The following is a 57,671-nucleotide window of genomic DNA, read 5'->3' on the forward strand; positions in this document are numbered from 1 at the left end:
TCAACATCGTCAATTGAATCAACATCATCAAGATTGCTCTCAGAGGAATCTAATGAATCTGATTCATCTATATCATTTTCAGATTTCATAAATTCATCATTGTCACTTTCATCATAAGACTCATCAGATTTCTTTTGCGAGCGCGAAGATGCAAGTTTTTTTGAAGACGAACGAGCACTACTTTTACGAGTACCATTAGTTCTACGAGCTTTTGTTGACTTACTTTCTTCACTAGCAAGTTCATCAATTTCTAATTCTTCACTCGTCAACTATTCCTCCTGATAGAACCCTTACTGCACTAATAATTGCATATAGGCATAGATATAGCAAGGTCAAATTTTTGCGTCTTGTAAGTTAATCACATTGCAAAGACAAACTAAAACACAAATAAAATGCAAAATAATTAGCTAATAACAACACGCTCCCAATTTTCAATCAGACTTTATATACGACTAGTCAAACACAAACCTTTATCTTTATCGTATTCTTTTAACCACGGCGCCTCTACGCCATTTCTATATGCAGATTGAACAATTCTTGCCATAGAACAATCTGAACATACGCTTAAAGCAAGATTAGTGTAATACTCTACATTACCGAATCTAAACCACCAACTTAAATAAGCAATCAATGCATAAATATGAGTTGTAAACTCTCGCGCATCTCGCATAATATAAGCCATTGCAGTTAAAGTATCAATAACATTTGAAACCATAAGCATATCGGGCTTGTGAGTATATCTAATAAATTTATCTTCCAAACACTTATGAAGATATTCAGAAACACTTTTTGTATGAGGTTCAAAAGCTACAGCGCATAAACTATCATAGTCATACCATTCGTGATAACAATCTAAAATAGCGATTAGCATTGCATCACGAACATTTATATTACTATTCATAGCCAAAGCTAAATTTATAAAATCAACTCCTAATAATCCATTATTCAAACTCGTTTTTTCGCCATCACATTTGTTAATTGATTCAATGGATTCAATAGATTCATAATATTTAGTTTCATAGTTACTTTTGTAAGAAAAAGTATTGTACCATCTGTGCAAAGCTTGATTCGCATATACTTTATTTGCAATACTTTTATTGAATCTATTAGCAAAACTATTGTATTTTTCTATACAACTACCTACTTTTGATCGTATAGATTCAATCCAATTAGAATCTTCATCATGATTTTTAGATATATAAGACAAATCAAATAATCGAGATAAAGAATCATCAATAATATTCTCTTTTATAGGATGATCACTTAATAAGTCAATTTTCCCAATTGTATCAATATCGTCTACAGCCAAAATCCCCATAACTCCCCCAATATTTAATAATCAACTAAATCAACTCAATAATTCATTTATTATTAAGTTTTGTAAAAGAAGTTTCTCAAGAAATTTTCAATGTAGCAATAAAAAATTGCGATTGTGGTCAGAAGTTCATTCAGAAGTTCATAAAACTTGTGCGCATAGAGTTTCGCGCATACAATCTCGTGAATACAATCTCGTGAATACAATCTTGTTTACACACATACAGTTTCACTTGAACGCATGCTATTTACAACTAACAAGATCTACGCTAAATCAACCAATAAAACAGACACACAGAAATACATTCTCGACTGGAATAATGTCGAAACAATGTGTATAACTTCATACTATGGATATTGATGCGGAACTTAAACAAATAGAACAACGTATTTGCACACTCACATCAGAACAATTTGAAATGCCTGCATGCCAAAATCTACATTCCTCATGCAAAGACACTATGGAAACAGTAGTAAATCAAGCTTTAACTTCTAGCAAAGGCGGCAAACGCTTAAGAGCATTATTGTCGCTATTATCATATGATGCAGCAAATTCAACGATTTCCTCTAATAAAAGTTCTAGCGAAAATTCAAAAGAAAATTTCAATCGCGCATCAATGATTGACTTAGCTTGTGCTATTGAAGTTTTTCAAACAGCAGCTTTAATACACGATGATATTATTGACGAATCTTCTTTAAGACGAGGTATACCAAGTGCATATTGCGCATTTTCTAAAGTCTATAACAATTTACGTATAGGCACTGGCTTAGGAATTATGTTAGGCGATTTGTTAGCAGCAGAAAGCTTTAACATAGCTGGCAATTGCGCAAAAAATCTTAAAAATACTCAAGAACTTCTTCTAACATTTTCAGATACTCAACGAAGCGTGTGCGTAGGGCAAGTACTAGATATATCTATTGAAATGATGGACTTAGATAATACTGAACTTCTTGCACAATCTTCTCTTAACGTATTTAAATGGAAGACTGCTAGTTACACAACGATATCTCCTATAAAATTAGGTTTCCTTTCTGCAGGATTAGACCCTAAACTCGCAAACGATCTAGCTTATTCAATTGGAGAACCTTTAGGAATCGCATTCCAATTAGCAGATGATTTATTAGACGTAGTTTCAGATCCTAAACATACTGGTAAACCAGTTGGAGGAGATATACGAGAAGGAAAACGTGCAACTCTTCTTGCAGACGCACTTCAAAATAGCAATGAAAAAGATAAAGCTTATTTGAAGAAAGCATACACTAAAAAGCATAGAAGCAGCGGAGATGTGAAGAGAATTATAGATATTTTCTATAAAAGCGGAGCAATCGAAAAATCAAAGAAACGCATTAAGGATCTTTGGGAACAATCTCAACAAGCTCTTCAAAATAGCGAATTAAGCGAAGAAGCTAAAAATATTATGCAATCAATTATTGAACGTTTTATTCCAGAACAGTGGAGAATATAATACTAAAACTTTAATTCTCTACCTACATGCCTGTACACTCGTAAATAGTGAAGTATGATTCGCATATAAGGATTTGCAACAATGAGTGACGCGAAACAAGTACAAAAAGGTATGCGTATTGAAAACAGATATCGCATAGTGCGAAAAATAGCTGAAGGCGGCATGGCCACAGTGTATCAAGCGCAAGACGAACGACTTAGCAGACCTGTTGCGATTAAAATAATGCATACACAATTAGCTCAAGGCGTGCACAGAGAGCAATTTATAGCCAGATTCCGCAGAGAAGCTACGTCCGCAGCACAGATTGCTAACCCTCATATTGTACAAGTCTATGACACAGGCGAATTTGAAGGACTTGACTATTTAGTTATGGAATATGTTCATGGCGTTAATTTGCGCTATGAAATGAATATGCACGGAACTTTTAGCGTAAAAGATACTCTTCGTTTACTTGCGCAAACTCTCGATGGATTAGCTTCAGCTCATATTGCCGGTGTTGTACACAGAGATATTAAACCAGAAAACATACTTATAAACGATCGCGGAAATGTTCAAATCACAGATTTTGGATTAGCTAGGGCTATTTCTCAAGCAACATTATCTTCTACTGGATTGCTTTTAGGAACAGCTGCTTACTTGGCACCAGAGATGATTGAAAAAAATCTTGCAACACCACAAGGCGATTTATATTCAGCAGGAACTATGGCATGGGAAATGTTAGCAGGAAAAGTGCCTTTTACAGCAGATAACCCTGTTACGCTAGTTTTTAAGCATGTCCACGAAGATACTCCTTCTATTACAACAGTTTGTACTGGAATAAATATTAAAGTTGCAAAATTCTTAGAAAAACTTACATCTCGAGATATGAATTTAAGACCTGATAATGCTTCTGAAGCGTTAGCTGAATTACGAACTATAAGTAAAGAGCTTACATCAAAAGATTGGTCATACCGTTTTAAAGAATCTGAAATTAAAAGCGAAGATATATTAGATGATTCAACTATGCTTATAAATAGCCGCAAATTAGATAATCTAAAGATTTCTAATGAAAACGAAGTTGAAAATGCAAATGAAGAAGATACTAGTTATACGCATCAAAATACTATAGAAAATCCGTCTAATAGCGAAGAAACTAGCGAATTAAACGAAAAAACCGCTAAAGACAGCGCAAACGAAACTAGCGAATCTGAAAATATTATTAACTTACCAGATTTTCTTGATAATGATATTAGAAGCGTAAACGATGACGATATTCCATTACCACCATCTAAAAAATCTAATGAACTTAATGAACATAATGAACTTAATCAAGATAAAAGCTACGATATTGCAGAATCCGAAAATAATTTAATTAGCAAAGATAATACACAAGCGAAAAATAGTTCAACCAATAATATCACTCAAGCAATGCCTTGGCGTAGCGCAAAAACTAGTGATGTAGATTACAACTACAATAATGATCCATTAGAAGATTTTAATGATAGTAATCTTCCAACTATTGCATTAGAAAAATCTAAAATATACAGCAACTCTTCTAAAACGAAAGAAACACAAGGCAAAACATCTCGTAAAAAAGTAATATTTATTGCTATTACAATTTTAGCTTCAATATTTATAGTAGCATGCGCAATAATTTGGTATTTCTATGGACCAAATAGTTATTGGACTTTGCCAAAACCAGATGACTTATCTTGTTCCAGAACAAAAACGTGCAAAATAGCTGATATCAAGTGGGAAAATTATGAGCGTACTCTTAAAGTCGCTGGAATACCTTACAAAGTTGAATTAGAATACAGCGATGACATTGATTCAGGAAACGTAATATCAACAACACCTGATCTCGTAGGAAGTCATATAAATAAACACAATCACGAATACGCGAAAATCATTGTTTCTCGCGGCATTAAACAAGCAACTATTCCTATTGACATACTTTCTTCTAAATCTAATAAACCTATAGAAATATTACGTAAAGCTGGATTCACAAATATTATTCATAGGGATATTCTCGATATGTATTCTTTGGATGTTCCAAAAGGTGAGATTATTGACGTTTCACCACAAGCTGGAACAACAACAGATCATAATAAACCTGTAACAGTAATACTTTCTAAAGGCCCTATGCCAGTTGAAATGCCAGATATAGTAAACAAAAGTAAAGATAATGCTCAACAGTCATTAAATGACTTAAAACTGAATGCAACATATAGCGAAGAATATAGCGATACTGTTAGCAAAGGAAACGTTATAAGTGCGTCCAAGCCTAAAGGAGAAAAACTCCATTGGGGCGATTCTGTTTCAATTGTTATTTCAAAAGGACCTCAAACTGTAATCATGCCTGACGTACGAGGGAAAAATAAAGATGAAGCTCGTAAGATTTTGGAAGATTTAGGATTACAAGTGAAGATTTCAGCTCCTCTTGGAGATTTTACGCATGTTGTTCGTCTTCAATCTACTAGCCCTGGCAAAGAAGTACGTCTAAAAGATAATAGCGGCAATGCAACTGTTATTACACTTACAGTAGTATGAGCATACGCTATTATTTTTACTGCTTTTCGCTGTTGTTTCAGTGTTTTGTAATATGTTGGAGTTACATCTTATACAAATCACATAGGTTTGTTATTAACAATAACAAGTAAACTAATAGAATGCGCTGATTAGTTGCACTTCTTTTCTTCATTCATACGCTGTTTAACAGTTTGAGCATATTCGTCAACATATTCTTGACCGCTCATAGATGCAATAGAACGAGTAATAGCGTCAGTAATTTCACGCAAGCGTTCACGCGTAATTTCTTCATCACTTGTCACACGCTCAACATGAATTGGCTCACCATAAATTGCTTGAGTCTTACCAGATAAAGGTATAACAGTACCTTTAGGTTGCAATTGCCTAGTTCCAATAATAGCGACAGGAATGATAGGACATCCTGTTTCTAACGCAAGACGAGCAGCTCCAGTATGACCTTTATATAAACGTCCATCAGGGCTTCTAGTGCCTTCCACGTGAATACCAAAAAGCTGACCTTTTTCGAGTATAGCGCGCGCATGTTTTAATGCACTTTCAGAACGAGCTCCACCTGAACGATCAACAGGAAACACTCCAACAGAAGTAAACCACCACTTCTTAAAACGACCTTTCAAGCCTTTGCCTTCAAAGTATTCTGCTTTGCCCATAAAATGTATCATTCTAGGACAAGTTAAAGGTAATAAGGCATCATCGATAACAGCAAGATGGTTAGCTGCAATAATAGCGCCACCTTTCTTTGGAATATTTTCAACGCCTTTTACACTCGGATGAATCCTCATACGAGCTATAAATCCCAACCCTTTTACAAAAAACCAATAAAGCATGCGAAATCCTTTCTTAGCATAACGCATAATATTTAATCTCTTATACGTACGCTATCAAGCAGACTTGATACAGTATAACTCATGACATCATCTAAGAATACCAACTCCCCTCACCTTGAAAATAACAAAAACAGCAATAATAATTCAAATGATTTTCAAGATGACTGGTCTAGTTTTATATCGGAACATTCACAAGATTTTAACGACATAGAGAAATCTAAAAGCGCAAAAGAATTTGAAAAGCACGCAAAGCGAGAAGATAAACGCAATATTAAAAGGAAGGAGGAAGAGGCGAGAAAAAATGCGATAAGAAATTTAAGAATTGAAAGAGAAATATTTTTATCTCACGGACCTAGAGATAATATACGTTCAAGCTGGCTTGACGTTGACGATACAATGGAAGAATATTCAGATGACTTCGTTGCGCCAAATCCGCATTTCAAAAATATTCGTAAAAGCGTAGTCATATTATGGCTCGTATTACTCGTAGGAATTGCTGGAATTATAACAAGTGCTTTTATTCCAATCATCGCTTCTATTGCAGCAACAATAAGCATAGTTTTTATAATCATTGCAGGAGTTGGATTATTGATGATTCGTAAAGATAGACACGATAACAATGATTATAGCGATTATGGAAATGGAGCACGAGTCTAATAGATAAAACGAACTCAAAATTATTTATTGGTAGATAAACAGATACAGATATAGATAGATATAAATAAATAAATAAACAAACAGATAGATAAACAAACAGATAAATAGATAAACAAACAAACAGATAGATAAACAAACAAAAATGTGGAGAAAAGCAATAAAGCTAATCTCCACATTTCATTTTATTTTATTAAATTTTGAATTATCAAACGAAGTATAACAAATTTAATATTATTCTTCTACTTCATTCTGACCATGGCATAACTTGTACTTTCGTCCAGAACCACATGGGCATTCATCATTCTTGTTAGTTCCAGGGAAGGTACGTCCATCAGACCATGGAGTCTTCCACTCTTCAGCTTTTGGACGCATGCTGGATGGAACTTCGCCTTCAGCATGGCTCAAAGGTGCAGGTCCAACAACTCCAACAGCTTGATCTTCTGCTTCAACTTCAGAAGAAACATCAGCAATATCGTCATCAATTTCAGAATCGTCATCGTAATCACTAGATGCAATCTGATCAATGTCAATATGGAATAGCAATTGGATAGATTCTTCCTTAATGGCTTCAATCATGGAATTGTACATCTGATACCCTTCACGCTGATATTCAACCAGTGGATCTCTCTGACCCATACCGCGAAGACCGATGCCATCTTTAAGATAATCCATCTCATAAAGATGTTCACGCCACTTCTGATCAAGCACAGATAACACTACTCTACGCTCAAGCTGACGAAGACCTTCTTCACCTAGACGATCTTCTAACTTGCCATAAGCTTCCTCAGCGCAATCAACGATAATATCACGCAAAGCTATAACAGCCTTCTCGCCTTTAAGCTTAGAGATACTACCGCAAACATCATCCCAATCAAGCTCCACAGGCATAACCATTTCAAGAGCTGATTGCAAACCATCATAGTCCCAATTTTCTGGCTTATCAGATCCATTATTAGCACCACGAACATAGCTTTCAACAGTATCTGAAATGAACTTCAAGATATCACTATGAATATCTTCACCCTTGAGAACCATTTGACGCTCAGAATAAATAACAGTACGCTGCTTATTCATAACATCGTCATACTTCAAAACGTTCTTGCGCATTTCAAAGTTACGAGCTTCAACAGACTTTTGTGCTGTACGAACGCCGTTAGACACATACTTAGACTCGATTGGCTCACCTTCTGGCAATCCTTTTGCCATAACACGAGCAACAAGCTGAGTGTTAAACAAACGCATCAAGTCATCTTCCAAGCTCAAGTAGAAACGTGACTCTCCTGGATCGCCCTGACGACCAGAACGGCCTCTAAGCTGATTATCAATACGGCGAGATTCATGGCGTTCAGTGCCAAGAACATACAAGCCACCAAGTTTCTTAACTTCTTCGTGCTCATCCTTAACTTGTTCTTTAACTTCTGCCAAAACACCAGGCCAACGCTTCTCATACTCATCAGGAGTATCGTCTGGGGAATATCCTTCAGCTTTCAACTTTGCATCAGCAAGGAACTCAACATTACCGCCGAGCATAATATCAGTACCACGGCCTGCCATATTAGTAGCAACTGTTACAGCACCTTTACGACCTGCAACAGCAACAACAGCAGCTTCTTTAGCGTTTTGCTTAGCGTTCAAAACCTGATGAGGAATACGAGCAACATCAAGCAAAGAAGAAACTATTTCAGATGATTCTACTGATGCTGTACCAAGAAGAACAGGCTGACCTTTAGAGTGACGAATTGCAACGTCACGAACAATAGCAGCAAGCTTTTCTTTCTTAGTGCGGAAGATCAAATCATCTTTATCCATACGAATTACAGGACGATTAGAAGGAATTGGCAACACGCCTAACTTGTATGTACCCATAAATTCTGCAGCTTCAGTTTCTGCAGTACCAGTCATACCTGCAAGTTTATCGTACATACGGAAGTAATTTTGCAAAGTAATTGTTGCAAAAGTCTGATTTTCTGCCTTAACTTCCACATCTTCTTTAGCTTCAATAGCTTGATGCAAGCCTTCGCTATATCTACGTCCTGGAAGAACACGACCAGTATGTTCATCAACAATTAAAACTTCACCATTCGTTACAACATAATCACGATCGCGAAGGAACAATTCTTTAGCTTTCAAAGCATTATTCAAGTAACCAACAAGTGCTGTATTACTTGGCTCATAAAGATTATCAATTCCTAGATAATCTTCAATCTTTTCAATGCCTGAATCGAGAATACCAGCAGTCTTCTTCTTTTCATCAATCTCGTAATCTTTGTCACGATCCAACTTCAAAACAAGTTTTGCAAACTCGCGATACCAACGAGTTACATCTCCTTCAGCAGGACCTGAAATAATCAAAGGAGTACGAGCTTCATCTATGAGAATAGAATCAACCTCATCAACGATTGCATAATGATGACCACGCTGAACAAGCTCACTCTTTTCCCAAGCCATGTTGTCACGCAAATAATCGAAACCAAACTCATTATTAGTTCCATAAGTAATGTCAGCATTATATTGCTTACGGCGCTCAGGAGGCTGCTGATCTGTAATAATACATCCAACACTCATACCAAGGAATCTGTAAATACGTCCCATTAACTCACTTTGATAACTAGCAAGATAATCGTTGACTGTAACAACGTGTACGCCTTTACCTTCTAAAGCGTTCAAATAGCTTGGTAAAGTAGCGACCAAAGTCTTACCTTCACCAGTTTTCATTTCTGCAATATTTCCCCAATGCAATGCAGCTCCACCCATAAGCTGCACGTCAAAATGGCGTTGACCAAGGGTACGTTTAGAAACTTCTCGCACTGTAGCGAAAGCTTCAGGCATAAGTTCATCCAGCGATTCACCATTGTCTACACGCTGCTTAAACTTGGCAGTTTGCCCCTTCAATTCTTCATCTGAAAGCGCAGAAATATTTTCTTCCAACGCATTCACAGCCTTCGCCACATTCTCAAGGCGCTTCAACTGACGGCCTTCACCCATGCGCAAGGCTTTGTCGACGATATCTACCACGTTTCACTCCCTTAGGTCGTGTCTATGCAGACGCCTTAGCCAGCATAGACGAAACTGAGCCTATATTACGCGACAGCTGGGATTTTTAAAAACTCAAGCGCGTTATTTAAAGACTCATTCGCACGAATAAACGACGATTCCCACTTAATAATATGTAATGCCCACTAAGTTTACACCTAGTGGGCATATTGTTCATATCCATTTGCCGCAATTCTTTTAAATCGCGATTTTTATTTTAAAATCTCGTCTTTTATCACTTATTAACATTCTCAGGAGTATCAATCTCAAATACTCCATAACTCCAACCATGTCTACGGTATACAACCGATGGACGCATGGTTTCCTTATTAACAAACAGGAAGAAATCGTGACCTATAAGCTCCATTTCATACAAAGCTTCATCGATACTCATAGGTTCAGCAATATGAAGCTTACGGCGAATCACAATAGGAGTATTTCCTACACTCACTTCAACAGATTCACCAGGACCAAGATCAGATGCAACAGCAGCATCAGCGCTATTGTTATCGTTCTCTTCGATTTCTGATTCTTCATCTAATTCATCTTCAACAGATGGAGTAACTACACCTAAATCAACTGGAGCCATTTGAGTGTATCCACGACGATGATCCTTACGGCGATCACGAGTACGGCGTAAACGTAACGTCAACTTATCAAGCGCCATATCCAAAGCACTGTATTGATCAGTACTCGCTGCCTCAGCACGAATAACTGTACTTCCAGCAACAACTGTAATCTCTACTCGTTTTGCTGTATCTGCTTGCCGTGGATTACCCTCATGCGAAACAACGATTTGTACTCGCTGCGCATCCGGAGCAATGGCGGTCACACGACTCATCTTGCTTTCCACAACGTCACGGAACTTTGGCTTAATCTGTGTATGACGTCCGGTTATGACGATTTCCATGCGAACCTCCTAAACTAACACGAGCTTTAAACTCGACTTGTATGCAAATCGACAGCCTCGATGCTATCGATGTAACCCATTATACAGTTTTTATTCGCAAGAGCCTAGCGAGTGTTAAAAATTGCACAAAAAATATGTTAAAAATGCGTCATTTACAAGGAAATCTGGCTATAAAATTAACTTTTTTTACTATACGAATTAACTCTGCTATACTTAGGAAGGTTGAGGTTTCACGATGACCGCGGTCGCAATGTTCATTCGGAGCGACTGAGGAACTTCCGGGCTCCAAAGAGCACAATGGCGGATAACGTCCGCCCAGGGCGACCTGAGAGATAGCGCAGCAGAAAGTAAACCGCCTAGCGTTCTATTGTTTCGTTAGGTAAGGGTGAAACGGCGGTGTAAGAGACCACCGGGCTTCTGGTAACAGTTAGCCGCATGGCAAGCCTCATTGGGAGCAAGGTCAAGCAGAAGACGTTAAGAGCTGCTCGCTCAAGTCTTCGGGTAGACTGCTAGAGTTTGGCGGTAACGTCAAATCGAGATGGATGGTCATCCGCGTGTAATTTTCACGCGACAAAACCCGGGGTATGTGAAACCTCACCTCAACATTGATTATTCTTTAAGATTTTTTGGCGCAAGCGAAAAATCAGAAAAACCTGTACAGCAGCCATCAAATGCATTATTCTTTAAGCTTTTTGCTGGCACGCAATCAAAAATTTTGCAAATTTTCATACCTGCTTTCTTCGCAGAGCTTAATGCTACATCAGAATCTTCAAAAACAGTACAATTATTAGGTAAAACACCAATTTTATTCGCTAAATCTATATAGGTTTGCGCTCTATTTTTCCCAGTTTTTTCTAAATCTTCTCCAAAAATAATAAAATCGAAATATTCACGCAATCCAGTATGTTTCAATGAAAGCTCACACAACGTTTTAGAAAGAGAAGTTAAAAGAACTAATTTTGCACGACTTTTACGTAAATAAATAACATAATCTTTCGCGCCTTTTCTCAACTCTAAACGATTTGCATACGCATCAGCAGCCATATCTTGCCACTCTTTCATTAAATCTTCAGGAGAATCCGTAAAGCCAAAATGCTCTATAACGTAATCAGCAACCTGCCTTGGAGTGAATGTAGCTGTAGAATTCGCAAAATCTTCTGGAACAGCTACTCCACGTTTTGCAAAACTCTCATTATCTATATCGTCCCACACATTTAATGAATCAAGTAAAGTACCATCAAAATCAAAAATTGCAGCGCAATTAGAATTATCAAATAAAATATTTTCGCTCATATAAAAATCCCTACATAAAAATCCCACAATACGAAACACGAACAACGAAATTATTAAATTTTACTATTTTCCAGCAATTCTCTAGCGTGTTGCAAAGAAGCTTTAGAATCACTTCCTGAAAGCATTCGAGCAATTTCTAGAACACGATCTTCATACCCCAATTTAGTTATAGTAGTATCTGCTAAAAGCGTAGAAGAATCAGAAGCAGCAGCAGAATCAGCAGCAGAATCATTTTGATTCAAACTATTCTCTTTGTGCTCTATAGTCTTTTGTACAACATATTGAGTATCAGCAAAAGAAGCAACTTGAGCTAAATGAGTTACTACAATAACTTGACAACTCTTAGCAAGCTGAGCCAATCGTTTTCCAAGCTCAAGAGCAGCAACACCTCCAACACCTGCATCGACTTCATCAAAAATAAAAGTCATCTCGTGATTATCATTACGCCTACAACGAGCAGCAACGAGCTCCATAGCTAACATCAATCTGCTTAATTCTCCACCTGAAGCACTACTAGCAATAGGTAAATCTGAAGATGCTGGAAATGGCTTAAATAAAAACTCAATACTATCTGCACCATGACTATCTAAACGAATATCACCAGAGCCATCTTTTTCATTTTCAACAACTTTCACAATGAGGAGCGCATCTTGCATAGCTAAAGATTTGAGTTCTTCAGTAACATCATCACTAAGTTTTCTTGCAGCATCAACACGCTTTTCAGTTAATATTTTAGCTAAACGCAAAGCATTACAATATTTCTCATTGCATAATTCTTTAGCACGTTTTATAGCCTCTGGAGAATCATCTAAATCTTCTAATTCATATCTAGCTTTTTTAGACCACTCAAGAACATCCTCTATTTTAGGACCCCATCTTCTAGTAAGCTCATTTAAATCATGAATACGAGCATTGATAGAATCTAAATCTTCTTGACTCTCATCAATATCTAATTGCTGCGTTAATTGCATAACGATATCTGAAAGTTGTGCAGAAATATCATCTAGCTGATTTAAAATATCATCGTATAAGCCTTCAATGCGAATAGATCTAAGTGCTTTAATAGCATTATCTATAAGATGCAATATATCAATAGAATCAGAAGAATAATCAATTTGACTAGCATCTATAGATGAAACTGCATCACTTACTCCCCTAATAATTTGAGCAGCATTTTCTATGCGATTCCTTTTTTCAATAAGATCTATATCTTCATTAGGTTTAGGATCAATATGATCTATTTTTTCTAATGATTCTCTCAAATAATCAGCGCGCTGACGAACTGAAGATTCTTGATTTATAATGCGATTATATGATTCTTTAGCGCTTTTCCAATCCTGAAAAGCATTATAATATTCTTTTAATTCTGCACTATCGTTTGCAATAATATCAAGAAAATCACGCTGATTTGCTTTAGATGCAATTCGCAATTGGTCACTTTGACCATGAATTGTAATTGCATAAGAAGAAATTTGACTTAATAAAGTTTTAGGAACACCTTTACCAGAAACCGTTGCTCTAGATCTTCCATTTTTAGGAATGCTACGAGATACGTAAACATCTAATTTTGAATTATTTGTATCTGATTCTTCTAAATAAATTCCAGACGATTGTAATAAATTCGCTAAAGAACTATCTTTATATGTACAAAATACGCCCTGTACCCATGATTCATCAGCATTTGCTGCTATTCTCGACAATTGCGCTTTCCCACCAGAAATCAATGAAATAGCACTTAATAACATTGATTTACCAGCTCCAGTTTCTCCAGTAATAGCAGTCATAGAATGAGAAGGAGTGAACAATGCGTGAGAAATTGGTCCTAAATTACGAATCTCTAATTCTTCGAGCATGCGATACCTCTATTTTCACGCCAACCAACAACTGGCAAATCGAACTTAGTAACTAATCTTTGAGTAAAAGACACGCCTGAAAGACGAGCTAAAAATAGTTCATCTTTAGATTGACGAATCTGAATCCTAGAACCTTTCGGAAGAGCTCTTTGACGTCTACCATCACAGCAAATCCAACCACCTGAAGATGAATTGTCAAGAATGTCAATTGTAAAAGTAGAGCCTGAACCAATAACAAGAGGCCTAGCGAAAAGCGCGTGAGCAGCTAAAGGAACTAATTGTAAAGCTTCAACATTTGGCCACATAATTGGACCTCCTGCAGAAAAAGCATATGCCGTAGAACCTGTAGGAGTTGAAACTATTACTCCGTCACAACCAAAAGAAGACATTTCTACATCGTCAACACGAATTGAAAGCTCAACCATACGACCCCTGTCAGATCTATCAAGCGTAATATCGTTAAGCGCCCAATCACATAATGGTTCACTTTCTCCAGGAAGCCATACATCTACATGCGCTTCCATTCTATGTTCCAAAAAATAATCTTTTTTAGCAATTCTATGAATAGCTTCATCAATTTGAAAACTTTCAAATTCAGCTAAAAATCCAACATGCCCTAGATTTATACCGATAATTGGAACTGGAGTACAATGCACTAACTCAGCAGCTTGGAGCATAGTGCCATCTCCACCAAGAACAACAACAATTTCAGTATTTTCATCAACTATGCAGCAAGGCTTTTGAGCAAAATCTGAAAGCGAAGCACTATTAAATACATCAACATTGAATCCTGCATCAACAAGTCTTCTAGTAACTTGCATAACAACAGCGCTGTGTTTATCTAATCTCGCATGAGTAACAACTAGCGCACGGCGAGAACCCGAAGCAACATCTCCTATGAATTGTTCCGGCATTGCACAGCCCCCCATCACACTGTTCATAACATAACAACAACTATTGTAATTGTTACATAACACATTGTGCAAAACTAATTAAAAACTTTATTCAATAATTAACACGCGCATAAAGAAGATACTCAATATTGCCATGCGTACCTTCTATAGGAGATTCATGAGTAGATACAACTTGAAAACCATTATTTTTAGCACAATCTATAACTGTTTCTAACGCTTTAATTCGAAGATTTTCATCTGTTACAATCCCACCTTTGCCAAGATTACCTTTACCTACTTCGAATTGCGGCTTAACTAACAGAACAACGTTTGTTTTCAAATCAGCAATACGAGCAATTACTGGAATAACTAAAGTAAGAGAAATAAAAGAAACATCCGAAACAATCAAATTAGGCTTATATGGCAGATCTTCTTCATAAACATCTCGAATATTTACTCCACTCATTTCAATCACTTTTGGATTAGATGCGATTTTTTGATGCAACTGTCCATGCCCAACATCTAAAGCTATAACAGATTCAACTCCTCTTTGTAATAAAACATCACAAAAACCACCAGTTGAAGCACCAATATCTAAAGCTTTAGTTGATGAATTGATTTCAAGACCAAGATTTTCAAATAACGAAAATGCTCCTTCTAATTTAAGAGCTCCTCTAGAAACATATTTAAGACAAGAATCTACATTTTTAGACTCATTAAAACTTATTTTTTCGTCAGTTTTTACTAAAAATGATGGTTTTTTAATATTTCGATTATTTACATTAACAATTCCAGAACGTATTAAACGCTGAGCAATTGTCCTGCTTTCAGCTAAACCTCGATTTACTAGCGCACAATCTAAACGCTCAAAAAAATCAGAACTACTCGCGCGAGAACCAGACGTTTGAAAGATAGCACGAGAACACGAATCAGATTCAGAAGACTCAAAGCCAGAACCACTTTCGCGAAAATTAGATTCAACTTTAGTAAAATTTATAAAATCTTTACTCGCGCTCATAAACAAAACTCCGGAAGAATATAATCATCTAGATTTTCTCCACTATCTTTCAAACTCCACGTCAAAGCGCAAGCAGCACGCAAAGCATTGCAATCACTAGAATCACTTACTTCAATTAAACGATTATCAACAAGTTTCGCTCTAGCATTAGCACAAACAAAAGTATTTTCGTCAATACGTTTTGGCGCTTCATGAGATTCGTTTAAACCTCTTAAATCAGCAGACACAAAGCTAGGGCGCAAATAATCTGGAGCAAGCATTAACATTTTAGGATTCGTAACACCTGTAAGAACAAGCAACGACTTATACCCACCTCTCGTACCAGCTTCAATATCTGTATCTAGACGATCTCCAACAGCAAGAGAATCATCTATGCTTATAACAGGATTAGCGCACTCATCTTTTTCTGTATAATCGCAAGAATCCTTAATAGATGCTAAATCATTACTATTTGCATTTGCAGCAACAAGCAATCTTGCTTCATCATACATTGCAGACTCTGGTTTACCTGCAGATGCAATTGGTTCAACTCCAGTAGCGTTAATTACAGCTTGAATCATAGAACCGCATCCTGGAGCAATTCCAAGCTCACGAGGAATTGTTAAATCACGATTTGTAACAAAATATTTCGCACCATGCTCAATAGCGAATGAAACTTCAGCCATTTCAAGCCACGTCATTTGAGGATACCAGCCTTGAATTACAGCTTGAGGAGAATCTTCGCATGAAAGTACTGGTTCAAGTCCTACTTTTTTCACCTCTTGGAGCAAATGTTCTGCACCCAAGACAAGGACCTTCGCACCACGATCTACGTGACGCGCAACCATTCGAGCAGCAACAACTGAGGATGTAATAATCTGCCATGGCTCTACTTTTAGTCCAAAACTTTCCAATTGCTTTGCAACAACAGTAGGAAAACGAGAAGAATTATTAGTTGTATATTCAATAAACATACCGCGATTTTGCGCACCAGCAATAGCCTCACAAGCATTTGCAACAGCATTTCCACCTCTATAAACAACACCATCTAAATCAAGTAATGCTAAATTAAAGGATTCACTTAAAAATCGTTCACTTGACAATAAATTTGTTCGTTTATTAAATTGCATAAGACTTCCTCGCATAATTTAATCGCAAATTAACAATTGCCCGACTCACTATTGTCAACACAAAGTAGCCGGGCACAAAAATTAGTTTTGAATGTTATTCTTTAGAATCAACAGTTCCATTTGAAGTAGTTTCAACATTATCTGAACTACTTAATTTATTATTATCTTTTTCAGAATTTTCAGATTCTGCTAGAGAATCAGATTTAGATTCCTCAAAACTAGAATCATCTAAGCTTTCAGAATCATCTGAATCTTCAGAGTCTTCAGAATCATAAGAGTCATAAGAATCTTCAGAATCTTCAGGAGCAAATTTTGCATCATCTTTACTAACTCCAATATCTTCTAACAAAGACTCATTGAAATGTTCCAAATCATAGTCAATCACAATATCTTCCGGATTAACTTCATCATCTTCAATATCCGCATATTGCTCTTCTAAGCGATCTAACAATCCTTCTAATTCAAGAGCTTCATCACTTCTTCCAGCTTCTTCTAAGAAGTATTGTTCAGCTTGAATAGCACGCATGCGATACTCTCCAGGCAAACCCTTTGAACGTCCCATAACATGAACAAGCTCAATAGCTTTATCAATATGATTAGTATCAGCTAAAACTCCAGCATAAACTAAGAATAATTCAGCTTTTACTTCTCCAACAACAGATTTAGCTTCATCAGACATGCATATTTCTAATGCTTTATCAAGATTACCAATTCCGCGTTCGCAATCAGCAATAAAAGGCAAATAATCAAGATAACCATTCATACGCATTGCTGTACGAAATTCTCTCGCAGCTAACTTATAATCACCCTGACGATAAGCAATAAAAGCTAACGTTTCTCGAGAAAAATCAATACGAGAAGCTTGCTTAGCAGCCCATTTAGCATGCTCTAAAGCCAACTTCGGCTCTTCCTCTTCCAACGCATAAGCAGCAAGAATATGCAAACCAATATTTTCTGCATGCTCTTTAGAAAGTCCTCGCAAACGTTCACGAGATTCCTTAGAAAGCATTGCCCACTCCATACCCTTAGGCATTTTAGGCTCGCCTGGACGGCGCGCAGTATATGGATTTTGCGAAGGATACGAAATAGTTCCATCAGAATTACGGCGCGGACCATTCTCATAATTAAAATTACGATCTTCAACGCGCTTATCATAGCGATTATAACGATTTTCGCTATGAGAAGCACGATTTGAATCACGATTCTCTAAACGGCGCTCACCATGATTCTTAAAACCATCTTTATGGAAACCATCTTTATGGAAACCATTACGCTTTACTCCATCTTTACGAAAATCGCCATTATTAAAACCATCACGACTTGACTTGCGATTATCATAACGTTCATCATTGCCATTAAAACGATTATTATCAGACTTCTTATAACGTGGGTTACCGCTTTTCACTGAACCGCTATTTTGCGAACGATAAGCATCAGAACGTTCAAATCTAGATTCATCATTGCTGTCAAAACGATGATTGAAACGGCGATCATTGCGCTCGCCATCGCGCTTAAAGGAACCCTTATGGAAACCATCGCGCTTAAAACCATCGCGCTTAAAACCGCTCTTATTGAAAGACTTTCTAGCACCATCTCGTCTAGTATCATTGCTATCAAAATCACGGCGCTCATTGCGATCATTGCGCTCGCCATCGCGCTTAAAGGAACCCTTGTGGAAACCATCGCGTCTTAAGCCATCTTTGTGAAAACCGCCATGTCTCTCAGCACCTCCACTTTTGGCACCTCTACGATGACCACCAAATTTTCCTCGTCCACTAAACGACTTGCCACCGCTTCTAGAATACCCACGTTCTTCGCCCATTATTGGCATACCTCTCACTAACGCTTAATTGCAACTTAATAATTGCAAAAGCATAATTCAACTATTTATTAAACTCAATAAATGCTAGACACAGAAATATTCGCACATCTAGCAATAAATACTTATACAATTTGCTTATAATTCTAATAATTCAAGATTACATTAAAAACAAATCATATTCTCTCAACAGCACCAATAGCTTTCTTACCTCTACGAAGTAAAGCAAATCGATTATGCAAGAACGAATCTTCACCTAAAACGTCATCAACACTATTTACGCGCTCGTTATTCAAATACAAGCCGCCAGAAGTAATAGCACGGCGAGCTTCAGAAATAGTGCTGAACAATCCTGCTGCAACAGATGCTTCAACAATACGATTACCTACACTAGACTTAGCAAAATCCAAATTTCCATCTTCGTTTTTAACTTTAACGCCATCTATTGCAGCTTCAAGAGTTTGCTCATCAATATTGCTAAGATCTCCACGACCAAACAAAGCAGATGAAGCAGAAATAGCCTGATTTGTAACATCCTCGCCATGCACAAAACTTGTAACTTCCCAAGCTAAAACTCTCTGAGCTTCACGACTACCAGGATCTTCCTGTATTTGCTGTTCTAGACGCTCAATCTCACTCTTTGGAAGGAACGTAAAAGCCTTCAAAAGCTTCACTACTTCATCATCAGGCTGATTAAACCAGAATTGATAGAAACGATAAGGGCTAAGCATAGTAGGATCAAGCCACATGGCATTACCTTCAGATTTGCCGAATTTACGACCTTGATTATCTGTAATAATCGGGCTTGTAAACACATGCACAGATGCTCCACGAACTTTACGAATCAAATCCATTCCAGAAGTTAAATTACCCCACTGATCTGAACCGCCAAGTTGCAAAGTAACGTTGTAATTATCAAATAAGTACAAAAAGTCATTTCCTTGCAAAACTTGGTAGCTAAACTCAGCAAATGAAATACCTTCATCAGAATTCAAACGCCTAGCAACAATATCTTTAGAAAGCATCGTACCAACGCGGAAATTTTTACCAACATCACGCAAGAAATCTATAGCAGACATCTTTGAAACCCAGTCATAATTACTTACGAATCGCACTGGATTTTCTCCATCAAGCGGCAAAATTCTTCCAATTTGCTTACGTAAACGATCAGCCCAAGCAGAAACAATATCTTTAGAATTTAGCGTGCGCTCTCCACTTTGACGAGGATCTCCAATCAAACCGGTAGCTCCACCAACTAAGGCAATAGGATGATGTCCTGCAACTTGCAAATGACGCATATTAATAAGCTGAACAAGATTACCTATATGCAAAGAAGCAGCAGTAGGATCATATCCGCAATAATACGTCAATGGTTCTCCGTCAAGTGCTTGAGCAAGCTGCTTCTCGTCAGTAGATTGCGAAATCAATCCACGCCATTTCAGCTCTTCAAACAAAGAAGCAAACCCAGCCTCTTTGTAATTCCTGACCTGAGCCATTCGTATCTCCTTATTGCAAAAATTACAGAAAATATCATGCGCTTAAAGCGCTATAAGCCTTTCAATTTTGTCAGTAGATGACGACACTATTTTGAAACAACAGAAAGTAACCAGTTTGCTCTTTTTTCAGCTTCCTCATTAGATACGCAAACCATAATCACAGTATCATCTCCAGCAACAGAGCCAAGAATACCTTTTAATGGTTGCTTATCAATAACACTAGCAACATACTGTGCAGCTCCAGATGGAGTATGAATTACAACAATATTATTTGCGAAACCAACTTCTGTGATAAGTCCTGAAACCACACGCGCAACTTGCTGATCAATACGCACAGTATCCATAGCATGGCGGTTTCCAGTACCATCACCTAAAACATATGCGATTCTACCATCAGTAAGACGTATTTTAACAGCATTCATTTCGTCTAAATCACGACTCAAAGTAGCTTGAGTAACATAAAAACCGTGACGAGCTAGAATCTTAGAAAGCTGAGATTGTGAAGTAATAACCTCACTTAAGATAGCTTGCTCAATTGCATTTAATCGTGCAGCTTTAGTAACAGGGCGTTGCTTTCCAACTGATTTACTAGTATTAAATTCTTCTGCTCCATTATTGTCATCTGCATAATCATAACTATCAAAATCATTTACGCTTACATTCTTAAACGTTTTATTAGATTTAGTCATAATATTTATGCACCTTTTATATACCTTTTTACAGATTATTCCAATCTAATATACATTAAAATACTAATAAATATTTAATTTTTTACACAATTTTATATAAATCAAAAACAATCAATATATAAAATCAAAATAATTCTAAAACACATAAATAGTGTAACTGAACGAATGAAAACGAACAGTTACACTATTTAACAAGCCATTAGCTAGTAAAGCTACGAAAAGCATTGACTAACAGCACTTAAGCGTAATTTAGAATATTAAATACTACACTCGCAAAGTAGCATGCAATTCTTTAGCAGATTTTGTAATCGATTCGCGTACAGATTCCATCTCTTCACCAGAAAGAGTTCTATCTTTCGCGCGGAAAGTCACAGAATATGCAAGAGATCTTAAGCCATCTGAAAGCTGCTCGCCTTCATAAACGTCAAAAAGCTCAATAGACTCAAGCAAATCACCAGAAGCTTTTTTAATAGCATCTTCCAAATCCTTAGCAGTTAAAGAAGAAGGAGCAACAAAAGCAAAATCTTGCTTAACTGGAGGGAATGTTGAAACAGGCTTAGCTTGAACAGGCTTAATGCACATAGATGCAAATAAAGCAGTTAAATCAAGCTCAAAAGCAGCAGAATGTTTAGGCAAATCTAAATTCTCATCAACTTGAGGATGCAACTCTCCTACAATACCAATCTCAACTCCGTCACTTCCATCAACTGGAACATACACTTTAGCAGTACGACCGGGATGCCAAGAAGCAGGAACAACATTTGCAGAAAGCTGGCGAATTTCAAAATCAACACCAATTCGCTTTCCTAAACGTGTAACTGCTTCTACAGCATCGCTCCAATCTACATCTCTATGAGTTGCAAGCCAACCAGTTTCTTCAGCTTTACCTGTCATTAGAGCAGAAACATGCAAAGGTTGATCTGGCAAACCTGCATCCAATGCAGCAAGTTCAGCATCTGTAGGGCGCACACAACCAGGCAAAGCTGGAATAGCAGGAGCTTTAGGATCTGCAAGATACACGTGACCTAATTCATAAAGCGAAACATCACTTAAACCACGATGAAGATTCCTACGAACGCTACCAGCTAAAGTAGTAAGAATATTACGGCGAAGCCAAGGTCTATTCTCAGCCAAAGGATTAGCAATTCTAACGCTAACTTTAGATACTTCATCAACATCTTGGCGGAAAGCTTTAAAATCTTCCTCTCCAACGAATGGATAGCTCAAAGACTCAACTAGTCCCATTTCTGCAAGCTCATACGCAATAGCTCTACGAATAGATTGTTCAGCAGTCAAACCCGTTTTACCAACAATAGGAACAGCAGGAACTTTAACAGGAATCTCGTCATAACCAATTAAACGAGCGATTTCTTCAACTAAATCACAAGGCTCATTCAAATCTGGTCTCCAAGTAGGAGGAAGAACTGAAAACGAACCATTTCCACCACCAGCTACTGAACAACCAATATCAGTTAGAATATCGCTAATACGATTCAAATCAACATCAAGACCTGCAACACGCTTAACTTCATCAGCTTTGAAAACAATAACACTACGCTGTTGAGTGTTATTAACGTCATTAGGATACTTAGATGGATTACCTCCACCTAAATCAGCTAATAACTTAACAGCCATTTGAGCTGCAGCAGGCTGAAGCTCAGTATCAACACCACGTTCAAACCTACGAGAAGCTTCAGAAGGAATCTTATGGCGACGAGCTGTACGAGCAATAGAAACAGGATCGAAGTGAGCTGATTCAATCAACACATTCTTAGTTTCACTCGTAACTTCTCCATACATTCCACCCATAACTCCAGCAAGACCTAACACGCGAGAGCCATGATTTCCACTTGGAGAATCACAAATCACTAAATCCTCTTCAGTAAGCTCATGATCTTTACCATCTAAAGTAGTTAAATGCTCACCTGTTCTAGCGCGGCGAACAACAATAGGACCATCGATTTTATCTAAATCGTAAGCATGCAAAGGCTGACCAAGATCCAACATCACATAATTTGTTACATCTACAGCAAGGGAAATTCCACGCATACCTGCACGAGTCAAACGTCTGCGCATCCATTGAGGACTAGAAGCATTCGCGTCAACATTCCTAATAGCGCGAGCATAATAACGATCACAACCAATAACGCCATGAATAGGATTATTATCTTCAATACTTACATCAATATCAGTTGGCTCTCCTGCTGGAAGACCATCTAAAACTGGAATATCTTTATTTAATTCAATAACAGGATCTTTATAAACTGCTCCAGTTGAATTATGGTATTCACGAGCAACACCTCTATATGAGAATGCATAACCACGATCAGGAGTTATGTTAATCTCTAAAATCGGCTTATTTAGATGCAGCAAATCCATAACATCATCGCCAGGTTTCAAAGCATCGTATTCAGCTTTAGAGAACCCATACTCGCGTAGCAAAATAATTCCATTATGACTGTCACCTAATCCAAGCTCACGCTCGGAAGCACACATGCCATCCGAAATATGACCATAAGTTTTTCTAGGCTCAATCTTGAAATCTCCAGGAAGCACAGCTCCAGGAAGCGTCACAACAACCTTTTCTCCAGCAGCCATATTAGGAGCGCCACAAATAATGCCACGAGGAACCTTCTTACCGTTGGCATCAACATCGTTATACTTATCTCCAACGTCAATATGGCACCAGTTTATAGTTTTACCGTTCTTTTGTGGTTCAGGAGTAGCATCAACTACGTAGCCAACAACAATAGGACCTGTAACCTGAGATGCGTGTATTTCTTCCTCTTCTAAACCAACACGAACTAAATCTTTAGCTAGTTGTTCACAAGTTAAACCATCTGGCACTTCAACATGATCTTTAAGCCAGTCAATATCTACCATTGGCATGAGTATTACTCCCCCATTACAAACTGTTGTGCGAAGCGCTTATCGCCTTCAACCAAATCATGCATATCGTTAATATCGTGTCGAAGCAACAAAGTACGCTCCAAACCTACTCCAAAAGCGAAACCTGTATAAACTTCTGGATCTAATCCTGCAGACTTAAGCACATTAGGATTTACCATTCCACAGCCGCCCCACTCGATCCAGCCAGGACCACCTTTTTTATCTGGGAACCACAAATCAAGCTCAGCACTAGGCTCAGTAAATGGAAAATAGCTAGGACGTAAGCGGCTCTTTGCATCTGGACCAAACATAGCAACAGCCAAACGATCAAGAACACCCTTCAAATCAGCCATACTCAGATTCTTATCTACAGCCAAAGCTTCGCATTGATGGAACACTGGAGTGTGAGTTGCATCTAGCTCATCAGTACGAAAAACTCTACCTGGAGAAGCAATATAAAGAGGAACACCACGTTCAATTAAAGCACGAACTTGATCAGATGAAGTTTGCGTACGCAAAACCATGTTCGAACCAACAAATCCAGCAGCATCTTGAGCTTGATTACCTTGAACATAGAAAGTGTCTTGCATTTGGCGAGCAGGATGATCTGGTCCAAAATTCAAAGCATCAAAATCGAACCACTCAGTTTCAACCTCAGGACCTGCAGAAATTTGCCAACCCATAGACACAAAAAAGTCTTCAAAATCTTCAATAATACGCGAAATAGGATGACGCGCACCCAAAGGCTTACGGTTTATAGGAAGCGTCATATCTACAGTTTCCGCAGAAAGAATACGAGCTTCTTCAAGAGATTTAATTCGTTCAGACGCAACTGCGAAAGCACGACCGAAATCTGCACGCAATTGTGACATTACTTTGCCAACTTCCTTCTTCTGTTCAGCAGGCAAACTACCAATCTCTTTACTCGCCAAAGTCATAACAGATTGCGAACCAGCATATTTTGTTTTTGCCGACTTCAAATCATCCATGCTTTGAGCGGACTCTACACAAGCAATGCCCTCTTCCACTGCTTTTTTGACAGCATCCAAATCAAATGGCTTATTACCCGTCACAGCACCCTTCCTATTCATATAAAAGTTAATCGTTACGCTACAAAGCTACATTTTTCGCTCATGACTAGACATAGCTAAGCCCATAAGCATAACTGCTGCACTAGTAGCTAAATTCATTGATTCAGCTTTACCATAAATAGGTATTATTGATATTTCATCAACCTTATTTAGAATTTCCTCATTCAAACCACGAGCTTCATTACCAAATAAAACAGCTAAAGAAGATTTCATTAGTTCACTATCTTTAACTACAAGAGGAAAATCTTTTGGCTTGCGATTTTTCGTTCCGTAAATATCCGCAGCAATTATTTTCACACCAGCAGATGAAGCCCAATCAAACCATTCACTTTCGCTCATAGTAATTACAGGAAGATGGAATAACGAACCTGCAGTAGAGCGAACAAGTTTTGGATTTTGTAAATTAACACAATCGTCAACAAATACTACAGCATCACATCCTGCAACATCAGCAACACGAATAATAGCACCAGCATTACCTGGATCTCTTACTTGCCAACAAGCTGCAATTCGCAAAGTTTTACTACTTTTTTTCGCACAATCTTCTAAATTCTTAACATCCGATTCGTAGGAATCTTCTAAAGATTTAGCGTCCAAAACAGCAACAATTCCTTGACTATCAGTGCTAATTTTTTTCATTACATCACTTGTTACAGGATGAACATAACACTGTTTTTCCAAAGATTCGCGAACGATAGAAGTGTTTGTGGAAATGTTTGTAGAAGCGTCTGTAGAAGAAATTGTAGAAGAAGAATTACTATTAGCAGCATTTGAAACGTAGCAACCTGCACTATTATTCGGCGACTCAAGCGAATCCGAAGACTCAAGCGCATAAACAGCATCATCTAATGCATAAATATCACAAATAAAGTCTGAAGCATATCGAACAGCTTCACGTACACTTTGAGGTCCTTCAACTAAAAACTTTAAATTTTCATGTGATTTTATACGTTTTATAGCACAAATACGCTTTACTCTATCGCTATGAGGATTATCCATCAATTCTTTCAAAGGCATAATATCACCTTACTTTAAACTCATACCAACGCTTAAGAATGCTAATTAAATTACTCATGATGCTCAGATGAGCTAGGAGTTGTGTATCCTTCAGGTTCTAGTTGAAAAGTGGTATGCGAAACAGATACAGGAAAATGCTCACGTAAACAATCTTGAAGTTGACTAAGAATTTGTGCGCACTGATCCATATTCAAATCTCTATCAACAACTACATGAGCCATAAAAATAGGCATACCTGTAGAAACAGTACTAGCATGCAAATCGTGCACAGCTATTACATGCTCAACACCTTCTAAATGCTTACGAACTAAATCTAAATCTAAACCTTCAGGTGTTTGTTCCAATAATACTTTTATAGCATTTTTTAATAATTTTATTGCCCTAGGAATCATCAAAATCGCAATAATTCCACCAGCTAAAGCATCAAATCCACTCCAATTAGTACTCATCATAACAACTGCTGAAATTACTACAGCTACAGACCCTAAAGCATCATTCATAACCTCTAAGAAAGCAGCTCGCATATTCATATTGTCGTTAGAACGAGAAACTAAAATAATAATAGATCCAACATTGGCAATCAAACCAAGAAGACCAAAGAAAAGCAGCTGATTCACATCATGAATACCACTATGCCCATTACCAAAAAGACGCATACACGCTTCAACAAGAGCATATACTCCAACGAAAAGTAATACTAAAGCACCTGCTGCAGCTGTAATAACTTCTAAACGCGCCCATCCCCATGTACGTTTCCTATTAGGACGGCGCTGCATAAGTATTGCAGTTAGAGTCGAAGCAACAAGAACTGATATATCTGTGAGCATATGCCCAGCATCAATAAGAAGCGAAAGAGAATTTGTAAGGAAAGATCCTACTACTTCTGCAAAGAAAACTATTGACGTAAGAGATAAAGTTAGAATCAAGCGCTTCTGATGCGAACGATGCGGATTATAGCTATTATTACGTGATTCGTTCGAATTAGATTCAATAGAATATTGCGAAAAATCAGTATTAGCATAAGATTCATTTGAGCTAGATTGCGTTGAAATATCATGATTATGCATAAATTAAGCACCCCCTATATGAGCATACATCAGTTAAATAAATCACAAAATATTTATGATTATTATTTTTGCGCTATGACCCATGATTTTGGCATATAACCCCTGATTTTTGGACACACGACCAATGAATTTTTGGGCATATAACCATGAATTTGGCATACGACCAATTATTTTAGTCATATAACCATGATTTTAGTAAAACGTGTGAAAAGATATGTGCTTATAGTGACGTTTAACACAACACTTGCCAGAATCCCATAGCTGTATCAACTAAGGTTTATAATGCCGCTGTTTTCACTAATTTTACCGGATTCAAGCAACATACACAAAGCATTGTCTAAAGCTTCAATATCATGTTTCCCTATTCTCTTTTTTCCATATAGTTCGGCCATAAATTTATATAAACCATCTTTTGTTACCTTAACATTTTTACGAATAATCTCTAGTATTCCTTCGCCAATCTCTTCAGGTGCAATCTGATTAAAATTGCGAATAATGTCGCCAGGTAATCTGAAAACAATAGGCTTATTTTCTAAATACATAAACCCATTCCTACGAATAATACCGAAATATTCGCATCCTCGCATTTTTATATCAAAACTTTTTTGCACGACTGAAGTAACTTTCTCACGTTGAAAATACCAAACAATCCTCTGCAAAAGAAGGTCTTCTGAAAGAGGAGCTTCAACTTCTAGAATATCCTTAACAATTTCTTTAAAACCTATGTTTTTATGCTCATCAAAAGTATTTTTGCAATCAGCCATCTTGTATTTTTCAAAAGAAAAATGATTAGTATCAACCGGTTGTGTAATATTATTGAGATTTGCTGAAGATTTTTCTTCTACCCTACTCATATTTTCCATATATTCATGATGAGAATCTGCATGAGTTACATTCTTACCATGAACAGAATCAAGTAAATCAACTGAATTATTATCCGAAGAAACTATACGTTTATCAGACAAAGATGCACTACTATCAGAAGAATCTTCTTCATGAATGCATTTCATTTTTACAGCTTCGTTAGCAGCAGCCAAAAGCTTCTCTTGCTCAACTATCCTATTCTTAAACCACTCAGTCGACCAAATTCTATAGAATTTCCAACCCATATTTTCCAAAATAGTCTGTCGAAGTCTATCACGATCACGAGCATTCTTAGACGAATGATATGTAGCACCATCACATTCAATCGCCAAAACATAGTCGGAACTATCGCGAATCTTTAATCCAAGATCAATCCTGAATCCAGAACATCCTACCTGCGTGTCTACAGAGAACCCATGATTTCGTAAGAATTCACAGACTTCATATTCAAAGTCTGAATCAAACTGATCCGTATTTCCAACGCTTTCACTGCGCCGTAAAGCGATCTCACCATTTTCTGCAAAATCAAGATACTCTCTTAGCAGTCTAACACCTTCTGATTCAGTGCGACTTAGATCTATATCCATCGCATGCATGGAAGAAACAACTTGAATGTTATATTTTGCTCTTGTAACAGCAACATTCAAGCGTTTTTCGCCACCTTCTTTATTTAAAGGTCCAAAATTAAGAAGAATAACACCTTTAGAATCTGGACCATATCCAATGCTGAATATAATAGTGTCACGCTCATCTCCTTGAACAGTTTCAAGATTCTTTATGAAGAACGCATCCTCTTTGTTCTCATCAAAGAAAAACTCTTTTTCTGGAGTAGATTGACGCCTCCTGAACAACAATTTGTCAATAAGATTTTGTTGACTTTGACTAAATGCAATAACGCCCAAACTTCTATTAGGGTATTTATCAATGTTCTTATAAATCAAATCAACAACATACTCAGCTTCTTCTCTATTGTTATGAGAAGAACGATCAAATTCGCCATTTGCATAGTAATAATCAATACCCAAACCTTCAGAATCAGCATCAGCAGATGGGAAACTTATAAGCTTGTTATCATAAAAATTCTTATTAGAAAAAGCAATAAGTTGTTCACAGCGACTACGATAATGCCAGCTCAATCTGACCTGTGGCAAAACAACAGAAGCTAAATCCAATATAGAATCAAAGCTTCTTACATCATCATCATCATCTTCGTCATCATCTTCATCATTATTTATAACAGTAGCAAAGAAATTAGTAGGTGGCATTTGCTTAGAATCGCCAACAATAATAGCTTGCTTCGCGCGACTTATTGCGCAAATAGCATCCCAAGGAAACATCTGCGAAGCTTCATCGAATATTACAATATCGAATTGCATAGAATCATAGTCAAGATACGTACTCACACTTAAAGGTGACATCATAAAGCACGGCTTAACTTTCTGAACAAGCTCTCCAGCTTCTTTAATAAGTTCGCGTATATTCTTTTTGCTTCTTGATTTCTGATTTTCACGCAGTAGCATGCTTAGAGGACTTCCATATGAAGCGCAATTAGACTCAGGGCATGCAGATGAAAGCTTCTCACGTAATTTTATTTGATTTATCTTAAACTGTTCAATATCTTTCTCTGCAAATTCTTTTACTGCCCTATCTTGAGAAAGCCTACTAAATTGCAACAAAGAACTATTCTGCCTAATAAGTAAGTCAATCCATTGCAAATAGAACTGCTTCTTAAAAGTCCCTACAATGCTATCTTCATTAACATTATTCTTTATAACATCGTTAATAAATGTAAGGACCCCAATCTCTTTAATATCAACAAGTAAATCTCTAAAACCGCACCAATACTTCAGTCCATTAATAGATGAAAGACAGCAGTTCAGTCTAGTTTTAGCATCTTCCAAAGTTAAAACATTAAAATCAACAATCTTCTTGTCAAAACTATTGAAAATATAATTTAGATTTTGAAGATTATTTTCACTTAGAATACCAGCAATCTGATTAGAATATTCAATGAAAGATTTATTCTCAGATAAGAAACTTGAATATTTTTCTAATGACTCAAATGAGTATCCTCTATCAATAAGATTTTTAAGAGCTTCCATCTGGTTATTAACATAATTCCAGTCAGTATAAATTCCTTTATACGCTGGACCAAGCAATGATTTGATAGAAGATTCAATATAAATATATTCACTCATTGCATTCTGATAATCAGATAAGCTCTTCATTAAAAGAACAGATTCATAATATTTAGGTTTTTTATTTACTTTTTTGCACAATCGTATATCAGAAACAATCTTTTTATAATTCGAGTTAAAAATCCTAGATAATGCACCACTAAAGTGTTTCAGGTCACTGTAATTCTCTACACCATTTAACTTATAAATATCATCATTGCAGTCAGACAGATTTTGCATCGAAGCATGTATCCAATTGCTAATTGACTGCAATTTTTGCAAAGAATCATAAGCTATATCAAAATTACGCTTATTTAGAAGACCAGGAGTAATTAAATACGAGCCACCAACAAGTTCAAAGAAACTTCTCCAAAAGAAAATATCTACCAAATTTTTGCAGCAAATATTATAACGCTTAGAAATATCATTAGATATTTGCGATAACCTTTCTAACGTATCAACAGAAGAAGAAACACTATTCTTTATCCGCATTTCTTCCATAATAGAAAGATTTCGATTCAAATACCCATACCAAGGATTGTCATGATAGTCATATCCGATAGTAGGAAGATAATCTACATATTTTATTAAAAGATTAGTGGCATTATCGAGATAATCTGGTCCTAATTTAGATATATCTTGAACCTCACATATAACATCAGGATCTTTATCAAATTTTGCAAGACGCTCATATAAATCATACAAGCTCTTATTAATTACAGGATTTACTTTGTGAAGATTGTAGTCATAAGAATCCAATTTCTCTTTTGCTTTTACTTTAACATTTATTTCCTCATCAACTTTTAGTTGATTAATTTCATTCTTTTGAATATCGAAGTTATTACATATATCTTTGATAACATCTTTCTTATTGGCTTTATTTGAATGAAGTTGAAGGCAGAAGTCAGCAATACCTGTCTGCTGCATTTTGTTATATACAACTTTTAGCGCAGCAAGCTTTTCTGAAACGAATAATACTTTTTTACCATCATTAAGGCACTCAGCGATAATATTTGTAATTGTTTGACTTTTACCAGTTCCTGGAGGGCCTTGCAAAACAAAGCTTTTACCAGCTTTAGCCATTTCTATAGCATCAATTTGGCTAGAATCAGCGTCAACAACATTGCATAAATCAATTATTGAATCCTTACCAGCCTCAGACCCATCTATATCTTCATCAGATTCGTCATAAGAATCTGTAGAACAGCCTAAAAGCTTATTGACAATTAAATTATTAAGAATCTTATCTTTATTATTCTTAAGATCCATATACATATTTATTTTTGCGAAAGAAAAAAGTCCGATCTTACATTCTTTGCTTACACACCAGCCTAATTTAGAAACTAAATCTTGAACACTTTCAAAATATTCTTCTAGAGTTGTTCCATTTTCATATTCCGGAAGAGTTATGCCATACTCGTTATTGAGTTTGAGCGAAAATGTTTCATTTATGATAACCTCATTATCAAATAAGGATATTATGAACGGATCAGCAATAGATTTATTTTTTATTTGAATAGGAATTAAAAGTATAGGAGCATCATAAACAGTGTCAGCATAATTAACATCTTTCCAATGAATAAATCCAAATGCCATGTATACAACATTTATGCCGGTCTCTTTCATAATTTCATCGGAAGTTTTCATAATCTTTCTTGCAGCAACTATAGGATTACCGGAAATGCTGTACGCAAGAACTTGTGAGGAACTTATTTCATTAGAGAATTTATTAAGAAAATCGTTTTTGTTATAAATACGTTTATTTCTTTTACTATCTAAGCCTGTATTTTGTACAGAAGAGTCGTCATTACTATTATCAGCGTAAAAAATCTGCGGAGGATTAAATATTTCAAAAGACTTTGGATTACCTGAAGAGAACTCTTGGAAAATCTCTTTGGCACTTGGCTTCAATACTTCTATAGACAATTTACGATCTTTAAAACTTATAAGATTATTTCGCTTGCCAGTATCCAATAATTGTTCTGCCCATTTATCTATACGCTTAGATAACTCAATTAATTGTTTGGCTTCCATCTGCTCTTTACCTCACAAGCAATGTTGGTAACAACTCAATTGGAATAATTTTAACTCTAAATACTTTCTCTTTGTCTATAAAAGTAGAGAGTTTAAAAAAAAAATAATATATAAATAACCTTGATGGACAGTAGCAACCACTACTGTCCATCAATAGATAATTTAAAAAATAACTTGTAAAAACTATCCTCTTCTCCAACGAGGCCTATCACCGTCACGGCTTATACATACCATTGGAGTTCCTTTAGTTGTTACACCAGTAGCACCTTCTCGTGAGCAGAAAGATCCAGGATGCACATACTTTTGAGATACCTGAGGATGCTGCTCCTGAGGCCGCTGCTCCTGAGGATGCCTCCCCTGAGAATGCTGCCCCTGAGGATGTGGATTAACGTTATTTGTAGGCTGCTTCCTTACGGTAGTTGGAAGACGCTTTTTCTGAGATTCTTTACGAGCCTCTTCATCTTCCTTGTTTTTTGCCTCAATACTTTCATTAACAGCTTTTACAGCATCAGGAATTGCATCAGTATCGTTGTTGTTTATTGCTTCATTAAGATTATCAATAACTTTAGGATCTTTAACTTTACCTACTGCATCATCCGCAATTTTTTTCGCTTCACTGAGAACATGCTTTCTATATGAAACCTGAACATCATCGGAAGCTTGTTGTAATTGCTTTGTTTTATCTTTATAGTTTTCTAAACGATTATTAAGTTCTTTATTTGATTTTTTAATATCATCAGCATTACCCACTAAGCATGAAATTGTGGAAAAATCTTCATTCTTAACTTCATCAAATAGAGAATTCAAGTTATCAAGCACTGAAGAATCTTCTACATCCTCGGCAGAAATCTGACTAGTTTTATTTTTTGCATCATTTACAGCATCTTTTAGAGACTTACTCTCAGCATTCACTTTAACTTTCAAATTCTCACAAGTTTTCTGTAATGATTTAAATTCTGCATTTGAATTCGCACATCCACTGAAGCAAATTAAAGAAAAAGAAATTAGCATTATAAATGCAATCGAACTTAACCGACGTAATTTCCAAACCTCAGAACAAAAAACGTTATTGCACTTCCTTAGTGCCTTATTATTATCACTAATCATTGTAATTCCTAATGTAATATCACTGTATCAAATAAATTTGCATTAACAAATCACGCTAGAATTTTAGCACAAACCAAGCATAGGTTGTAACTGGATTATAGGACAAAAAGTTAAACAAAAGCGCCACACAGTAAAAACTACGCGGCGCTTAATCGTGCCTCCGGTGGGACTCGAACCCACAAGCCCGAAAGGGCGTCAGATTTTAAGTCTGATGCGTATGCCAATTCCGCCACAGAGGCAACAGACATATATTATGCCACAATAACTGCATAAACACAAATCAGCGTGTGGCGAGTAATTTCCTGCCTAAATCTAGAGTTATTCCATCTAATAAACCATGCTCACTTGCAACAAAAGTATCTAGAACTCCGCCATGATCCTCATAAGCAGCTTTAGATACTCTCTCTAAAACTCTGCTCCAAACTACAGCTCCGCCGCCAACAACATCAACTCTCCCAGGATGAATAGTCGCATAAGTACGCCTACGATCCCTAGACATACGCAAAAATCGATCATTAACTGTATAAGCTTGTTCTAATCCAATGCAAGCACCATCTACAGCACTATGATCATAATGTTTTAATCCCATAGCGAGCGCAGTCATAGTTGTTACAGATCCAGAAACTCCAATGATCGTACGAGCCTTCCCGACTGGAACAACTTTCAAAGCTTCATCAATATGAGCGTCAATATCCGAAATAGCAGAAGAAATCTCATCATCAGTTGGAGGATCAGTATGCAGATGACGTTCAGTCATGCGAACTGATCCAATATTCATTGAATAAGATGCAACTACTTTTCTAGCATCATAAGTTTTACCATCTCCGCCTAAAACTAATTCAGTAGATCCACCACCCAAATCAACAACTAAATATGGTGATGGCAACTCATCTCTTGAAACAACGCTTGTAGCACCTAAGAAACTCAATTCAGCTTCTTGAGTACCGCTAATTACCTCAGGCTTAACTCCAAGCTCGTCTATCATCATTTGCTCAAATACATCGCGATTATTCGCATCACGCGTTGCAGACGTTGCAACAAAACGAATCGCATCTACAGGATTATCTTTTAATACTTGTGCAAACTCTTGTGCTGCAGCTTTAACTCTCTGTAAAGCATCACAAGAAAATTGATGAGTTTCATCAATACCCTCACCTAATCGCACAACTCTCAACATTCTAGGAACAATATCTGTAATACCATGACTGTCTACTCTAGCAATTTTTAAACGTATGGAATTCGTACCACAATCTATAGCAGCTACACATACAGATTTGTTTGAAACTTCGCATTTACTTACTTTATTCACGTCTTTACTCACATCATCACTCACTTTACTAGCATCATAGCTGGCATCATCACTAGCATCATCACTAGCATCATCACTAGCATCATCACTGACATCATCGATCCAAGGAATAGTGCAACGGCAAACAGAAGGATTAAACTCATCTACAATTCTATTAAGAACAATATCTCCAATAGGATTCACACCTTTGCCCATAACAAGCGTTTGAGCAAGTAAAGCATGCAAACACTTGACTCTATCAGGCATACCACCAGCGCTAATATCTAAAATATGCTCTTCGCTATCTTTTAATCTCAATGCTAAAGCATGTCTAAAAGCTTTATAAGATTCAGACGCGTTTTTATATTGTTCAGCAATTTTTACATCGTTTTTCAAAAGAGCATTACATTCACGCATAAACCCTTCAGCTTCAATGCGAGATACAGCTTTTACTGCTTCAGGACTTGTTAAATAGAATGTCGTTGGAAAAGGCGTTCCATCTTCTAAGCACGGACGAGTTATAACAGCTAAAGGACGACCACACACGCAACGAGCACCTACAGCTACCATTCCACGGGGCATACGAGAAAGCTGACGATGAACAATATCTACATCTGCTTTGCGCAAAGGCGTTGCACAAAATCTATTTAACGCATCTTCTACATCAAAAACCATTATCAAAACTCCTATATTTTATATTTTATTCTCTTAAAACATCTTTGTTTTTACACTAAACCAATAAAACCATACTAGTAAAGTAATCAATCACATAAATTAAAACTTATCACATAAATTAAAACTTACATGAACTAAATAAAACTAAATCAAGCGGATCAAGCTGACCAAACTAGATCAAGTTGCGAATCAAGTAGATCAAACTAAATCAAGAAAAATCAAGAAAAAGTTATCTCAATCATTAGTTCTAGTTACAGTACTATCAATAGTTTTATCATAGGATTGTATAGTCAAATTATCTGGTTTATCTGCTTTATGTAGCGCATAAGACAAATCACTATACCAAGGAAGCTGAGTATGCAATTTGCTATTAGAATTACTGTCTGCAAATTCATTAAGCACTTTACCTGTTACAGCTTCCGGATGCTCAACTCGAACTGCTTGCTCACCTGGAAACACAAATCCTAATCTGTATCTAGCACGTGTAGCAACATAAGCCTTATCATTCCAGCGATTTATATTGTTAATCAAATTATTTCTATGCGCATCAAGCAAAGTTTTTTCATGCTGCAATGCGTGGAATTCTGCTAAACTTAGAGCATAACTACGAATAGTAGCAATAAGTTCTATAGAACCTAAAATAATCACAGAAAGTAAAGCCGCAAAAACTATAGGACCAGAAAAAAATTTAAGATTTTTCTTCCTGCTTTCTTTAGTATCAGCATTCAGCGCCATACGACGTTTTCTCATACTCATACTTCTAACCTACTTGTCATATTCGACGTATTAACACAAAATAAAATCAAATATTAAAACCACTATTTAACCCAATAAGAACGATTTATTATGTCAATCATATCTACTAATTGGCGAGTTTCTGCTACATCATGAACTCGAATCACTCGCCCTCCTCGCATAAACATAGCTGATTGCGCAACTAAAGTAACAGGCAATCTATCTTCTTTATCGAGATTAAATAATTTCTTTCCAAATCCTTTTCGAGAAATCGCAACTAATATTGGCCTGCCGAAACGATGTAATTGATTTATGTTTCGCATCATTGCATAATCTTGTTCACCATCTGCAACTTTTGCATAGCCAATACCTTGATCGAGTATAATCCTATTTTTATCAATTCCAGCGTCTATAAGCATTTGCAAATTATCTTTAAAAAATTCGCACATAGAGCTAGTTAAATTATCGTATTCTTTATCTCTGTTGCTATGCATTGTGACTAAACCAACATTAGACTCAGCCATAAGTTTTACTTTTTCAGGAGTATCAAATGCGCGAACATCGTTTACAATATCCACTCCTTCTTCAACAGCTTTCTTCATAACAGGAAGTTTATAAGTATCTACTGCAACAGCTACTTTAGGATAATTATCGTGAATATAGCGTATAGCTGGAATAACACGCTTAATTTCATCTTCTGGAGATATTTCTAAATATCCACCTGGTTTAGTTGTCTGACCACCAACCTCAATAACATCAGCACCTGCATCAATCATTTCTTCAATATGATCTTTTACTTCTTTTTCGCTTTGATATTTTCCACCATCATAGAAAGAATCAGGAGTAATGTTCAAAATCGCATAAACAATAGGCTTATCGAGAGTATCAAAACAGAATCTTCCAGCACGCCAAATTATAGATTTTTCACGCAAAATTTTATGAATACTTTCAAGCAAATCTGCGTCATTGTTCCATAATTTTTCGCATTCGCTTAAAAATGGCTTAAGCGCAATTAAAGGTAACATAAATTGAACACAAGATTCTTTTACATAATAAGAAACATCAAAATGACGCAAAAAATCAACTATTTTTTTAGTGTAATCAACTGGAATATCTTCCCATTGCAATGCTAATTGCTGCGATTGTTCAACTTGATCTAAAAGCACTTGCTCTGCAAAACTTTTAGCTTCAATATTTTGTACTAAAGTAATTTTCATAAATATTCCAGCCTTTAATTAAAAACTTCGCTACTTTTTACAATTTTAATCCAATGAGAATCATTTATATAAGACAATTTTTCTTCTAATAATTCATGATATTCTGGATCATCCTTACTAATTTCTAATAATGGGATTATAACAAACTTGCGATTATCTCTCTCTTTATGCGGAATAGTAAGATTTTCACTTTCAAAAACGCATCTATCGTAATCAATAATATCTAAATCAATAGTTCTAGGACCCCAACGAATGATTCTTTTTCTATGCAAACGTTGCTCTATTTCGTGAATGAAATCTAAAAGCTCATAAGGAGTTAAATCTGTACGGAATTTAAGACCTATATTATAAAAACTATCTTGCTCAATATCTCCAACTGGCTCAGTTTCATATACGGAAGAAACAACAACACCGCTTATATGAGAATCTTCTTTTAACATTGATACAGCTTGTTGCAAATTCTTTAAGCGATCCCCCATGTTACTTCCAGCGCTTACGTATACTAACGAACTCATAAATCCCCCCAAAATAGTGTATCTAATTGTGATTTTAAAAAAGGAACACGTTCGACTCATAACATATTCAATTATTCAATTATCTATTAGCAAATAATTGAATTGTTTTTCAAACATTTCCATGTTTAATTATATACGGCTATTAAATAATACACTTTCATATAATTATTTATATATGTTAAATTGAACACATAAAACTTCGAAAGTTAAATTGAACACATAAAACTTAGCGAATATGCAAAGACGGTCAATTACAAAAGCAATCGACCGTCTTATAAATATTTAATAGCTTTTACTAAATACTTATTAGATTTTAATATGCTTAACTTGCAACACTACTTAACGTATTTCTTGCAAGCTTTGAAAGCATCGTAACCAGCGTACTTAGCAGTAGAGCCAAGCTCTTCCTCAATCTCAAGCAAGCGATTGTACTTAGCAATGCGCTCACCACGAGCAGGAGCACCAGTCTTGATCTGACCAGTGTTCTTAGCAACAGCGAGATCAGAAATTGTAGTGTCTGGTGTTTCTCCAGAGCGATGGGAAACCATAGAAGTGAAACCATTCTTGGTTGCAAGTTCAATTGCATCAAGAGTTTCAGTAACAGAACCAATCTGGTTCAACTTCACGAGCAATGAATTAGCTGCACCAAGTTCAATGCCCTTAGCCAAACGCTTTGGATTAGTGACGAGCAAATCATCACCAACGAATTGCAAACGATCACCAAGACGCTTGGTGATTTCTGCCCAATCATCCCATCCTTCTTCCTGGAATGGATCTTCGATGGAAACAATTGGATACTCGTTAATGAGCTTCTCGTAGTAATCAAGCATATAAGCAGATTCACGATCTTCACCATCAAAACGATACTTTCCGTTTTCTTTGTTGTAGAATTCGGAAGAAGCAACATCAAGAGAAATACCAATCTGCTTTCCTGGCTCATAACCTGCAGCTGCAATTGCATCCATAATATACTTCAATGAATCCTCATTGGACTTCATCTTTGGAGCAAAACCGCCTTCATCGCCAAGGCCAGTAGCTAAGCCTTCCTTCTTCAAAACGTTCTTCAAAGTATGGTAAACTTCAACGCCAGCGCGCAAAGCTTCACTATAAGTATTGAAGCCGTATGGAGAAATCATGTATTCCTGAATATCGGTTGCAAAATCAGCATGAGCACCACCGTTCATGATGTTCATATTTGGTACTGGAAGAATGTGACCATTCGTGCCACCAATATAACGATACAATGGAAGTTCTGCAGATTCAGCAGCTGCATAAAGTGCAGCAAGAGAAACTCCAAGAATAGCATTAGCACCAAGCTTGCCCTTGTTTGGAGTACCATCAAGCTCAATCATTGTTTCATCAAGAGCGCGCTGATCAGTGGCATCCATGCCAATAACCTTTGGCGCGATTACTTCGTTAACAGCCTTAACTGCTTGCAAAGTACCCTTGCCTTGGTAGCGAGACTTGTCGCCATCACGGCGCTCCCAAGCCTCAGCTTCACCAGTTGAAGCACCTGAAGGCACTAAACCGATGCCTTGAGCACCATCTTCAGTTTCCAAATAAACTTGAACAGTAGGATTTCCACGAGAATCCAAAATTTCGCGTGCATATACGCTTTCAATAGCTGCCACAACTACTCCTTATAACTTATGGGTTGTGATGACTCTTCCAAGATTAGTGCGTTTTATGGACGTTATAAGATAGAATCACACATTTATGCCGTGAACGTTCACATAAATTAAATAACAATCTAAAATAAATCAAAATATACTTAAAAATTTTAACTAAAAGCATTTTTAAGAGCAACAAATAAACTTTGTAATAGATTTCATAAATCTCAAAAAATTTTAAATAAGAGTCAACAAAAACTTTAACTAAGACATGCTAATACACACGCTAAAACACAAATAAAAACACAAATAAAAACTACACAACTTTTAAAAAATCCTTACATTCTACAACACTTGTCCATACCTATAAGCAATAATTAGCCACGGACACGGGGTGCGCAGTATGTCATGCTATAACCAATAATTTATAGCGTATTGCGCTGAGATTATACTCGTCGAACCTGATATAGTTAGCACTATCGAAGGGATTGTCGAATGAATTACCATTCGCATGACGAAGCAAAAAAGATATTGAAGATTGTATGCAATGTGTTGTCTTCATGCAAAATTTGGATTTCTACAATTGTAATTTTGCTTTTGTGGTTTTTCACTACACTTTCTCCAATTGAAAATCGAGCTTTACCTTCCCCTCTTGAGGTAGTGCAAGCATTTATTGACTTAAATAACGAAGGAATACTTATGCCTTCATTGGCAATAAGTATTTTTCGAGTTATTGCAGGACTATTATTAGGTATCGCTTTCGCTGTTCCAGCCGGGCTACTCGCAGGAGGCAGTAAACTTGGCAATACAATAATTGACAAGCCAAGCCATATGCTACGTTCAATACCATTCCCAGCTTTAGCTCCATTATTCATTATTTTTCTAGGAATAGATGAAATGATGAAGATTGCTCTTATCGCCGTTGGAGTTTTTGGACCTATGTATGTAAATATCCGCGATGGAGTTAGAAATATTGATCCAAAATTATTAGAATTAGCTCAAGCTTATAACGTTAAAAAATCAACTATTTTTACAAAGATTTTGCTTCGTGGCACATTACCAAGTTTTATGACTGGTTTACGATTCGCAATATCTGTTGCTTGGGTAGCTTTAGTAACTTGTGAAACAGTTAATTCTTCAATAGGACTTGGATATATTCTTGCTCGCGCTCAACAATTCTTTAGACCGGAACAAACTATGGCATGCATTATTTTATATGCAATTGCAGGTCTTAGCTCAGAATTTACAGCAAACATATTTGAATATGCTCTTATGCCAGAGCGAAGAAAGCGAAAAAGAAAAACTAAAAAAGAAGAAATTAAAAACTAAAAAATAATCACAAAATAACCAAAACAACATAAAACAAAAGGAACTAATTATGTTTAATTTTAATGCGTCAAACATAAGTAAACGCGCTTTAGCTGTAACATGCGCCCTCTGCGCTACGATAGCTCTTGCATCATGTGGTAGCGCTCAACAATCTAAACAATCATCTTCATCAAGCAATGGAACTATGCGTGTAGCATATCTTTCAACAGCTAATTATCTAACAACTTTGAAAAATGATGATTTTGCACAAAAAGAATTTGGCAAATCAACAGTAAAATTTACAGGACCTTACGCTCCACTAGACGCATATGCTGCAGTAAATAGCGGAGCTGCAGACGCTTCTTCAACAGGAACTACTCGCTTTATTGATTGGGCTTCAAAAAATCAACCGTGGGTTGCATTCGCTATTGAATACTACAACGGAGATTCTCAAGGAATAGTAGCAGCTCCTAATAGCGGTATTAAAACACTAAAAGACTTGTATGGAAAGAAAATTGGAATCATAGCTAAAGGTGGAACTGGAGATTACGTAATTCACCGTTCATTTGAAAAAGCTGGACTAGACGTTTCTAAAGTTCAAGAAGTTGAAATGAGTCCTAAAAACTTCCAAGTAGCTTTCACAACTAAAAAGATTGACGCACTAGCAACATTCGACCAGAATTTAGCAGCAGCAATAGCGACTCCAGGATCAAAGCGAATTGTTAATGCTAAAGATTATGGAAATCTAAACGTTTCTATACACATGGTTTCTGCATCATTTGCTAAAAAGCATCCAGATTTAGTTAAGAAAATGTATCGCGCATTAGTTAAGGAAGCACAAAAAGCAAAGAAAGATCCTAGCGTGATCACTAACGCTTATAAAGAATTTGGTGCATCTGAAAGCACGCTTAAAGAAGTCGCAAAGTTCTACGTTCCAGACATTCTTCCAATTGATGCAAAAGGTCGCGAAATGTTGACAAAACAAGCTGAGCAGGAAGTTAGATATGGATTTATTAAATCCGTTCCTGACTTCACTAAATCAACTATTGATTGCACTAAGTGATTAAATACAAACACACTTTACATTTCTAACATAGTGAGATAAACGTGATAACAAAGAATTCGTATGCTGATTTGCAAACTAAATCACAAGATTTGGCAAAATCTTCTATTGAAATTAACGATTCAAATAACTATGAGTGCGTTAATCTTCAGCACATACGTGTTAGTTTTCAGGAAAATAAAGAAATACTGAAAGACATTACGTGCACGATTCAAAGTGGAACGTTTATCTCACTTATAGGTAGATCTGGTTGCGGAAAAACAACACTTCTTAAAGTGATTTCTAACTTAATAAAACCAGATTGCGGAACGATAAAAGTCACGCAACATCAAGCAATAGGATTCCAAGATGCACGACTTATACCATGGTTACCAGTATGGCAAAATGTGATTTTTGGAATGGAAGGTAATAAATCTAATCTTAAAACTATTGCACAAAACGCGCTTAAAGATATGCAACTAAACGATTGCGAATCCAAATGGCCTTCAGAACTTTCAGGAGGACAAGCACAAAGAGTTTCATTAGCACGAGCTTTAGTTCATAATCCTGAATTATTATTATTAGACGAACCTTTTGGCGCTTTAGACGCTTTAACTAGATTAGACATGCAAGATCTTTTAGATAACTTAAAACAAAAACATGGCTGGACAGTAATAATGGTAACTCACGATATTTCTGAAGCAGTTCGTCTTTCAGACAGAATTCTTATGATGAAAAATGGAGTTATCGCTAAAGAATGGAATATTGACCGCACTAAACTTGACTCGCAAAAACGTCCAGAAAATCATACGATTATAGAAGACGAACTTAGACTCGCATTGCAATAAATCACACTAAAAATTACCAAGCTAAATCTAAAAGCAATTGTTTAGCCCATTCAAGTACTTCAGATTCGCTCATAGAAACAGAACCCAATGATGATTCAAATGGAGCAGGAATCATAAGCATATGTGTTAAAGGACGATATTGTATCCCCTTATAAATCCTCTTCAAACGCATTAACAACGATTCTTTAGGGCTTAATCCTATAATTCTCACGAATTTCCCTTGTGCAGCAATTTGAGTAATACCTAATTTACTAGCAGAAAAACGCAATCTAGCAACATCGCACAAAGCTTCAAAAGATTTAGGAGGATTACCGTAGCGGTCAGATAATTCGTCTTTAATTTCCTTCAAATCTTCATCATTGCGAGCAACAGAAAGCTTTCTATACGCTTCTAAACGCAATTTATCGCTGTCAATATAAGAAGTTGGTATAGAAGCTTCTATTGGCAAATCAATACAAGTAGATACTTCTTGCACACGCTCAGGCTCTTTAAACTTTTCAACAGCCTGAGAAACCATACGAACGTAAAGATCAAATCCAACTCCCTCAATATGTCCACTTTGTGCATCTCCTAATAAATTACCTGTTCCGCGCAATTCTAAATCTTTCATTGCAACATCAAAACCAGAACCAAGAGAAGTATGCTGAGCAATTGTTGCTAATCTATCGTGAGCTTGCTGAGTCATAAGCTTAGAAGGATCATAAAGAAAATAAGCATAAGCGCGCTCGCGTCCTCTACCAACTCTTCCACGCAATTGATGTAATTGACTTAGGCCAAATCTATCTGCATGATCAACAATAAGCGTGTTCGCGTTAGAAATATCAAGACCAGTTTCAATAATCGTAGTGCATACAAGAACGTCAATATCTCTATGCCAAAAATCTCGTATTACTGCATCAAGCTGCTTTTCGCCCATCTTACCATGAGCAACAGCTACTCTTGCTTCAGGAACAAGCTCATGAATTTTAGATGCAACACTTGAAATATCTTCTACTCGATTATGAACATAAAATACTTGTCCTCCACGCAACAATTCTCTTTTAATACACGCAACAACCTGCTTTTCATCATAAGAACCAACATAAGTTAAAACAGGAAGGCGATCTTCTGGAGGAGTAGCTAAAGTTGACATTTCACGTATGCCAGTTACAGCCATTTCTAAAGTTCTAGGAATAGGTGTTGCAGAAAGACTTAATACGTCAACGTTTGTTCGCAAAGCTTTTAACGTTTCTTTATGTTCAACACCGAAACGCTGCTCTTCATCAATAATCACTAAGCCTAAATCTTTAAATTTAATACTAGGATTAAGCAATTTATGCGTTCCAATTACAACATCAACGCTTCCATCAGCTAGACCATCAATAGTTTCTGAAAGCTGCTTAGACGTTTGGAATCTACTCATAGCAGCAACTTTTATAGGAAAACCTTCAAAACGAGATGTAAAAGTTTCATAATGTTGCTGAACTAAAAGAGTTGTAGGAACAAGAACAACAACTTGTTTAGAATCTTGAACAGCTTTGAAAGCAGCACGCAAAGCAATCTCTGTCTTACCAAATCCAACGTCCCCACAAATCAATCGATCCATAGGAATCGACTTTTCCATATCTGCTTTTACTTCATCAATAGTAGTCAACTGATCTGGAGTTTCTTGATAAGGGAAAGCATCTTCAAGCTCTTTTTGCCAAGGAGTATCTGCACTAAAAGCAAAACCTTTTGAAGAAGCACGAGCAGAATATAATTTGATTAGATTTTCTGCAATATCTCTGACATGACTTTGCGCTTTTGCTTTAGTTTGAGCCCAATCTGAACCTCCAAGCTTATTAAGCTTTGGTATTTCAGCACCAATGTATTTACTCACTAAATCAAGCTGATCAGTTGGTATAAAAAGTTTATCAGCAGGAGAATTTCGTTTACTTGGAGCATATTCAATAACCAAATATTCTCTAGTTGCATGAGAATTACCTGTTGATATTTCTCTCTGTTTCATGCCAATAAAACGACCTATACCATGCTGCTCATGTACAACAAAATCCCCTGGTTTAAGCTCCATTAAATCAATAGATTTTTTACGGCGTTGAGGTGTTTTCAATTGGCTAGAACTAGCACTATGACCTGTTAAATCACGCTCAGTAAAAAGTGCAATTTTCGCAGCAGTATCTACAAAACCATCTGAAATACAAGAAACAATTTTGCTAAAACTTGCAACACCAGTTTCATAAATCGAACGAGATATACGAGATAAAGCACCCGGCGCAGAAGCTGTTACAATAACTTTATAACCTTCGTCAATCAATCCAGATATTCCACTAGAAATCTTAGACGCGTCGCCACGAAATTCTTTAGCATTTTCAATTGGCAAATCAATATTATTTGGAATAGTTTTATCAATACCAAATGATGTGAGATTCCAAATATCATGATTTGCATACGACAAAGAATTTATAGAAGAATCAAAATCAAGGAAACTAGCTTGATCAAAGCTAATAGGTGCACCCGATCCGTGACCAGTTGCAGCAACATGCCAACTAGCTGCCAAAAATTCGTTTGCTGTTCTAGATAAATCTTCTGCAGCTCTCCTACATTTTTCTGGATCTGAAATCATAATAATTGAATTCTTAGGAAGCATATTAAACATTGGCTGCATATTCTTCGCAAGAACAGGCATTAAAGATTCCATACCCTCAACAGGTATAGAATTTGCAACAGATTCTAAAATATCTTCTGCGTTAGGTATAGAACCTATAAGTTTTTTAGCGCGAGCGCGAACATCATCATCAAATAACAATTCGCTACAAGGCGTAACCCATACGCTGTCTATATTTTCTCCATATGTACGCTGATCTGAAGCGTGAAACTCTTTAATTGTTTCTATTTCATCACCAAAAAATTCGATACGAATAGGGTGGCTCATAGTAGGTACGAAAACATCAATAATTCCACCTCTAACAGCAAACTCTCCACGCTCCATAACTAATTCCACGCGAGAATATGCTTGGTTTATAAGACGTCGAATTACATATTCCATAGCAATCTCTTGATTGCGCTTAAAAACCAAAGGCTCAATATCACCTAAACCAGAAACAACAGGCTGAATAAGAGAACGAACAGGGACTACAAGTATTTTTATTGGCCCAAACATCGAATCATTATTATTAGGATGACACAGACGACGAAAAACAGCCATTCGATTTGCAACAGTATCTGCTCTAGGCGAAAGACGTTCGTGAGGTAAAGTTTCCCAAGCTGCTAATTGTTCAATATTGTGAGCATTACCATTATCCCAAGCTCTAAGAGATGTTACAGTATCTTTAGCATCGCGCTCAGAAGGCACGATCATCACAACAGGTTTAATCTTAGATACTGCTAGTGCTAAAGCAGGTCTTATGCCTAAAGGAGCGCTAATAGTAAGAGAGTAAATATTAGAATTATTTGAATCTATAACTTTATTTTCTTGTGATTTAGATTCACTTTTACTATTTTTAAAGCTTTCAAAATCTAATTTTTTAGATTTTGGAATCTTAAAATCTGAGTCTAAATAATCGTATATATCTCCTGAAGCAAGCAAAGAAAATACTTTATCTTTTTTACATATATCATTCAATACGTAAGGAAGCTGAAATGATTCACTCGACTTAAAATGAGATTTAAGATACTCATCATCAGCGACCATTGAAACGCTCCTGAGTTGCTACAAGACCGCGGAAAATCACGCTTTCAACAGCATCAGCACCATCTGCAAGAAAATTAGGAAGCTCAGATTTTTGAGCTGAAGCAAATCCGCCCAACACCCAATTAACAGTATTATCGTGCGCATGAGCTCCACGTTGAGCGTGACCTACTCCCATTCTAACTCTTGCATAATGAGGAGTTGAAAGAGACCGATCGATTGAGCGGATACCATTATGTCCGCCTGCAGATCCACCCTCTTTTACTTTAATTCTTCCAAAATCTAAATCCATATCGTCATGAATTACAACAATATGATCTGACTCAATTTGATAATACGAACTAATTGAAGATACAGCTGCTCCAGAATCATTCATAAAAGTAAGCGGCTTAGCAAGGAAGAATTTTGCAATCTTACCATCAAGATTCATAACTCCTTTGCCGAGTTTAGCTAAACCTTTATGATCCGAAAATGAAATTGACCAACGCTCAGCTATTACGTCAGCAACCATGAAACCCATATTATGACGAGTTCCTTCATATTTTGTGCCAGGATTTCCCAGTCCTGCAATAAGCCAAAAATCTGATGCCATAATATCCCCATTTTCATTTCTTCATATTGTTCTATTATTTCTAACTTAAAACAACAATACGCAAACTCAAAACAATAAAGGGCGAATCAAATACATAACACATTAACGTTATGCCGATACGCCCTCATATACCTTTGCCTATTCTAGCAAGAGATTAGCCAATAGTAAGATAATTTTTAAATTATTTCTAAACTAGTTATCATATAAAATTGATGATTATCTAACTAAGAAATATCACATAACAGACTTTTAACTATTTCAAAAACTCATCTGTAGAAAGTTTTTTAGCATCAGGCAATTGCTTAGTAACTTTACCGTTAGAATCAGTATATGCTCCTTCTTTACTTAAGAAATTAAAGTAATCTTGAGCACCCTTAACATCGCTTGTACCAAAAACAAACTTTCCACTATTAAGATCAGCTTTACTTCCCCAATATTGCCCATCAACAATCATCTTCATACTACGCTTAACAAACTTTGGATCAAGATTTGCATCTTTTGCTTCTTTGACAAGAATATCTGAAGCTTCATCTGGGTGAGCATACGCATACTCATAACCGCGCTTTGCAGCTTTAACAAACGCACGAACAAGCTTAGGATTATTAGCTACTGTTTTCTTATTAGTTATTATGCCAATCGTATCCGGCTGACCTGGAACACCATAATCGCCTTCCTTAAAGCAACGAAGTTTAGGTCCAAACATCTCCGACTGAACACCTTCCCAAGTACCATAAAATCCACCAAAATCAGCTTTACCAGATTCAAGCGTGCGGAAAGTAGAAGTACCAACTGTCACTTTATCGAATTTGCCTTGACCGCCATCATGTTGAATCATACGGCGAATCACTGCATCACCTTCTGCAGAGCCAAATGTAGCAAAAGTACGTCCATCAAAATCTTTAGGAGAATGAATCTTGTTGTTCTTTGCAAGAGAACACCAAATAGCACTTGGCTTTTGTTGAACTTGCATTACTTGCTCAAGATTTGCTCCCTTAGTTGAAAAATCAGCAACATTAGTTAGTGTGCTAAGAGCAAAATCTGCAGCACCGCTATCAACAGCGTGCTCAGAACCAGTTTGAGCAACAGCAAGAATATCTACATCTAAACCTGCATCCTTAAACCAGCCTTTATTTTTTGCTACATAAATACCAATATGATTTGTGTCAGGCGCCCAAAAAAGCATAAAAGATACTTTTTGAAGATTCTTATTCTTATTTTGATTAGAAGATGTGCATGCAGCAAATGAATACAAACAACAGATTGAAAGAAAAGCTGCAAACAAGCGTTTAATAGCACGCATATTCATGAGTTCCCTACTTTATTCTCATTTACCGTTTTCTGGGAAAGTGACACAAGATTGGCAGAAAACGGTAATAAGGGCCTCACCCGCGCCGTTCAATGCCCCCGCGTTTATTTATAAATACGCGCAGTTTGCCACACATTGACTCACGAAACAGTTAGATTATGCATTATTCAAACGACAAATATAAAATAAATCTGGTTCAACGGTACTAATAGAATGTATTTACTAAACTTGGTTTAATTTAATTTAATGAATACGATTCGAACATGCTTGAACACGCAATTGGGGCAGCAATTGCATTATTGAAAGGAATAGAACTATATGGCGCGCTCGCGTTTAAAGAATATTCTTATAAAATATCTGCCAACTCCAATATCAATAGTTATTGTTCTAGTTTTATGGCAACTAGCTTGCGAATGCAACAAAATATCGGAAAATCTTATTCCAACTCCAACTTCTATTGCTAAAGCAACGATTGAAACATTGCCAACATTATTTCCAGCTGTGTTAATAACAGCTCAGGAAACTATTATTGGTTTTTCGCTTGCGATTATAATAGGCATTCTTTTAGGAGTTACTTTCCACGTTTTTAAGCTTGTTAAATCTGCACTATTCCCACTTATTTGTGCAGCTCAAACTATGCCACTTATTTCAATTGCGCCAATTTTTTTGATTTGGTTTGGATTTGAAATGTCAGGGAAGATTGCAATAGTCATGATTTTCAGCGTATTCCCTATTGCAGTACAAACTATTCGCGGACTGGATGCAGTACCAAGTTTTTACACTGATGTTGCGCTAACTTGCGGAGCTAGCCAAACTTGGACTTTATGGCATGTTAAATTACGCGTAGCAGCTAGACAAATTTTTGGCGGAATAAGAATTAGTGCAGCATATGTTTTTTCAACAGCCGCTACAGCTGAATATCTTGGAGCTAGAAACGGTTTAGGAATTTGGCTTCAGTTCGCTTATAACTCTTTTAGAACTCCGCTTATTTTCTCTGCTACAATCGCAATAATTGCTCTCACAGCAATTTTAATGCTAATTATTAGAGTATGCGAAAGGATTCTTTTAGGACCTCAAAGCGATGATGAAGATCCTGATAATCAATTATAAATCGTCTAAAATCTCCTAAAAGATACTAAAAGATATACTAAAAGATACTAGAATAGAATCTCCTAAAAACTACTAGCGCAAAATCACTAGCATAAAAGCCAAAAACTACTAGCGCAAAATCACTAAAATTATTGCTTTATAGATTCATCTAACATAGCTTCGTTAATAGCATCTTTCAACTCTTTTTGAGCTTCTCCATAAGCTTTCCAATCACCTGAACGGAGCGCATCATCAGAATCTTTCAAAGCTTTAGCAGCACGTTTAAGCGCAGCTTTAGATTTGTTGCTCATAGAAGTATTCTTTGACGAACCCTTAGAATCTGCATTCGCAGAAGAATCTTTAGAATCCTTAGAATCCTTAGATCCAGAAGGATTATTAGACGCATCTCCTGCTAAAGCTCCAGAATTTCCTCCAAATACTTGATTAAGAGCTTCATCTAAAGTATCTGCAAATCCAACTTGATCGCCGAATGCAACTAGAACCTTTTTAAGCAACGGATAACTTGTAGAACCGCTAGATTGCACATAAACAGGCTCAACGTAAACTAATCCGCCACCAAGTGGTAAAGTAAGCAAATTTCCACGCTTAACTTTAGTAGAACCAGATTCAAGCAAATTCAATTCTTTAGACACATTTGCATTCGCATTAAAATTATTTTGAGCTTGTCCAGGACCTGGAACGTTAGAAACTTTAGGCAGTTCTTGCAAACGAATCTTTCCATAATCCTTAGAAATTTTACCAGGAGTATCCCCTGCATCTGAATCTACTGAAAGGAAACCAGTTAGAATTTCTCGCGTAATCCTACCTGCAGGAATATATGTAGAAACAAGAGAGAATACAGGTTTCTTTGCATCTCCTGTTTGCAAAGTCAAATAATATGGAGGTTGCAAAATATCTTCATTCTGAGCTTGCTGAGATTCAGTAGGATCAACTGGAGTCTGCCAAAAATCTTCCCCAGAGAAGAACTGACTTGCACTATCTACATGATACTTTGCGAGCAAATAACGTTGAACTTTAAACAAGCTTTCTGGATAACGTAAATGCTTCATTAAATCTCCAGAAATCTTTGAAATATCATGATAATGACCAGGGAAAATCGATCTCCAAGCTCTAATAACAGGATCTTTAGTATCCCACACATACAAATCAACAGAACCATCGTAAGCATCAACTGTAGCTTTTACAGAATTACGAATGTAATTTGCACGCTGATTAGTTAAACCTTTAATCGAATTAGACGTTGTAGTAGTAGAATCTTGAGTTACTTTACCAAAATCAGTCATTTGAGAGTATGGATAAGCATCAGAAGTAGTGTATCCGTCAACAATCCACTTAACTCTGCCATCCACAACAGCAGGATAGACTCTACCATCTAAAGTCAAGTAAGGAGCAACTTTAGATACGCGAGCTTTAGGATTTCGATCATACAAAATTTGAGAATTTGCAGTCACGCGATCTGAAAATAGAATCTGATCTGATTCAAAGCGAATAGCATGGAAAAGTCTAGATAAGAAACTACCTAAACTTGGTCCACCATTGCCTTTAAAAGTAGTTAATGCACCTTTAGAACCTGTTGGATAATCAAATTCCCAAGGAGAAGTACCTTTCGGAGAACCAACAATCGAATACTCTGGAGCATTTGGAGAGAAATAAATTCTCGGCTCATACTTTTGCAATTTTGTGAGCTTGCCTTGAGTTGGTATTCCATATTCCATGAATTGTGGCTGACCATCTGTTGTCACTTTATTACCATAAGCTGCAACAATTCCATAACCGTGAGTATAAACAGTATGATCATTCACCCAATTTCGATTGTCATTACCGTCTAAATCAAGCTCACGAGCAGCAATAACTGTATCTTGACTCACACCATCAATATCGTATTTATCTACTGAAAGCGTATCTGCAAAAGTGTAGTATTGCTTAGATTGTTGTAATTGACGGAATGTTGGAGAAGTAACTTGAGGATCTAGCAAACGAATTTGCGCAGTGGATTCTGCTTCTTTTGCAAGAGCTCCAGACTTTCCTGTAGAAGTTGCGTTATATGATTCCTTCTTAACATCATTCAAACCATAAGCAAACTTTGTTGCGTCAATATTTCGCTGTATATACTTTGCTTCAAGCTCTTGCGCATTCGGAGCAACTTTAAAACGCTGAGTCAGCATTGGAATAACTAAAGTCAATATAATCGATGAAGCTAAAAGAGAAGCAATTGTTATAGATGGAGTTTTCCAAGCTTTCAAAGCAGCAACAAAACGAGTGCCTAAAGGAACATCGCCGCGAAGAGAATGCGATTTTAATAACCAAGCACATATAACAACGCCAGCAATAAACGTCAATACAGCCATAACAATATCTAGCGGAACTGAAACGTTCATGTCTGTATACAATCCGCCTGTAATTCTAGGACCATCTAAAGTAACTGTTCCAAAAATATCTATTATTTGCGAAACAGTGAAGAAAGTAATAACAAGCATAAACCAAGCAGCTATTTGATGACGAGCATTTTTAGTAATACTGAATATACCTTTACCTTTTATAGGCATAGTTATATGAATTGCACCCATGAATAAGTGAGTTGCTATAGAGAAAATCAAAGCGAATACTAAAAGTAATACGAATGCTTTTATAAACAATCTTAAGCCAGGAAGAACGAACACGTAAAAACCATTATCAATACCAAACTGAGGATCTTTAATTCCAAATTTTTGAGCATGGAACATAAGTAAAATTTGCGCCCAATGAGTGTAAAATTGTGATCCAAAAATCGCTCCAGCTATTAAAGAAACAATTCCAGCAACATGGAATGCAATTTTTGAACTTACACCTTTCTTGATTTCAATAACATTACCTTTAATGCTAATGCGAGTTCCATCTGAACTATCTGGTCGTTTACGAATAGCTAAAGATGCTGAAAGATATCCAAATGCAGCCATTAAAATAGTGTAAAGCGCCCATACTCCCACCTTTGAGGCTAACTGAATCCAAATAACGCTCTCAAATCCAAGTTGAGAATACCACATGCAATCAGTTACAAACTTTGCAAGGCCAAATACTGCAGCTATAGCAAAAACTACGATCAATACTGCACAAACAATAATCCAATGCCACTTTTTTGCGGAATTTAGTTTACTTTTCATAGAAAAATCACTCGTACTACTATTATTATCACTACTAATATCTAAAATTTCAGGATCTTGATTATTGTCATCCAACTCGTCATCTTTAGAATAATTATTTTTAGAAGACTCACTACTATTGAAAGACATGAGTTTACTAGCTTTATTGTAAAAACTATTACTATTTTTACTGTTTCCATATTTTTTTATAACAGAAACAAGTACAAATCCTGCTACAATAAGCAAAGCTTTCAAAATTGAGTAAATCATATTTTTAAGAATACTATATAAAGCATCCTTTTATTAAATAATCACAAAAATTGATTACACGAATATGCATTGCACTAAAAACATGTATGTTATAGTTCCAGACGCGATTGAAAGTAGCATATTTTTACGCCAACAATGAAGTAATGCAACTACTATCAGCGAAATTGCTTCTGGAATACCATGAGAACCACTTAAAATATTAGTAGTTTTAAGCGAATACACTAATAAAAGACCACTCATAGCATACGGAAGAATACTTCCAAGATACTGCACTATTTTAGGAGGTTTTTTAGATTCTGGAAATATCCAAAATGCCGCAAAACGAGTTGATGCTGTTCCAATAATTGCAACAATAATAATTATTATGCTTTGAAAAACGTTCATACTCATAACATTTACGCCTTTTTTGATTCGCAATTTTCACTAGATACAACTGGATCGTCACTATAATTTACGCATAATTTTTCAAAATATTTTCTAAAAATAATAAATATTATCAAAAATGTTACTAGAGAAGGAATCATAAACATTTTCGCGCCAAGAAATGAAAGTGCCACAACAGAAATAACAACACCAAGAATAAGTACAATATGATGTTTACTAGAACGCCACTGCTCAATAAAAATAACTAGGAACAATGCTGTTAAAACAAACTCAATACCTTTCATATTGATTGGCAAAATGCTACCAACAAGCCAGCCTATTATTGCACCAATAATCCAGTAGGAATGATTTAGAATAGAAACAAAGAACATAAACCATTGTCTGTTTACGTTTTTTGCAATTTTAGCAGATGAATTTACAGCAAATGTTTCATCAGTCATATCGAAAATCATAAAGAACTTTTTTATTCCAGCACCTTTATATGGTTTTAGCATTGTTAAGCCGTAGAAAATATGTCTGACATTTACAGCTAATGCTAAAACTAGCGCAGAAAATGGGTCGAAAGAAGAGAAGAATAAGTCAAGAGTAATAAATTCCATTGTTCCGGAATATATTAGTATGCTCATTAAAATTGGATACCATATTGAAAAACCTTTTGCATGCATTAGCATTCCATAAGAAATACCAAGAAACATGTATCCAGCACAAATCGGTATAGTGAACGGAAAAGCAGTATCAAATGCTTTAAATATTACTAATTTCCTATTCGAATGCTCTTTAGAAGAAGAATCCTGTTTTTTTGACACAGAATTTAACAACTTCCACTTCCTTATCTTCAATATACGACTCAAAGATTTTTAAGTATACATTATGGTAAGCACGTTATAACAAATTTAGCGCGCTGTAAATTGAGTTAATTCTCAAAATACGAGCGCGCTAAAGAAAATCAGATTAAATTAGATTAAATCAAGTTAAATCAAATTAAATCAAATTATAAAACTAAGCTACATCTGGATCGTTTTTAGCAATTGTTCCAGTGAGCTTACCAATAACCTTCAATAAGTGGTATACAACCAGCACAACAACAGTTCCGATTGCAATACCATTGAATTGAATTCCAGAAACAGCAAATTGGAAGTTAGCAATACCAATAATCATCACGATTGCAGCAATCATAATATTCACTGGCTTGTCGAAGTTCACTTTGTTTTCAACCCAGATTCGCACACCAATCATGCCAATCATGCCGTAAAGCAAAGTAGTCACACCACCTAAAACACCAGCTGGAATAGAATTGACTACAGCGCCAAACTTAGGACAAAGGCTTAAGATGAATGCAAATGCTGCTGCACACCAATAAGCTGCAGTGGAATAAACTTTAGTTGCAGCCATAACTCCAATATTTTCACCGTACGTAGTAGTACCACAACCACCAAAGCATCCAGCGATAGCAGTACCCAAACCGTCTGCAAACAATGCAGTGCCAATCTTTGAATCGTAATCGCGACCAGTCATTTGAGCTACAGACTTAACATGACCAACGTTTTCAGCAATAAGCACAAGTACAACAGGCAAGAACATAAGAAGAACAGAGAAATCAACTTTTGGAGTGTGGAAGTTAGGCAAACCAATCCAAGGAGCTTTCTCAATCTTAGAAAAATCAACTTGTCCGTTGTAGCAAGCATAAGCATAGCCAACAAGAACACCTAAGAGAATATTCAAACGGCCTAGAAGACCACGGAAGATTACTGCAATAAGCATAACAGCAACTAATGTTACTAACGCTGTATCTGGAGCTTTTTGGAAGTTGCTCCACACAGCAGGTCCTAAATTAAAACCGATAATTGCAACTATTGCACCGTTTACAACAGGCGGCATAATAATGTCAATCCACTTTGCTCCAGCAAAATGTACAAGCACACCAATAAGAGCAAGCAGAATACCAGTGCACATAATTCCAAAGCTTGCAACAGCAATGCCTTTATGAGCAGCTGTCACAGCCATAACAGGTGCTATAAGACCAAAAGAGCTTCCCAGATAACTAGGAAGCTTATTTGCGTTAATAAGTAAGAACAGTGCCGTTGAAAGAGCAGTGAACATCAAAGTAGTTGATGGATCAAAGCCAGTAAGAATAGGCACTAAGAATGTTGCACCAAACATTGCAATAACATGCTGAGCACCAATACCAGCAGTACGAGTCCATGTTAAACGCTCATCTGGCTCCACAACTTCGCCCGGTTGTAATTTTTTACCATCGCCGTGAAGCTGCCACGTGAACAACGAATTCATTTCTTCTCCTTGCAAAAACAAGCTATATAAAATGCTTTGTAAACAAGTGTCGCTAAAAAAACAAGCACTCGTCGAGCGCTGGGATGGCAGCTTCTGGGAGGTCTCCATTGCACCACCGACCCATATGCCAGAGGACATTCTAATGTTGTAAAAGCTAAGTGTCGAGTACAAAAAAGAAATTACAAATTTATAACGAAATTTTGTTGGAATTTCAAGCAAAACCGGTGTGTCGAAAAGTATGCAAAAATCACCAACTAATGTTTATAATTACTCACTTATGTTTAAGAGAACTGAATTCAGGAACTAAAGTCAAACAAACTTCGCGAGCGCAAAATACTCAATATCAAATATTCACAGCTAGAAGATCCAATAACTCCTGTAAAACGCAACATACTCCACACTCAAACTCACACATCAAACTAACACGCAAAACGAAAAGATAAATAATGATTTATTATGTTCATTTCTGTAATTTTCATGTTCGGCGTGTTGTTAAACTTTTCGCTACAAATATGCAATTAAAAATAGATAATCAAAGTTTTAGTTGTTATTTTGTTATCTTTTGTCCGATTATGAGAGAATAATGAGCTAAATGGTTAATTTCTTTGATACATGGAAAAAGAAAATCTGCACCATCGATATGGCTCTCATTGCTGTATTAACACTTCTAGCTTCCTTTATTGGCAGCTGGCTTAAACACTATCCAGGATTACAATTACTGGGTGCTCTTATTATTGCGTTGCTCGTTGGCATGGCTCTGCAGCTGCCATTGCACGCATACAAAAAGAATAATGATTCAAGACGCGCAGGCGTTAAAAGCGCAGCAGGCTTGATTGCAAACAAACTTCTTCGCCTTGGAATTATTCTCCTAGGCTTTAATCTGAATTTGCATGATCTATTTACGAAAGGCATTAAATGCTTACCGATTGCAGCAATATTAGTTGCAATAATGATTTTCGTAACATACAACATTGCAAAACTTATGAAAGTAAACCCACAACTTGCAATGCTTACAGCAGGCGGCACAAGCATTTGTGGTGCAGCCGCAGTTATGGGACTTTCGGGATCAATGCCAGTTCTTCCAGAAGAGGAAGATGAGAAAGAACAAAACGAAGTTATGGCTGTTGCAACTGTTGCAATTATGGGTACAATTTACGCTCTTGCTGAAATCTTCATTCTTCCTCATTTTGGTATGACTAAGCAGCAGCTTGGCATTGCTTCTGGCGCTTCACTTCACGAAATCGCACATGCTGTTGCAGCTGGCGGAGCATTCGATAGTATCAATACTGCAGCTGGCGGAGCATCCGTTAGTATCAATGCTGCAACAATAATGAAACTCTCGCGAGTTCTTATGCTTGTTCCAGCATCAATTTTCATTGCAATTTGGTGGAATGCTCGTCACAGCAAAGTTGAAAATGGTGGAAAGCATAAAATTAGTTTCCCATGGTTTATGCTTGGTTTCATTGCAGCATCCGTTATTGGAACTTACGTACCTTTCATAGCAGCACATCATTCAACTCTTGTTGAAGCTGGATACATTTTCCTCGGAATGGCTATGGCTGCTCTCGGAATTAACGTAAACTTCAAGGCTATTTTCAAGAAGGGTCGCTGGGCTTTTGCAGCAAGTTTCTTAGCGTCTATCGTATTAGTAATACTCGCTTGCATAGCAGCAAAATGCTTCTTCGCATGACGTAAATATAATTTTTATGTTTAGGGAGTCCTTATAGACTCCCTTTTTTATATTATTTTTTGCCTATGTTTGGCAACTTAAAAAGTCACTTACGACACTCAGAACACAATCCAAAAACTTCGAGAGTGTGATCTATAACAGTGTAACCATACGAATCAGCGATTTTATGAATCCAACCTTCGTCATCCGGAGGCTCTATATCAACAGTTTTACCACAATGTTCACAAACAAGATGATGATGGTGAGTATTCTCATCACATATTCTAAATAATTGCTGACCGTTAAATCTAACTGTATCCACTTCTCCACTCTGAGCAAGAGTATTAAGTTGTCTATAAACAGTAGCTAAACCAATAATCTCACCATTATCAGTTAAAAATCTATGTAAATCTTGAGCAGAAACAAAATTACGAGATTGCCGCAAAAAACCCAATAAGGTTTCTTTCTGCTTTGTATGCCTTCTCACTGGCTGAGAACCTACCATGTATAGCGTTCCTTTCACAAATACGACAACTCTAAAAAACAATAATACCGCATAACAAACCTCTACATAAGTTAAATAATGTTGATTAAACAAATAAATATTCAACTTTAATTCAGATTTAATTCTGCTTTAATTCAACTTTAATAGAGGAAAATTATGCGGCACAAGACGCACAATATTAGGTTAGTCTAATTCATCATCCCAACAACCAGTAGAATCTAGCTCTTTAGCAGCCTTAATCGGGTCATCGCAAAGAACAGTAATGTGTCCCATCTTACGATTTTTACGAATTTCAGCTTTACCATAATCATGAACATGCCATTGCGGATGTTCTAAAATCATCGAGCGAACAGCGCAAACATGCTGACCTAAT

General features: G+C 36.5%; 40 protein-coding genes, 1 tRNA gene, 1 other RNA gene, 1 pseudogene and 1 riboswitch (1 of these 44 running past the window's edge). Of the genes and pseudogenes, 9 read left to right on the plus strand and 34 right to left on the minus strand.

The annotated features are described in order from the left end of the window. Nucleotides 1–269 (minus strand): annotated as a pseudogene (locus HMPREF3230_RS06510) (hypothetical protein); the annotation flags it as partial. Nucleotides 270–442: 173 nt separating this feature from the next. Next, nucleotides 443–1,318: a hypothetical protein gene (locus tag HMPREF3230_RS02395; RefSeq protein ID WP_075523379.1), complete on the minus strand. Its 876-nt coding sequence runs from the start codon at nt 1,316–1,318 to the stop codon at nt 443–445. A 346-nt stretch (nt 1,319–1,664) separates the two neighbouring features. On the opposite strand from HMPREF3230_RS02395, the gene HMPREF3230_RS02400 reads away from it, so the two are divergent. Both HMPREF3230_RS02400 and HMPREF3230_RS02405 read left to right on the plus strand, forming a co-directional pair. Next, nucleotides 1,665–2,780 (plus strand): polyprenyl synthetase family protein, encoded by a 1,116-nt coding sequence (locus tag HMPREF3230_RS02400; RefSeq protein ID WP_075523380.1) that lies wholly within the window; start codon nt 1,665–1,667, stop codon nt 2,778–2,780. Between the two features lie 81 nt (nt 2,781–2,861). Next, the gene (locus tag HMPREF3230_RS02405) at nt 2,862–5,309 is read left to right on the plus strand and encodes a Stk1 family PASTA domain-containing Ser/Thr kinase (protein WP_075523381.1); all 2,448 of its coding nucleotides are present in this window, start codon (nt 2,862–2,864) and stop codon (nt 5,307–5,309) included. Between the two features lie 128 nt (nt 5,310–5,437). Here HMPREF3230_RS02405 and HMPREF3230_RS02410 read toward each other — a convergent pair whose 3' ends face one another. After that, a complete protein-coding gene (locus HMPREF3230_RS02410; protein ID WP_075523463.1) occupies nt 5,438–6,133 on the minus strand; it encodes a lysophospholipid acyltransferase family protein in 696 nt (231 codons plus the stop codon). 81 nt (nt 6,134–6,214) lie between these two features. Here HMPREF3230_RS02410 and HMPREF3230_RS02415 point away from each other — a divergent pair, with 81 nt between their 5' ends. Continuing rightward, nucleotides 6,215–6,790 (plus strand): hypothetical protein, encoded by a 576-nt coding sequence (locus tag HMPREF3230_RS02415; RefSeq protein ID WP_075523382.1) that lies wholly within the window; start codon nt 6,215–6,217, stop codon nt 6,788–6,790. A gap of 231 nt (nt 6,791–7,021) precedes the next feature. Here the strand turns inward: HMPREF3230_RS02415 and secA are convergent, their stop codons facing one another. Both secA and hpf read right to left on the minus strand, forming a co-directional pair. After that, nucleotides 7,022–9,805, minus strand: a complete 2,784-nt coding sequence (gene secA / locus HMPREF3230_RS02420) for a preprotein translocase subunit SecA (protein WP_075523383.1) — start codon at nt 9,803–9,805, stop codon at nt 7,022–7,024. A 253-nt stretch (nt 9,806–10,058) separates the two neighbouring features. Further along, nucleotides 10,059–10,733, minus strand: coding sequence for a ribosome hibernation-promoting factor, HPF/YfiA family (gene hpf, locus HMPREF3230_RS02425; RefSeq protein WP_075523384.1), 675 nt, complete (start codon nt 10,731–10,733; stop codon nt 10,059–10,061). A gap of 223 nt (nt 10,734–10,956) precedes the next feature. Between hpf and rnpB the strand changes: the two genes are divergently transcribed. Next, an RNA gene (gene rnpB, locus HMPREF3230_RS02430) (RNase P RNA component class A) lies at nt 10,957–11,334 on the plus strand. 8 nt (nt 11,335–11,342) lie between these two features. Here the strand turns inward: rnpB and HMPREF3230_RS02435 are convergent. The 20 genes from HMPREF3230_RS02435 to eno form a co-directional block, all read right to left on the minus strand. Then, complete coding sequence (locus HMPREF3230_RS02435) at nt 11,343–12,026, minus strand: HAD family hydrolase (RefSeq protein ID WP_075523385.1); 684 nt, start codon at nt 12,024–12,026, stop codon at nt 11,343–11,345. Nucleotides 12,027–12,079: 53 nt separating this feature from the next. After that, nucleotides 12,080–13,879, minus strand: a complete 1,800-nt coding sequence (gene recN, locus HMPREF3230_RS02440; RefSeq protein ID WP_075523386.1) for a DNA repair protein RecN — start codon at nt 13,877–13,879, stop codon at nt 12,080–12,082. Beyond that, on the minus strand, nt 13,864–14,793 hold the full coding sequence (locus HMPREF3230_RS02445) for an NAD kinase (protein WP_075523387.1): 930 nt from the start codon (nt 14,791–14,793) through the stop codon (nt 13,864–13,866). Before HMPREF3230_RS02445 ends, recN begins: the two co-directional genes overlap by 16 nt. Before the next feature lie 91 nt (nt 14,794–14,884). Then, nucleotides 14,885–15,790: a TlyA family RNA methyltransferase gene (locus tag HMPREF3230_RS02450; protein WP_082266253.1), complete on the minus strand. Its 906-nt coding sequence runs from the start codon at nt 15,788–15,790 to the stop codon at nt 14,885–14,887. Then, nucleotides 15,787–16,899, minus strand: a complete 1,113-nt coding sequence (locus tag HMPREF3230_RS02455) for an HAD-IIA family hydrolase (RefSeq protein WP_075523388.1) — start codon at nt 16,897–16,899, stop codon at nt 15,787–15,789. Before HMPREF3230_RS02455 ends, HMPREF3230_RS02450 begins: the two co-directional genes overlap by 4 nt. 94 nt (nt 16,900–16,993) lie before the next feature. Further along, nucleotides 16,994–18,721 (minus strand): hypothetical protein, encoded by a 1,728-nt coding sequence (locus tag HMPREF3230_RS02460; RefSeq protein WP_075523465.1) that lies wholly within the window; start codon nt 18,719–18,721, stop codon nt 16,994–16,996. Nucleotides 18,722–18,894: 173 nt separating this feature from the next. Further along, a complete protein-coding gene (gene tyrS, locus HMPREF3230_RS02465) occupies nt 18,895–20,214 on the minus strand; it encodes a tyrosine--tRNA ligase (RefSeq protein ID WP_075523389.1) in 1,320 nt (439 codons plus the stop codon). 86 nt (nt 20,215–20,300) lie between these two features. Further along, nucleotides 20,301–20,903, minus strand: coding sequence for an arginine repressor (locus tag HMPREF3230_RS02470; protein ID WP_075523390.1), 603 nt, complete (start codon nt 20,901–20,903; stop codon nt 20,301–20,303). A 264-nt stretch (nt 20,904–21,167) separates the two neighbouring features. Beyond that, complete coding sequence (gene pheT / locus HMPREF3230_RS02475; RefSeq protein WP_075523391.1) at nt 21,168–23,792, minus strand: phenylalanine--tRNA ligase subunit beta; 2,625 nt, start codon at nt 23,790–23,792, stop codon at nt 21,168–21,170. A gap of 5 nt (nt 23,793–23,797) precedes the next feature. Then, nucleotides 23,798–24,883 carry a phenylalanine--tRNA ligase subunit alpha gene (gene pheS / locus HMPREF3230_RS02480; protein WP_075523392.1) on the minus strand — a complete coding sequence of 362 codons (1,086 nt, stop codon included), beginning with the start codon at nt 24,881–24,883 and terminating at the stop codon, nt 23,798–23,800. Between the two features lie 27 nt (nt 24,884–24,910). Continuing rightward, nucleotides 24,911–25,900, minus strand: a complete 990-nt coding sequence (locus HMPREF3230_RS02485) for a TrmH family RNA methyltransferase (RefSeq protein ID WP_075523393.1) — start codon at nt 25,898–25,900, stop codon at nt 24,911–24,913. A 50-nt stretch (nt 25,901–25,950) separates the two neighbouring features. After that, nucleotides 25,951–26,967: a cation diffusion facilitator family transporter gene (locus HMPREF3230_RS02490; protein WP_075523394.1), complete on the minus strand. Its 1,017-nt coding sequence runs from the start codon at nt 26,965–26,967 to the stop codon at nt 25,951–25,953. Between the two features lie 266 nt (nt 26,968–27,233). Beyond that, nucleotides 27,234–32,042 carry a DUF4011 domain-containing protein gene (locus HMPREF3230_RS02495; RefSeq protein WP_075523395.1) on the minus strand — a complete coding sequence of 1,603 codons (4,809 nt, stop codon included), beginning with the start codon at nt 32,040–32,042 and terminating at the stop codon, nt 27,234–27,236. Between the two features lie 183 nt (nt 32,043–32,225). Beyond that, nucleotides 32,226–32,966, minus strand: a complete 741-nt coding sequence (locus HMPREF3230_RS02500) for a hypothetical protein (protein ID WP_230955899.1) — start codon at nt 32,964–32,966, stop codon at nt 32,226–32,228. Between the two features lie 338 nt (nt 32,967–33,304). Continuing rightward, a tRNA-Leu gene (locus tag HMPREF3230_RS02505) sits at nt 33,305–33,388 on the minus strand. A 41-nt stretch (nt 33,389–33,429) separates the two neighbouring features. Further along, nucleotides 33,430–35,112 (minus strand): DUF501 domain-containing protein, encoded by a 1,683-nt coding sequence (locus HMPREF3230_RS02510; RefSeq protein WP_075523397.1) that lies wholly within the window; start codon nt 35,110–35,112, stop codon nt 33,430–33,432. 234 nt (nt 35,113–35,346) lie between these two features. Then, the gene (locus tag HMPREF3230_RS02515; RefSeq protein ID WP_075523398.1) at nt 35,347–35,868 is read right to left on the minus strand and encodes a septum formation initiator family protein; all 522 of its coding nucleotides are present in this window, start codon (nt 35,866–35,868) and stop codon (nt 35,347–35,349) included. Between the two features lie 62 nt (nt 35,869–35,930). Then, nucleotides 35,931–37,064, minus strand: coding sequence for a dihydropteroate synthase (gene folP / locus HMPREF3230_RS02520; protein WP_075523399.1), 1,134 nt, complete (start codon nt 37,062–37,064; stop codon nt 35,931–35,933). Nucleotides 37,065–37,078: 14 nt separating this feature from the next. Next, nucleotides 37,079–37,579: a 2-amino-4-hydroxy-6-hydroxymethyldihydropteridine diphosphokinase gene (gene folK, locus HMPREF3230_RS02525; RefSeq protein ID WP_075523400.1), complete on the minus strand. Its 501-nt coding sequence runs from the start codon at nt 37,577–37,579 to the stop codon at nt 37,079–37,081. A 335-nt stretch (nt 37,580–37,914) separates the two neighbouring features. Further along, nucleotides 37,915–39,210: a phosphopyruvate hydratase gene (eno, locus tag HMPREF3230_RS02530; RefSeq protein WP_075523401.1), complete on the minus strand. Its 1,296-nt coding sequence runs from the start codon at nt 39,208–39,210 to the stop codon at nt 37,915–37,917. A gap of 359 nt (nt 39,211–39,569) precedes the next feature. Then, nucleotides 39,570–39,695, plus strand: a riboswitch (TPP riboswitch). Here eno and HMPREF3230_RS02535 point away from each other — a divergent pair. The 3 genes from HMPREF3230_RS02535 (at nt 39,685) to HMPREF3230_RS02545 (ending at nt 42,387) form a co-directional block, all read left to right on the plus strand. Continuing rightward, nucleotides 39,685–40,518, plus strand: coding sequence for an ABC transporter permease (locus tag HMPREF3230_RS02535; RefSeq protein WP_082266240.1), 834 nt, complete (start codon nt 39,685–39,687; stop codon nt 40,516–40,518). Its footprint overlaps the riboswitch before it by 11 nt. 49 nt (nt 40,519–40,567) lie before the next feature. Further along, complete coding sequence (locus HMPREF3230_RS02540) at nt 40,568–41,560, plus strand: ABC transporter substrate-binding protein (RefSeq protein ID WP_075523402.1); 993 nt, start codon at nt 40,568–40,570, stop codon at nt 41,558–41,560. Nucleotides 41,561–41,652: 92 nt separating this feature from the next. After that, nucleotides 41,653–42,387 (plus strand): ABC transporter ATP-binding protein, encoded by a 735-nt coding sequence (locus tag HMPREF3230_RS02545; protein ID WP_075523467.1) that lies wholly within the window; start codon nt 41,653–41,655, stop codon nt 42,385–42,387. A 13-nt stretch (nt 42,388–42,400) separates the two neighbouring features. Here HMPREF3230_RS02545 and mfd read toward each other — a convergent pair whose 3' ends face one another. The 3 genes from mfd to HMPREF3230_RS02560 all read right to left on the minus strand — a co-directional run bounded on the left by mfd (nt 42,401) and on the right by HMPREF3230_RS02560 (nt 47,952). Then, the gene (mfd, locus tag HMPREF3230_RS02550; protein WP_075523403.1) at nt 42,401–46,057 is read right to left on the minus strand and encodes a transcription-repair coupling factor; all 3,657 of its coding nucleotides are present in this window, start codon (nt 46,055–46,057) and stop codon (nt 42,401–42,403) included. Next, nucleotides 46,047–46,646: an aminoacyl-tRNA hydrolase gene (pth, locus tag HMPREF3230_RS02555; protein WP_075523404.1), complete on the minus strand. Its 600-nt coding sequence runs from the start codon at nt 46,644–46,646 to the stop codon at nt 46,047–46,049. The genes mfd and pth overlap by 11 nt, the downstream gene beginning before the upstream one ends. A gap of 253 nt (nt 46,647–46,899) precedes the next feature. Next, nucleotides 46,900–47,952, minus strand: a complete 1,053-nt coding sequence (locus tag HMPREF3230_RS02560; RefSeq protein ID WP_075523405.1) for an ABC transporter substrate-binding protein — start codon at nt 47,950–47,952, stop codon at nt 46,900–46,902. Between the two features lie 318 nt (nt 47,953–48,270). Here HMPREF3230_RS02560 and HMPREF3230_RS02565 point away from each other — a divergent pair, with 318 nt between their 5' ends. Continuing rightward, nucleotides 48,271–49,062, plus strand: a complete 792-nt coding sequence (locus HMPREF3230_RS02565; RefSeq protein WP_075523406.1) for an ABC transporter permease — start codon at nt 48,271–48,273, stop codon at nt 49,060–49,062. A 128-nt stretch (nt 49,063–49,190) separates the two neighbouring features. On the opposite strand, the gene HMPREF3230_RS02570 is transcribed toward HMPREF3230_RS02565, so the two are convergent. The 4 genes from HMPREF3230_RS02570 to HMPREF3230_RS02585 form a co-directional block, all read right to left on the minus strand. Further along, complete coding sequence (locus tag HMPREF3230_RS02570) at nt 49,191–52,202, minus strand: UPF0182 family membrane protein (RefSeq protein ID WP_075523468.1); 3,012 nt, start codon at nt 52,200–52,202, stop codon at nt 49,191–49,193. Nucleotides 52,203–52,505: 303 nt separating this feature from the next. Further along, nucleotides 52,506–52,841 carry a branched-chain amino acid transporter permease gene (locus HMPREF3230_RS02575; RefSeq protein ID WP_075523407.1) on the minus strand — a complete coding sequence of 112 codons (336 nt, stop codon included), beginning with the start codon at nt 52,839–52,841 and terminating at the stop codon, nt 52,506–52,508. A 5-nt stretch (nt 52,842–52,846) separates the two neighbouring features. Beyond that, complete coding sequence (locus tag HMPREF3230_RS02580; RefSeq protein ID WP_196489634.1) at nt 52,847–53,641, minus strand: AzlC family ABC transporter permease; 795 nt, start codon at nt 53,639–53,641, stop codon at nt 52,847–52,849. 193 nt (nt 53,642–53,834) lie between these two features. Next, nucleotides 53,835–55,124 carry a uracil-xanthine permease family protein gene (locus tag HMPREF3230_RS02585; protein WP_075523408.1) on the minus strand — a complete coding sequence of 430 codons (1,290 nt, stop codon included), beginning with the start codon at nt 55,122–55,124 and terminating at the stop codon, nt 53,835–53,837. Nucleotides 55,125–55,716: 592 nt separating this feature from the next. Between HMPREF3230_RS02585 and HMPREF3230_RS02590 the strand changes: the two genes are divergently transcribed. Further along, complete coding sequence (locus tag HMPREF3230_RS02590; RefSeq protein ID WP_075523409.1) at nt 55,717–56,814, plus strand: YeiH family protein; 1,098 nt, start codon at nt 55,717–55,719, stop codon at nt 56,812–56,814. 85 nt (nt 56,815–56,899) lie between these two features. Here the strand turns inward: HMPREF3230_RS02590 and HMPREF3230_RS02595 are convergent, their stop codons facing one another. Together HMPREF3230_RS02595 and purK are read right to left on the minus strand one after the other, a co-directional pair. Beyond that, complete coding sequence (locus HMPREF3230_RS02595) at nt 56,900–57,298, minus strand: Fur family transcriptional regulator (RefSeq protein ID WP_075523410.1); 399 nt, start codon at nt 57,296–57,298, stop codon at nt 56,900–56,902. A 183-nt stretch (nt 57,299–57,481) separates the two neighbouring features. Then, nucleotides 57,482–57,671, minus strand: the end of a protein-coding gene (gene purK / locus HMPREF3230_RS02600) for a 5-(carboxyamino)imidazole ribonucleotide synthase (protein WP_075523411.1). 983 nt of this gene lie beyond the right edge of the window; 190 of the gene's 1,173 nt are visible here — the last part of the coding sequence; its start codon lies beyond the right edge, outside the window; its stop codon occupies nt 57,482–57,484.

The organism is Gardnerella vaginalis, assembly GCF_001563665.1.
Classification (GTDB): domain Bacteria; phylum Actinomycetota; class Actinomycetes; order Actinomycetales; family Bifidobacteriaceae; genus Bifidobacterium; species Bifidobacterium vaginale_A.

Bases quoted from the DNA above. Each gene is read 5' to 3' on its own strand.
- HMPREF3230_RS02570 (WP_075523468.1), bottom strand. From the start codon at position 52,202: ATGAAAAGTAAACTAAATTCCGCAAAAAAGTGGCATTGGATTATTGTT.
- HMPREF3230_RS02595 (WP_075523410.1), bottom strand. From the start codon at position 57,298: ATGGTAGGTTCTCAGCCAGTGAGAAGGCATACAAAGCAGAAAGAAACC.
- recN (WP_075523386.1), bottom strand. From the start codon at position 13,879: ATGCTCGAAGAATTAGAGATTCGTAATTTAGGACCAATTTCTCACGCA.
- HMPREF3230_RS02415 (WP_075523382.1), top strand. From the start codon at position 6,215: ATGACATCATCTAAGAATACCAACTCCCCTCACCTTGAAAATAACAAA.
- folK (WP_075523400.1), bottom strand. From the start codon at position 37,579: ATGAGTTCGTTAGTATACGTAAGCGCTGGAAGTAACATGGGGGATCGC.
- HMPREF3230_RS02510 (WP_075523397.1), bottom strand. From the start codon at position 35,112: ATGGTTTTTGATGTAGAAGATGCGTTAAATAGATTTTGTGCAACGCCT.
- hpf (WP_075523384.1), bottom strand. From the start codon at position 10,733: ATGGAAATCGTCATAACCGGACGTCATACACAGATTAAGCCAAAGTTC.
- HMPREF3230_RS02405 (WP_075523381.1), top strand. From the start codon at position 2,862: ATGAGTGACGCGAAACAAGTACAAAAAGGTATGCGTATTGAAAACAGA.
- tyrS (WP_075523389.1), bottom strand. From the start codon at position 20,214: ATGGCTCAGGTCAGGAATTACAAAGAGGCTGGGTTTGCTTCTTTGTTT.
- HMPREF3230_RS02485 (WP_075523393.1), bottom strand. From the start codon at position 25,900: ATGCCTTTGAAAGAATTGATGGATAATCCTCATAGCGATAGAGTAAAG.
- pth (WP_075523404.1), bottom strand. From the start codon at position 46,646: ATGGCATCAGATTTTTGGCTTATTGCAGGACTGGGAAATCCTGGCACA.
- folP (WP_075523399.1), bottom strand. From the start codon at position 37,064: ATGAAAATTACTTTAGTACAAAATATTGAAGCTAAAAGTTTTGCAGAG.
- HMPREF3230_RS02540 (WP_075523402.1), top strand. From the start codon at position 40,568: ATGTTTAATTTTAATGCGTCAAACATAAGTAAACGCGCTTTAGCTGTA.
- pheT (WP_075523391.1), bottom strand. From the start codon at position 23,792: ATGCCAATGGTAGATATTGACTGGCTTAAAGATCATGTTGAAGTGCCA.
- HMPREF3230_RS02535 (WP_082266240.1), top strand. From the start codon at position 39,685: ATGAATTACCATTCGCATGACGAAGCAAAAAAGATATTGAAGATTGTA.
- HMPREF3230_RS02585 (WP_075523408.1), bottom strand. From the start codon at position 55,124: ATGAATTCGTTGTTCACGTGGCAGCTTCACGGCGATGGTAAAAAATTA.
- HMPREF3230_RS02470 (WP_075523390.1), bottom strand. From the start codon at position 20,903: ATGACTAAATCTAATAAAACGTTTAAGAATGTAAGCGTAAATGATTTT.
- HMPREF3230_RS02575 (WP_075523407.1), bottom strand. From the start codon at position 52,841: ATGAGTATGAACGTTTTTCAAAGCATAATAATTATTATTGTTGCAATT.
- mfd (WP_075523403.1), bottom strand. From the start codon at position 46,057: ATGGTCGCTGATGATGAGTATCTTAAATCTCATTTTAAGTCGAGTGAA.
- HMPREF3230_RS02450 (WP_082266253.1), bottom strand. From the start codon at position 15,790: ATGAGCGCGAGTAAAGATTTTATAAATTTTACTAAAGTTGAATCTAAT.
- pheS (WP_075523392.1), bottom strand. From the start codon at position 24,883: ATGAATAGGAAGGGTGCTGTGACGGGTAATAAGCCATTTGATTTGGAT.
- HMPREF3230_RS02445 (WP_075523387.1), bottom strand. From the start codon at position 14,793: ATGCCGGAACAATTCATAGGAGATGTTGCTTCGGGTTCTCGCCGTGCG.
- HMPREF3230_RS02395 (WP_075523379.1), bottom strand. From the start codon at position 1,318: ATGGGGATTTTGGCTGTAGACGATATTGATACAATTGGGAAAATTGAC.
- HMPREF3230_RS02560 (WP_075523405.1), bottom strand. From the start codon at position 47,952: ATGAATATGCGTGCTATTAAACGCTTGTTTGCAGCTTTTCTTTCAATC.
- HMPREF3230_RS02460 (WP_075523465.1), bottom strand. From the start codon at position 18,721: ATGGGCGAAGAACGTGGGTATTCTAGAAGCGGTGGCAAGTCGTTTAGT.
- HMPREF3230_RS02590 (WP_075523409.1), top strand. From the start codon at position 55,717: ATGGTTAATTTCTTTGATACATGGAAAAAGAAAATCTGCACCATCGAT.
- HMPREF3230_RS02495 (WP_075523395.1), bottom strand. From the start codon at position 32,042: ATGGAAGCCAAACAATTAATTGAGTTATCTAAGCGTATAGATAAATGG.
- HMPREF3230_RS02515 (WP_075523398.1), bottom strand. From the start codon at position 35,868: ATGAGTATGAGAAAACGTCGTATGGCGCTGAATGCTGATACTAAAGAA.
- HMPREF3230_RS02410 (WP_075523463.1), bottom strand. From the start codon at position 6,133: ATGCTTTATTGGTTTTTTGTAAAAGGGTTGGGATTTATAGCTCGTATG.
- HMPREF3230_RS02400 (WP_075523380.1), top strand. From the start codon at position 1,665: ATGGATATTGATGCGGAACTTAAACAAATAGAACAACGTATTTGCACA.
- HMPREF3230_RS02565 (WP_075523406.1), top strand. From the start codon at position 48,271: ATGGCGCGCTCGCGTTTAAAGAATATTCTTATAAAATATCTGCCAACT.
- HMPREF3230_RS02490 (WP_075523394.1), bottom strand. From the start codon at position 26,967: ATGCATAATCATGATATTTCAACGCAATCTAGCTCAAATGAATCTTAT.
- HMPREF3230_RS02435 (WP_075523385.1), bottom strand. From the start codon at position 12,026: ATGAGCGAAAATATTTTATTTGATAATTCTAATTGCGCTGCAATTTTT.
- HMPREF3230_RS02455 (WP_075523388.1), bottom strand. From the start codon at position 16,899: ATGCAATTTAATAAACGAACAAATTTATTGTCAAGTGAACGATTTTTA.